This is a genomic window from Streptomyces sp. NPDC046203, assembly GCF_040646255.1.
Classification (GTDB): Bacteria; Actinomycetota; Actinomycetes; order Streptomycetales; family Streptomycetaceae; genus Streptomyces.
On sequence record NZ_JBEYZX010000042.1, the window covers coordinates 1 to 57,671 of the forward strand.

At 71.1% G+C, this 57,671-nt stretch carries 44 protein-coding genes and 1 pseudogene; 22 read left to right on the forward strand and 23 right to left on the reverse strand.

The genetic code is table 11. From position 1 onward, the window contains the following. Positions 1–330 precede the first annotated feature (330 nt). Positions 331–630: an acyl carrier protein gene (locus tag ABZ990_RS24705; protein ID WP_361235523.1), complete on the reverse strand. Its 300-nt coding sequence runs from the start codon at positions 628–630 to the stop codon at positions 331–333. 208 nt (positions 631–838) lie between these two features. Between ABZ990_RS24705 and ABZ990_RS24710 the strand changes: the two genes are divergently transcribed. From ABZ990_RS24710 to ABZ990_RS24725, 4 genes are all read left to right on the forward strand, one after another. Continuing rightward, the gene (locus ABZ990_RS24710; protein WP_361235526.1) at positions 839–2,416 is read left to right on the forward strand and encodes an AMP-binding protein; all 1,578 of its coding nucleotides are present in this window, start codon (positions 839–841) and stop codon (positions 2,414–2,416) included. 342 nt (positions 2,417–2,758) lie between these two features. Continuing rightward, the gene (locus ABZ990_RS24715) at positions 2,759–4,345 is read left to right on the forward strand and encodes a PQQ-binding-like beta-propeller repeat protein (protein ID WP_361235529.1); all 1,587 of its coding nucleotides are present in this window, start codon (positions 2,759–2,761) and stop codon (positions 4,343–4,345) included. Positions 4,346–4,438: 93 nt separating this feature from the next. Beyond that, positions 4,439–4,669 (forward strand): hypothetical protein, encoded by a 231-nt coding sequence (locus tag ABZ990_RS24720; RefSeq protein ID WP_361235656.1) that lies wholly within the window; start codon positions 4,439–4,441, stop codon positions 4,667–4,669. Positions 4,670–5,069: 400 nt separating this feature from the next. Further along, on the forward strand, positions 5,070–6,551 hold the full coding sequence (locus ABZ990_RS24725; RefSeq protein WP_361235531.1) for a PQQ-binding-like beta-propeller repeat protein: 1,482 nt from the start codon (positions 5,070–5,072) through the stop codon (positions 6,549–6,551). 238 nt (positions 6,552–6,789) lie between these two features. On the opposite strand, the gene ABZ990_RS24730 is transcribed toward ABZ990_RS24725, so the two are convergent. The 4 genes from ABZ990_RS24730 to ABZ990_RS24745 form a co-directional block, all read right to left on the reverse strand. Next, a complete protein-coding gene (locus ABZ990_RS24730) occupies positions 6,790–7,740 on the reverse strand; it encodes an ACP S-malonyltransferase (protein WP_361235534.1) in 951 nt (316 codons plus the stop codon). A 320-nt stretch (positions 7,741–8,060) separates the two neighbouring features. Then, positions 8,061–10,856 carry an AAA family ATPase gene (locus ABZ990_RS24735; protein WP_361235536.1) on the reverse strand — a complete coding sequence of 932 codons (2,796 nt, stop codon included), beginning with the start codon at positions 10,854–10,856 and terminating at the stop codon, positions 8,061–8,063. Between the two features lie 585 nt (positions 10,857–11,441). After that, positions 11,442–12,308 (reverse strand): acyl-CoA thioesterase II, encoded by an 867-nt coding sequence (locus tag ABZ990_RS24740; protein WP_361235539.1) that lies wholly within the window; start codon positions 12,306–12,308, stop codon positions 11,442–11,444. Between the two features lie 52 nt (positions 12,309–12,360). Beyond that, positions 12,361–14,874 (reverse strand): DUF3516 domain-containing protein, encoded by a 2,514-nt coding sequence (locus ABZ990_RS24745; RefSeq protein ID WP_361235542.1) that lies wholly within the window; start codon positions 14,872–14,874, stop codon positions 12,361–12,363. Between the two features lie 155 nt (positions 14,875–15,029). On the opposite strand from ABZ990_RS24745, the gene ABZ990_RS24750 reads away from it, so the two are divergent. Beyond that, on the forward strand, positions 15,030–15,821 hold the full coding sequence (locus ABZ990_RS24750) for a metal-dependent hydrolase (protein ID WP_361235545.1): 792 nt from the start codon (positions 15,030–15,032) through the stop codon (positions 15,819–15,821). Positions 15,822–16,007: 186 nt separating this feature from the next. On the opposite strand, the gene ABZ990_RS24755 is transcribed toward ABZ990_RS24750, so the two are convergent. The 7 genes from ABZ990_RS24755 to ABZ990_RS24785 all read right to left on the reverse strand — a co-directional run bounded on the left by ABZ990_RS24755 (position 16,008) and on the right by ABZ990_RS24785 (position 25,707). Further along, positions 16,008–17,141 (reverse strand): FAD-dependent monooxygenase, encoded by a 1,134-nt coding sequence (locus ABZ990_RS24755; RefSeq protein WP_361235548.1) that lies wholly within the window; start codon positions 17,139–17,141, stop codon positions 16,008–16,010. 89 nt (positions 17,142–17,230) lie between these two features. Beyond that, the gene (locus ABZ990_RS24760; RefSeq protein WP_361235551.1) at positions 17,231–17,800 is read right to left on the reverse strand and encodes an ATP/GTP-binding protein; all 570 of its coding nucleotides are present in this window, start codon (positions 17,798–17,800) and stop codon (positions 17,231–17,233) included. 6 nt (positions 17,801–17,806) lie between these two features. Next, positions 17,807–18,163: a DUF742 domain-containing protein gene (locus ABZ990_RS24765; protein ID WP_361235651.1), complete on the reverse strand. Its 357-nt coding sequence runs from the start codon at positions 18,161–18,163 to the stop codon at positions 17,807–17,809. 65 nt (positions 18,164–18,228) lie between these two features. Then, the gene (locus ABZ990_RS24770) at positions 18,229–18,660 is read right to left on the reverse strand and encodes a roadblock/LC7 domain-containing protein (RefSeq protein ID WP_361235554.1); all 432 of its coding nucleotides are present in this window, start codon (positions 18,658–18,660) and stop codon (positions 18,229–18,231) included. Continuing rightward, positions 18,657–21,758, reverse strand: coding sequence for a nitrate- and nitrite sensing domain-containing protein (locus ABZ990_RS24775; protein WP_361235556.1), 3,102 nt, complete (start codon positions 21,756–21,758; stop codon positions 18,657–18,659). Before ABZ990_RS24775 ends, ABZ990_RS24770 begins: the two co-directional genes overlap by 4 nt. Positions 21,759–22,208: 450 nt before the next feature. Beyond that, a complete protein-coding gene (locus ABZ990_RS24780; RefSeq protein ID WP_361235559.1) occupies positions 22,209–25,139 on the reverse strand; it encodes an FAD-binding and (Fe-S)-binding domain-containing protein in 2,931 nt (976 codons plus the stop codon). Between the two features lie 91 nt (positions 25,140–25,230). Next, positions 25,231–25,707, reverse strand: coding sequence for a MarR family transcriptional regulator (locus ABZ990_RS24785; protein WP_361235562.1), 477 nt, complete (start codon positions 25,705–25,707; stop codon positions 25,231–25,233). Between the two features lie 335 nt (positions 25,708–26,042). Between ABZ990_RS24785 and ABZ990_RS24790 the strand changes: the two genes are divergently transcribed. Next, positions 26,043–27,878: an ABC transporter ATP-binding protein gene (locus ABZ990_RS24790; protein WP_361235565.1), complete on the forward strand. Its 1,836-nt coding sequence runs from the start codon at positions 26,043–26,045 to the stop codon at positions 27,876–27,878. A gap of 543 nt (positions 27,879–28,421) precedes the next feature. Continuing rightward, complete coding sequence (locus tag ABZ990_RS24795) at positions 28,422–28,844, forward strand: hypothetical protein (RefSeq protein ID WP_361235568.1); 423 nt, start codon at positions 28,422–28,424, stop codon at positions 28,842–28,844. A 48-nt stretch (positions 28,845–28,892) separates the two neighbouring features. Here ABZ990_RS24795 and ABZ990_RS24800 read toward each other — a convergent pair. Continuing rightward, positions 28,893–29,065, reverse strand: a pseudogene (locus ABZ990_RS24800) (IS5/IS1182 family transposase); the annotation flags it as partial. 85 nt (positions 29,066–29,150) lie between these two features. Next, positions 29,151–30,293, reverse strand: coding sequence for an NAD(P)-binding domain-containing protein (locus tag ABZ990_RS24805; protein WP_361235571.1), 1,143 nt, complete (start codon positions 30,291–30,293; stop codon positions 29,151–29,153). Positions 30,294–30,457: 164 nt separating this feature from the next. Between ABZ990_RS24805 and ABZ990_RS24810 the strand changes: the two genes are divergently transcribed. Beyond that, positions 30,458–30,874 carry a secondary thiamine-phosphate synthase enzyme YjbQ gene (locus ABZ990_RS24810; protein WP_361235574.1) on the forward strand — a complete coding sequence of 139 codons (417 nt, stop codon included), beginning with the start codon at positions 30,458–30,460 and terminating at the stop codon, positions 30,872–30,874. A 240-nt stretch (positions 30,875–31,114) separates the two neighbouring features. Here ABZ990_RS24810 and ABZ990_RS24815 read toward each other — a convergent pair whose 3' ends face one another. The 3 genes from ABZ990_RS24815 to ABZ990_RS24825 all read right to left on the reverse strand — a co-directional run bounded on the left by ABZ990_RS24815 (position 31,115) and on the right by ABZ990_RS24825 (position 34,359). Further along, entirely contained in the window at positions 31,115–32,446 is a 1,332-nt protein-coding gene (locus ABZ990_RS24815; protein WP_361235577.1) for a DUF1254 domain-containing protein, read from the reverse strand. 29 nt (positions 32,447–32,475) lie between these two features. Beyond that, positions 32,476–33,813 (reverse strand): DUF1254 domain-containing protein, encoded by a 1,338-nt coding sequence (locus ABZ990_RS24820; protein WP_361235580.1) that lies wholly within the window; start codon positions 33,811–33,813, stop codon positions 32,476–32,478. A gap of 270 nt (positions 33,814–34,083) precedes the next feature. Further along, positions 34,084–34,359 carry a chitin binding peritrophin-A domain-containing protein gene (locus tag ABZ990_RS24825; protein ID WP_361235583.1) on the reverse strand — a complete coding sequence of 92 codons (276 nt, stop codon included), beginning with the start codon at positions 34,357–34,359 and terminating at the stop codon, positions 34,084–34,086. Positions 34,360–34,735: 376 nt separating this feature from the next. Here ABZ990_RS24825 and ABZ990_RS24830 point away from each other — a divergent pair, with 376 nt between their 5' ends. Beyond that, positions 34,736–35,686: a hypothetical protein gene (locus ABZ990_RS24830; RefSeq protein ID WP_361235586.1), complete on the forward strand. Its 951-nt coding sequence runs from the start codon at positions 34,736–34,738 to the stop codon at positions 35,684–35,686. A gap of 566 nt (positions 35,687–36,252) precedes the next feature. After that, the gene (locus ABZ990_RS24835; RefSeq protein ID WP_361235589.1) at positions 36,253–37,824 is read left to right on the forward strand and encodes an amidohydrolase family protein; all 1,572 of its coding nucleotides are present in this window, start codon (positions 36,253–36,255) and stop codon (positions 37,822–37,824) included. 916 nt (positions 37,825–38,740) lie between these two features. Here the strand turns inward: ABZ990_RS24835 and ABZ990_RS24840 are convergent. From ABZ990_RS24840 to ABZ990_RS24860, 5 genes are all read right to left on the reverse strand, one after another. Then, on the reverse strand, positions 38,741–38,962 hold the full coding sequence (locus ABZ990_RS24840; protein WP_361235592.1) for a hypothetical protein: 222 nt from the start codon (positions 38,960–38,962) through the stop codon (positions 38,741–38,743). A 186-nt stretch (positions 38,963–39,148) separates the two neighbouring features. After that, entirely contained in the window at positions 39,149–40,324 is a 1,176-nt protein-coding gene (locus ABZ990_RS24845) for a serine hydrolase domain-containing protein (protein WP_361235595.1), read from the reverse strand. 258 nt (positions 40,325–40,582) lie between these two features. Further along, positions 40,583–41,671: a serine hydrolase domain-containing protein gene (locus ABZ990_RS24850; RefSeq protein WP_361235653.1), complete on the reverse strand. Its 1,089-nt coding sequence runs from the start codon at positions 41,669–41,671 to the stop codon at positions 40,583–40,585. Between the two features lie 322 nt (positions 41,672–41,993). Next, positions 41,994–44,447, reverse strand: a complete 2,454-nt coding sequence (locus ABZ990_RS24855; RefSeq protein WP_361235597.1) for an ABC transporter permease — start codon at positions 44,445–44,447, stop codon at positions 41,994–41,996. Then, positions 44,444–45,169 carry an ABC transporter ATP-binding protein gene (locus ABZ990_RS24860; RefSeq protein WP_361235600.1) on the reverse strand — a complete coding sequence of 242 codons (726 nt, stop codon included), beginning with the start codon at positions 45,167–45,169 and terminating at the stop codon, positions 44,444–44,446. Before ABZ990_RS24860 ends, ABZ990_RS24855 begins: the two co-directional genes overlap by 4 nt. Before the next feature lie 179 nt (positions 45,170–45,348). Between ABZ990_RS24860 and ABZ990_RS24865 the strand changes: the two genes are divergently transcribed. The 12 genes from ABZ990_RS24865 (at position 45,349) to ABZ990_RS24920 (ending at position 56,995) form a co-directional block, all read left to right on the forward strand. Next, positions 45,349–46,581: a sensor histidine kinase gene (locus tag ABZ990_RS24865; RefSeq protein WP_361235603.1), complete on the forward strand. Its 1,233-nt coding sequence runs from the start codon at positions 45,349–45,351 to the stop codon at positions 46,579–46,581. Beyond that, a complete protein-coding gene (locus ABZ990_RS24870; protein ID WP_361235606.1) occupies positions 46,569–47,204 on the forward strand; it encodes a response regulator transcription factor in 636 nt (211 codons plus the stop codon). The genes ABZ990_RS24865 and ABZ990_RS24870 overlap by 13 nt, the downstream gene beginning before the upstream one ends. Positions 47,205–47,379: 175 nt before the next feature. After that, complete coding sequence (locus tag ABZ990_RS24875; protein WP_361235609.1) at positions 47,380–47,547, forward strand: hypothetical protein; 168 nt, start codon at positions 47,380–47,382, stop codon at positions 47,545–47,547. Between the two features lie 373 nt (positions 47,548–47,920). Beyond that, a complete protein-coding gene (locus ABZ990_RS24880) occupies positions 47,921–48,382 on the forward strand; it encodes a hypothetical protein (RefSeq protein WP_361235612.1) in 462 nt (153 codons plus the stop codon). Positions 48,383–48,840: 458 nt separating this feature from the next. After that, the gene (locus tag ABZ990_RS24885) at positions 48,841–49,209 is read left to right on the forward strand and encodes a hypothetical protein (RefSeq protein WP_361235614.1); all 369 of its coding nucleotides are present in this window, start codon (positions 48,841–48,843) and stop codon (positions 49,207–49,209) included. After that, entirely contained in the window at positions 49,209–50,741 is a 1,533-nt protein-coding gene (locus ABZ990_RS24890) for an FAD-binding protein (RefSeq protein ID WP_361235617.1), read from the forward strand. Before ABZ990_RS24885 ends, ABZ990_RS24890 begins: the two co-directional genes overlap by 1 nt. Continuing rightward, positions 50,738–51,511, forward strand: coding sequence for an SDR family oxidoreductase (locus tag ABZ990_RS24895; protein ID WP_361235620.1), 774 nt, complete (start codon positions 50,738–50,740; stop codon positions 51,509–51,511). Before ABZ990_RS24890 ends, ABZ990_RS24895 begins: the two co-directional genes overlap by 4 nt. A gap of 142 nt (positions 51,512–51,653) precedes the next feature. After that, a complete protein-coding gene (locus tag ABZ990_RS24900) occupies positions 51,654–52,889 on the forward strand; it encodes a cytochrome P450 (protein WP_361235623.1) in 1,236 nt (411 codons plus the stop codon). Beyond that, the gene (locus ABZ990_RS24905) at positions 52,883–53,137 is read left to right on the forward strand and encodes a ferredoxin (RefSeq protein ID WP_361235626.1); all 255 of its coding nucleotides are present in this window, start codon (positions 52,883–52,885) and stop codon (positions 53,135–53,137) included. The genes ABZ990_RS24900 and ABZ990_RS24905 overlap by 7 nt, the downstream gene beginning before the upstream one ends. 153 nt (positions 53,138–53,290) lie before the next feature. Then, complete coding sequence (locus ABZ990_RS24910) at positions 53,291–54,253, forward strand: GNAT family N-acetyltransferase (protein ID WP_361235629.1); 963 nt, start codon at positions 53,291–53,293, stop codon at positions 54,251–54,253. A 181-nt stretch (positions 54,254–54,434) separates the two neighbouring features. Beyond that, positions 54,435–55,304, forward strand: a complete 870-nt coding sequence (locus ABZ990_RS24915) for an ester cyclase family protein (protein ID WP_361235632.1) — start codon at positions 54,435–54,437, stop codon at positions 55,302–55,304. Positions 55,305–55,342: 38 nt separating this feature from the next. Beyond that, positions 55,343–56,995, forward strand: coding sequence for an FAD-dependent oxidoreductase (locus ABZ990_RS24920; RefSeq protein WP_361235635.1), 1,653 nt, complete (start codon positions 55,343–55,345; stop codon positions 56,993–56,995). Between the two features lie 165 nt (positions 56,996–57,160). Here the strand turns inward: ABZ990_RS24920 and ABZ990_RS24925 are convergent, their stop codons facing one another. After that, positions 57,161–57,649 (reverse strand): MarR family winged helix-turn-helix transcriptional regulator, encoded by a 489-nt coding sequence (locus tag ABZ990_RS24925; RefSeq protein ID WP_361235638.1) that lies wholly within the window; start codon positions 57,647–57,649, stop codon positions 57,161–57,163. Positions 57,650–57,671: the final 22 nt, after the last annotated feature.

Sequence of the window (57,671 nt, forward strand, 5' to 3'; positions counted from 1 at the left end):
TTCTGCTAGTCGATGGTCTTGATGACGCTCGTATTTACCGTGGCTTTGTTGCTCTGGGCCCGGAGGGTGCTCTCGCCCGACCGCCCCCCCCCCCACCGCGGGAAACGCGTCTTTCGAGGTGCCGGCGGAATCCGTTCGGACGGACGGAATTCGAGACGTCCGGGACCGCGGGCCGGAACGCGGGCGATTCCGTGCCGAAAAGGCCCCGCACGAATCCGGCCCACGGAAAGCAGAGCGAGGGGGCTTACTTTTCATGCCGGAAAACAAATGACGAAATAAAGCAGGACCGGTCCGGGCTGTGCAGGCCCGGACCGGTCCTTTGGTGTTCGCTCACGCAGCCGGTTCGGTGGACCGGGTCAGCGTCTGCCACAGGATGGCGGGGTTCGCGAAGTTCTCCATGTTCAGGGCGTCGTCCTTGAAGCGCACGCCGTAGGTGCTCTCCAGCGTCGCGAGGAGTTCGACCGTGCCCATCGAGTCCAGGCCGAGGTCACGCAGTACGGCATCGTCGGTCAGCGGCTCGCCGGCCGAAAGAAAAGGGATGAATTTACGTAGGATGGCCTCGAACTGGTCGTCCCGGTCGGGGGCGGCCGTGGCGTTAGTGCTTTCCGATATGGCGATTTCATCAGGCATGCCTGCATGATGCCGCCGGAATCCCGAGGATGTCAACGTGGCCCCGCGGCCCGGCTTGCCCGGTCATAGGCGAACCATTGACAGAGGCTCGGCCGAAAATAAACTGAAGACGCCGGAATTCTATTCTGGGATGCCACCGGGTCGCTTTCGGCCGACGCGTGCGAAACGCATACGTCCGCGGTGTGGCTGTCCGGCGGGGAGGAACGAGATGGACCTGTTGGCACAGAGCGCGCTGCACGCCCGCTTCCTGCGCGGGCTGGCCGTGTCGCCGAAGGGCGTCGCGGTACGCGTGGCGGACGAGACGGTGACCTACGAGCAGGCGCATGAGACGGCGCTGGCCTGGGCGGGGGCCCTGCTCGCCTCGCCCGGTGGGCCGCCCCGCGCGGTGAGCGTCCTCGCGGGGCGCAGCATACGGGCGTACGTGGGCATCCTGGCCTGCCTCTACGCCGGCGTTCCGGTGGTGCCGCTGCTCGCCGACTTCCCGCCGGGGAAGCTCGGCCCGATGCTCGCCGCGGCCGACGTCTCCGCCGTGATCGTGGACGAACAGGGCGCCAAGGTGCTCCCCGAGCTGGCCGAACTACCTTCTGTCGAGTGTGACTTGAGGGTTCTGGCCCCCGGACTCGGGCCGGACGCGGGCGGGGCGTTCCAGCGGATCGAGGTGGATCCGCGCGACGCGCTGGCGGAGCCGCGCTCCACGGAGGCGTCGGACGTCGCCTACGTGCTGTTCACCTCGGGATCGACCGGCCGTCCCAAGGGGGTGCGCCTGACGCACGGCAACATGGCTCACTACTTCGGCCTGATGGACGCCTGGTACGACTTCACCGCGGCCGACGTCTTCTCCCAGGCGGCCAACCTCAACTGGGACTCCGCGGTATCGGACCTGTGGTGCGCCTGGGGCGTCGGCGCCCCGCTGGTCTCGGTCCCCCCGCATGCCTATCTGGACCTGCCCGCCTTCATCGCCGAGCACGGGATCACGGTGTGGTTCTCCGCGCCCAGCGTGATCGCCCTGGCCCGCAGGACGGGGCGGCTGACTCCCGGAAGCATGCCGTCCTTGCGCTGGACCTACTTCGGCGGGGAAGCGCTGCAGTGCCGAGACACCGACGACTGGCAGCGTGCGGCCCCGGGCTCGGCTGTGATCAACGTCTACGGACCCACCGAGATGACCATCACGACCCATCGGCACCGGTGGGCTCCCGAGGTGTCGCCCGGGCTCGGCGTGAATGGCGTGGTGCCGCTCGGCCACCTGCACGAGGGGCACGCCGAACTGCTGCTCGACGAGAACGGCGAGCCCTCGGACACCGAGGGCGAGCTCTGGCTCGCCGGCCCGCAGGTCTCCGCCGGGTACCTCGACCCCGAGGACGGGAAGGGCAAGTACCTCGAGCACGACTCCCGCCTCTGGTACCGCACCGGTGACCGCGTACGCAGGATCGAGGGCGGTGAGCTGATCTATCTCAGCCGGGTGGACGCCCAGGTCCAGGTGCAGGGATACCGGGTCGAACTCGCGGAGATCGAGCATGCCGTGCGGGGCTGCCCGTCCGTGGTGGACGCCGTGGTGGTCGGCGTCCCGGTCGCCAACAGTACGGAACTCTTCGTCTTCTACCTCGGGGAAGAGACGCCGACGCGGGAGTTCGCCGCCCGCCTCGCGCAGGCGCTCCCGCAGCAGATGATCCCGCGCCACTACCACCGGCTCGAGGAGTTCCCGCTCAACACCAACAAGAAGATCGACCGGTTGCGGCTCACCGCATACGCGGCGGAGCTGCGGACCGGATCGGCGGGAACGGCCTGACCGCGCTGGGCGCGCGGCAGCACACCGAGTGGTCGGCACGCGGGACCGGCGTGCCGACCACCGTCATGGGGGCCTTTCGATTAGGGGGCTGTAGGGGGAGGACGTTCGGGGCTCACGCCCTTAGGTTCTCAGCGGCATGATCAATGCCTGCCCGCACCAAGGCGGTTCACCGTGCCGACATGACGGCACGAGGCCGGTGCGGGGATTCGTGGCGGATCGTGTCCGTCCCTGCCGACGTTGCGATCGCCGGGCTGTCTGCCCGCGGCAGCAAGACGAAGGCAGTCGAATCTCATCGATCGAAGGGATGATGCTGTGCATCGCCGTCTTCTCAACCGTCCAGGCATGCTCCGCGGCCTGGTGCTGTCGTCCGTGTTGGCCATGGGCGTCGCCATTCCCGTCGGCCAGCCCGCGTCCGCCGAGAACAACGAGGACACCGGGAACTCCTCCGCCAGTAGCTGGCCGACCGGCGGCCACGATGTGTACAACACCCGGTCCAACCCGGACGAGACCAAGATCAGCCCCAAGAACGCCGACAAGCTCGCGGTCAAGTGGGCGTACACCACCAACGGTGACGTCTCGGCGACGCCCGCGGTCGCCGGCGGGGCCGTCTACTTCCCCGACTGGGGCGGTTACCTGCACAAGGTCGACGCCAAGACCGGGAAGAAGATCTGGTCCCACCGCGTCTCGGAGTACAACGGGATCACGGGTTCGGTCTCGCGGTCCAACCCCACCGTGGTCGGCGGCACCGTCTACATCGGTGACACCTCCGGGGCCCACCTGCTGGCCATCAACGCCACCACCGGCACGCTGCGGTGGTCCACCCAGGTGGACAGCCACCCCTACGCCATCCTGACCCAGTCGCCGGTCGTCTACGACGGCGTGGTCTATCAGGGCGTCTCCTCGCGGGAGTCGGAGCTCGGGCTGAACGCGGACTTCAAGTGCTGCACCTTCCGGGGCAGCGCCAACGCGATCGACGCCGAGACCGGAAAGGTCCTGTGGCGCCACTACACCGTGCCCGAGAACGGCGGGCAGACCGGTGGTTACAGCGGTGGCGCGATCTGGGGCACCCCGGCCATCGACCCCAAGACCAAGACGGTCTACTTCACCACCGGTCAGAACTACAACGTGCCGCAGAGCGTGAACGACTGCCAAAACGCGGGCAACAAGCCCTACGAGTGCCACGCGTCCGACAACCACATCGACTCGGTGCTCGCGCTCGACATGCGTAACGGCGCGTTCAAGTGGACTTCCGGCGCCCGGCTCTTCGACGCCTTCAACACCGGCTGCATCCCCGGTTTCCCGCCGAACAACTGCCCGGCCAACCCCGGCCCGGACTACGACTTCGGTGAGGGCGCTCACCTGTTCACCATCAACGTCAAGGGGAAGAAGCGCTCGGTGATCGGCGCCGGCCAGAAGAGCGGCGAGTACTGGCTGCTCGACGCGACGACCGGCGAAGTCGTGTGGAGCGCCGCTCTCGCCCCCGGTGGCAACCTCGGCGGCATCCAGTGGGGCACCGCGACCGACGGCAAGCGCATCTACGTGGCCGAGGCCAACTCCAAGAAGCTCCCGTACCAGTTGCCCGACGGCACGACCACCAACGGTAGTTCGTTCGCCGCGCTGGACCCGGTCACCGGGAAGACCCTGTGGCAGATCGCCGACCCGACGAACGGACTCGCCTGGGGCGCGCTGACCGTGGCCAACGGTGTGCTCTACGCCAGCTCGACCAGCGGGCACATGTACGCCATCGACGCGGCGAACGGCAAGATCCTCTGGGACCACCTCGCCCCGTACTCGCCCAACGCCGGCGCGGCCGTGGTGGACGGCACCGTCTACTGGGGCAACGGCTATGTGCGGATGAAGGACGCCGCCGGCGCCACCGGAAGCCTCACCACGGGGACGTTCTACGCCTTCTCGGTCAACGGCAAGTGAACTGACGGTTGAGTGGGTCTCTTACCCGGGGGCCGGTGCCATGCACCGGCCCCCTTCTTCGCTGTAGAGGCACCGACTCCGCGGGCGGCACCCATGACTTCGCGGCCTGGCCGGCCCAAGGGGATGCGGCTGATCCTCAGGAAGGAACAGTCGTACCCCGGAGCCCAGTTGAGGCTCACCGGCACGGACGGTATGCGACTGACTCGCTTCGCCGCCGACACCTCCGGACGGCCGATCGCCGAACTCGACCTCCGCCTGTTCACCGCGGCCGGACGGCTCGTGAGCACCGTCCGTCGGCGGACCGTCACGAAACTTCGAGGCTAAGGGTTTGAACGCGTGACCCCTAAGGGTCCGTAGGGGATGTCACCCACGGCACGCATCGTTAGTTTCTGGTTCGGGACAGGTCTCGAACGCTCGCACCGAGGCAGAGCTCATGCCCGGCACGTCGGCACGAGCCCCCGTGTGCGGATCTCGCGGCAGACCGCGTCCCACACCTGCCGACGTTATGGACAGACGGGCCCTCACCCGCTCCACCAGGACGAAGGCAGTCAACATCATCATCGAATGAAGGAATGATGCCATGCGTCGCCGTCTTCGTAGCCATTCCGGTTGGGGCAGCGGCTTGGTGCTGTCGTCCGCGTTGATCCTGGGAGTCGGTCTCGGTGCCGCACCGTCGGCGACCGCGGAAAGCGATGGCCAAGGCGAGAATGCTCCCCGGGCCGCGATGGCCGACTGGTCGACGAACGGCCACGACCTGGCCAACACCCGGTCCAACCCGGACGAGACCAAGATCAACCCCAAGAACGCCCACAAGCTCGCGGTCAAGTGGACGTACACCACCAACGGTGACGTCTCGGCGACGCCCGCGGTCGTCGGCAAGGCCGTCTACTTCCCCGACTGGGGCGGTTACCTGCACAAGGTCGACGCCAAGACCGGTAAGAAGATCTGGTCCCACCGCGTCTCGGACTACACCGGGAACGAGGGCTCGCTCTCCCGTACCAGCCCCACGGTCGTCGGCAACACCCTGTACATCGGGGACGCCACCAAGGCCATCCTGATGGCGATCGACACCACCACGGGCAAGCTGCGGTGGTCCAGGAACCTGGACAGCCACTCCCAGGCCGCCCTGACCCAGGCGCCCGTCGTCCACGACGGCGTCGTCTACCAGGGTGTCTCCTCGTCGGAGTCCCAGGCCGCGGGCGACCCGGACTACCCGTGCTGCACCTTCCGGGGCAGCGCCAACGCCGTCGACGCCAAGACGGGCAAGGTGCTGTGGCGTCAGTACACCGTGCCCGACAACGGCGGGAAGCCCGGCGGTTACAGCGGTGGCGCGATCTGGGGTACCCCGGCCATCGACCCCAGGACCAGGACGATCTACTTCACCACCGGCCAGAACTACCACGTCCCGCAGAGCGTGACCGAGTGCCAGAACACCGGTAAGAAGCCTCACGAGTGCTACTCGGAGGACAACCACATCGACTCGGTGCTGGCGCTCGACATGCGCAACGGCAAGATCAAGTGGGCCGCCGGCGCCCGGCTCTTCGACGCGTGGAACGCCGCCTGCGTCCCCGGCCTGCCGCCGAAGAACTGCCCGGCCAGCGTCGGCCCCGACTACGACTTCGGCGAGGGCTCCCATCTGTTCACGATCCGTCAGAAGGGCGTCGAACGCCTGGTGATCGGTGCCGGCCAGAAGACCGGCGAGTACTGGCTGCTCGACGCGAAGACCGGCGAAGTCGTGTGGAGCGCCGCTCCCGCCCCCGGCGGGAAGATCGGCGGCATCATGTGGGGCACCGCCTATGACGGGAAGCGCATCTACCTGAACGAGGCGAACTTCGACAAGAAGACCTACACGATGGCTGATGGCACCACCACCAGCGGCAGTTCGTTCGCGGCGCTCGACCCGGCCACCGGGAAGATCCTGTGGCAGATCGCCGACCCGTCCGACGGCATTGCCTGGGGCGCGCTGACCGCGGCCAACGATGTGCTCTACGCCAGCTCGACCAGCGGGCACATGTACGCCATCGAGGGTGCGACCGGCAAGGTCCTGTGGGACTTCAAGGGTCCGTACTCCTCCATGGCGGGTCCCGCCGTGGTGGACGGCACCGTCTACTGGGGCAACGGCTACTCGAGGTTCGGGTACATCCCGGGCGTGACGGGCAGCACCACGACGGGCACGTTCTACGCCTTCTCGGTGGACGGCAAGTGATCTGATCGCCAGTCCGTCCACGACGACGGGGGCCGGTGCCACGCACCGGCCCCCGTTTCGTTCCGGCTCCCGCCGCCCCGCTCCGCATGTGGCGCGGGGCGGCGGGAGCCAGTGTCCCTCCCCGCACTAGCCCGGACACGACTTCAGCCGGTCGACACGTCCGCCGCTGGCAAGACGTGTCGACCGGCTGAAGCGCGAGGCGATCGGCCCGGCGGCCGACAGACACCCCTACGGGCTCTCAGGCGGCCGGCGTACCCCGGCGGACCGGCTGCATGGCCATCCTCGGGTTGATGGAGACCACCTCGAAGTTACGCGTCGTGCAGGGCACCCGGCTGAACATGCCGTCCTGCCCGGAGACGTGGATCGTACCGACACCCAGATCGATCAGGGATCTCACCACGTCGGGCCAGCGCACCGGGCGTACGAACCCGTCGAGCAGCATGTCGCGTACCCCGGTGCCCGTGGTGAGCACGGTGCCGTCCTGGTCCGCGACGACCGGCAGGAGGGGGTCGGAGAAGGTCAGCTCACTGAAGATCTCCTTCTCCACCTGATCGCGCAGCGGGCCGAACACATGCGAGTGCATGGGCGGCTTCATGGTGTACAGCGACAGACCTCCCAGCGAACGCAGCCGCCGGGTGAGCCACTCCAGTGCGCTCTCGCGCAGGGTGACCATGAAGAAGTCCTCGTCGATGTAACAGGAGATGTCGTACCACTCGCCCTGGTCCTCGAGTTCCCGCAATACCTCGGTGAGCTTCTCGCCGGGGACCCGTACGAAGGAATGCGTCACAAGGTCGGGGTGCTCACGAGCGAAGTAATCGTCCATGCAGGTGGCCAGACGGGCGGTCATCCGGACCGCGTCCGGGAAGCTGAGCACGCCGGAATGCACCGCGGCGGCACGGCCGCCGAAGCTCGGGCCGGCCACGAATTTCGGCGTGATCTCCATACGGTCCTGAGCCCATTGGCCCAGGGCCACGCAGTTCACCACGAAAGCGATCTGCGCGTACTCCGAGTATTCGCCCTCGGTCTGCCGATAACGGTCGACCAGCGAGTAACCGAGGACCTCGTCCGCGGTAGCCACCAGCTTTCGGGCGATCGGGTTGATCAGCATGAATTTGGCCACGTCCGCGAAGTTCGACGGCCCCATGCCGGGGAATACCATCGCCGCGTCCGACCGCTGTTGTTCATTCATTTGTCCGAGTCCTCGCTCGCGTGCGACGACGATCGACCGGCCGAAAGGCCCACCGACTCCATTGCGCCGCAAGGATCTCGTTCCTGCCCTGGCCGGGGCACCCCTAACACCCCCTAATGCCGGGTTCCCCTTTCAGGGCGCGGACCGGTAGGAACGCGGTTCGAGCCCTGAGGAGCCGGCCGAGCCGACCGGGGCCGCCCCGCCGGGATCGGCCAGGCCACGGAAGGAACCCGGCACCAAGGGATGTCCCTCGGCGCCGGGCGTGCGACTCGGATCCTCCCCGACCATGGTGCCGGGCAGGAACACGCCCGGCACCACGGTCAGGACACGTCGCTGAGGATCAAGGGCAGGTCGTTGCGGCTCTGCACTCCGAGCTTGCGGAAGACCCGGGTCAGGTGCTGCTCCACCGTGCTCACCGTGATGTACAGCCGACGGCTGATCTCCTGGTTGGTGTGTCCGAGTGCGGCCAGTTCGGCCACCCGGCGCTGAGCGTCGCTCAGCACGGGCGCGTCCGGGGCCTCCGTGTGAGGGGGCCTCGGGGGCGCCTGATGCGGTTCCGGGGAATGGTCGGCGGAAGGCCGGTGCATCGGCGGCGCACCGGAGTGACACGCCTTGCTCTCCTGTGCCGCCCGGCGTGCCAGCAACCTGGCGCGGTCGAACTCGTTGAGCTGCTGGTAGACCTCGCTCAGCTCTTCCAGGGCACGGGTGAGCTCGATGCGGTCGCCCGCCGTCTCCAGGCACTCCACCGCTTGGCGCAGCAGCGCCGTCCGCTGGGAGAGATCGCTGCATGCCGCGAGCACCCGCAGGGAGATCCCCTTGACCCGGCTGTCCAGTGTCCTGGTGCTCTTCAACTGCTGTTGCACCAGATCGCGCGCCACCTTGGTGCGACCGAGCTTCAGGTACGCCTCGGAAAGGCTGCTGCGCCACGGAACAAGTGACGCGATGTCAAGAGACCACTCCTGCATCAAGCGGCCGCACTGCTGGAAGTCGCTGACCGCGGCCAGCACCCGGTCGGTCGCCAGATGGTAGTGACCGCGAGCGTACAGATAGTGCAGCCCGTGCACGGTGCCGAACATCGACTCGGGCACTTTCTGCCGCAACAGCGCCGCAGCGGCGTCGTACCTGCCCGCCGCCGTGTAGGCCGATACCAGGGTGGCGAGCGGGCAGCCGATCATCACTCCCCAGTTCTGCGCGGACAGCAGGCCGAGTGCCTCTTCGGCTTGCGCCATGGCCACCAGGACCTTTCCGCGCCGCAGGGAGATCATCGCCCTGAGACTGCCCAGCAGCATCTGCCAGACGACCGCACCGTGGTGCTGCGCCTCCTCGAGCAGCTGCTCGCACCACCAGCTCGCGCGCTCCAGCTTGTCGCCCCTGGCCAGGACGAGTACCGCGAACGCGACCACCTCCACGGTGGAGTCCCCGAGCCGGCAGCTCCGCAGGATCCGCTCGGCGCTGTCGGTCGCGGTGTCGCTCTCCTCGCGGTTCCAGACTGCCTCCAAGTGGTCGGCCGCCCGGCTCCACGGCTCCGCGCCGATGGCGATCGCGGTCTTCGAGCCGCCGAACCGGCCACGCTCCGATCCGTAGTACCACTGGTACGCCAGACGCAGTTCGACGGAGAGCTTGATGTCGTCCGAGTAGGAGGAGCCGCACAACGCACGCCACAGGGACTCCTCTGTCGAGGTGTCCCCGTTCCACACCGAGTACCGCACCACGGACACCACGTCCCGCGCCGGCAGTGTTCCGTCGTACAGAGCGGCCTGCAGCGCTGGAATGTACGGTGCCGTCGCCGAGGGGTTCACCCGCCAGAGTGCTCTGACCAGCGACGTGGTGATGGCCAGCCGGTCCTCCTTGTCCACCGCTCCGTACAGCGCCGTCTCCAGGCACCGGACCGCCATCGCCACGTCGTTTCCGGCGAGGGCCTGTTCCGCGGCGGTGCGCAGCACCGTGGTCGCCCACACGTCGGGGACCTGGTCGGCGGCTATGACCTGCCGCGCCACCTCGATCGCCGCCGCTCCCCGCTGGTAGAGCAGTTTGGCCGCGCGCAGGTGCAGCGCGGAGCGCTCGCAGGGATCGAAGGGGCTGAGCGCCGCGGTCTCGGCCACCGGGTGCGGCAGACGGCGGTCCGTCAACAGGCCCGCCGCGCGCAGTGTGCGCATGGCCTGCTCGGCATCGTTGCGGTGCACGTTCACCAGACGGCCTATCAGTTCCGGGTCGCTCTGGTCGCCGAAGACGGCGATGCCCTGAGCGACGTCCAGCACTGGACCGCCCCAACGGTGCAGGCATCCTATGATCGCCTCGCCGAAGCCGGTATCGACGGCCGGTGACTGGTCGCGATCGGCCTGTCGAGTGACGCCTTGTTCCCGCTCGGCTCGCTTGTGATCCTCGATCAGCGCCTTCACGAGCAGCGGATTGCCTCGGGTCAACTGGTAGACGTCGGCGGCGAGTTCGGCGCCGGTCTCACTGCCCAGCGATCGCGTCACCAGGTCCGCGGTCGCCCTGTCCGACAACGGCCCGATGTCGATCAAGTGGTACGGGCACCTGGTCAGCTCGGACCTCAACGACGACGTGGTGGACTGCGTCCAGTCCCACTCCGTGAGCACGATCAGGACGCGCACGGACCGTATCCGCCGAGCCAGATAGAAGAGGATTTGCAGGGATGCGTGGTCCGCGAACTGGACATCGTCCACCGCGATCACCACAGGCCGCGGTTGGGAAAGAGCCAGCAGGATTCTGCATACTTCCTGCACCATCGGGGCAGTGTGCTGCAGGATCTTGCCGAAGCCCGAGCCTCCGCGCTCCCTGCGCATTCCGAGGCTGATCAACCGATCCACTCGCTTGGCGGTCCCCGCGGGCAGCTCGACGCTCCTGAGGAACTGGTCGATCAGACCGGCCTGCAGTTCGCTTTCCACCCGGGATGCCGTAGCGCTTACCGACAGAGCGCCCATGGCCGCGGCATGCTGCATAAAGGTGCGCAGCAGTTCCGTCTTGCCGCATCCGGGACCTCCTCGTATGAGTGCCAGCTGGCCTCTGCCCTCCCAGCTTTCGCTGAAAATCGAATCCAACCGCTCGAAAGCGATAGAATGATCAACCGGTGCCATCAAGCCCCCCACGCGCATTGGCACAAGGCATGGTCCCGCCTTGTACTGGGCAACCCGTGTGACTCTGCGGAGTCAATGAGATTGATCATGCCAAGGTGAGATGGATGTTGTACACAGCGATGCATAGATCGTGATCTTCGTCGTGGGTTCGTGTTGCCGTTTTGCGGTGACGTTGTTCCGGCGGCGGTGGGCCTGGACGGCTTGGTTCTGGTAGTGGCCGGCGAGGTGCCGGAAGGGCCGTGGCGCGAAGCACCGCGAGCGGTCCGCGGAAGCTGCTGGCGGCGAGCGTGATACCGGCGGCCGAGGTGGTGGTGCGGGAGCCGGTCGGTCGGGCCGGGCGCGCCGGTCTCGGTCTCGGGATGCGCGTCGGCGATCAGCGGGCCCGAGCCGAAGCCGGTGGTGCCCAGGGGGAGGAAGTTCCACCGGGCCCGCCACCGGGTGCGCGGGTCGGGCAGCGCGTGGAACTCCCGGCGCGCGACCAGCGGCAGGACACCACGTACGTGCTTCGTCCTCGGCGCGAACGTCGTGACGCCCGGCCCGCGGAGCGTCGCATCACGCGGCGCGGGCCGACCGCCGGTGACCGGTGACCGGTGGCACCGCGGGTCAGCCCAGCTTGCGGAACAGCCCCTCCTGCACCACGGAGACGATCAGCTGCCCCTCGCGGTTGTAGATACGGCCCCGGGCAAGACCCCGGCCGCCCACCGCGATCGGTGACTCCTGGTCGTACAGGAGCCACTCGTCCGCGCGGAACGGCCGGTGGAACCACATGGCATGGTCGAGCGAGGCCAGGTCGTATCCGCGCGGTCCCCACAGCGGCTCGACCGGGATACGGACCGCGTCGAGCAGCGTCATGTCGGAGGCGTACGTCAGCGCGCAGGTGTGCACCAGCGGGTCGTCGCCCAGCGGCCCCACCGCCCGCATCCACACCGCGCTGCGCGGATCCGCGCTCCGGACCTCCTCGGGCGACCAGCGCAGCCGGTCCACGTACCGGATGTCGAACGGCTGGCGGCGCGCCATCCGCTCCAGGGCCTCCGGCAGCGCCCCCAGATGGTCGCGGATCTCGTCCGCGAGCCGAGGCAGGCTCTCCGGATCGGTGAGGTGCCGAGGCGGCAGCTGATGCTCGAACGCGGCCTCCTCGGGCCGGTGGAAGGAGGCCGTCAGGGTGAAGATCGTCCGCCCCTCCTGGACGGCCGTGACCCGCCGGGTGGTGAAGGAACGGCCGTCGCGCACCCGCTCCACCTGGTACACGATCGGCACCCCCGGCCGGCCCGGCCGCAGGAAGTAGGCGTGCAGCGAGTGCACCGGCCGCCCGTCCTCCACGGTCCGTCCGGCCGCCACCAGGGCCTGGCCGGCGACCTGCCCGCCGAAGACCCGCTGCAACGACTCCTGCGGGCTCTGCCCGCGGAAGATGTCCACCTCGATCCGTTCCAGATCGAGCAGATCCACGAGTCCCTCGGCGGGATTGGTCACCTCGTACTCCTCCCGGAGCGCCCGGCCTCCCGGCGGAGTGCCCGGCGCGGCGCTACAGCTGTCCGACCGACGTCACACGGACGATCGCCCGGCCCTCCTCGTCCGAGGCCGCCAGGTCCACCTCCGCGCTGATACCCCAGTCATGGTCGCCGTTCGGGTCGGCGAACGTCTGCCGGACGCGCCAGAGACCGTGCGCCGGATCCTCCTCGATGGCCAGCAGCTTCGGGCCGCGGGCGTCCGGACCGGTGCCGAGGTCGTCGTACTCGTCCCAGTACGCGTCCATCGCCTCGCCCCACGCGTCCGCGTCCCAGCCGGACTCGCCGTCCAGCTCGCCCAGCTCGTCCACGTGGTCCAGGGCCGCCAGCTCCACCCGGCGGAACATCGCGTTGCGCACCAGCACCCGGAAGGCGCGGGCGTTCGCCGTGACCGGCCGGACCTGGTCGGCGCGCTCCTGCGCCTCCTCGGCGGTCTCCACGTCCGGGTTGGCCAGCTGCTCCCACTCGTCGAGCAGCGAGGAGTCGACCTGCCGCACCATCTCGCCGAGCCAGGCGATCAGGTCCTGGAGGTCCTCCGTCTTCAGGTCGTCCGGGATGGTGTGGTCCAGCGCCTTGTACGCGCCCGCCAGATAGCGCAGCACGATGCCCTCGGTCCGCGCCAGCTCGTAGAAGGACGTGAACTCCGTGAAGGACAGGGCCCGTTCGTACATGTCACGGATGACCGACTTCGGCGAGACCGGATGGTCGCCGACCCACGGGTGCGAGGTGCGGTACACGCCGTACGCGTGCCACAGCAGCTCTTCGAGGGGCTTGGGGTACGAGACGTCCTGGAGCCGCTCCATGCGCTCCTCGTACTCGACCCCGTCGGCCTTCATCGCCGCGACCGCCTCGCCGCGCGCCTTGTTCTGCTGCGCGGCCAGGATCTGCCGGGGGTCGTCGAGGGTCGACTCCACGACCGAGACCATGTCCAGCGCGTACGAGGGGGACTGCGGGTCCAGCAGGTCGAAGGCGGCGAGCGCGAACGTCGACAGCGGCTGGTTGAGCGCGAAGTCCTGCTGGAGGTCGACCGTCAGCCGGATCGTGCGGCCCTCCGCGTCCGGGGTGTCCAGCTGCTCCACCACACCGCCGTCGAGCAGCGAGCGGTAGATCGCGATGGCCCGGCGGATGTGCTTCAGCTGGTTGCGGCGCGGCTCGTGGTTGTCCTCCAGCAGCTTACGCATGGCCTCGAAGGCGTTGCCCGGGCGGGCGATCACCGACAGCAGCATGGTGTGGGTGACCCGGAAACGGGAGGTCAGCGGCTCCGGGTCGGCGGCGATCAGCTTCTCGAAGCTGCCCTCCGTCCAGCCGACGAAGCCCTCCGGGGCCTTCTTGCGCACCACCTTGCGGCGCTTCTTCGGGTCGTCGCCCGCCTTGGCGAGCGCCTTCTCGTTCTCGATGACGTGCTCGGGCGCCTGCGCGACCACCAGACCGGCGGTGTCGAAACCGGCCCGGCCGGCCCGGCCCGCGATCTGGTGGAACTCACGGGCGCGCAGCGTTCGCACCCGGTTGCCGTCGTACTTCGTCAGCGCCGTGAACAGCACCGTGCGGATGGGCACGTTGACGCCGACACCGAGGGTGTCCGTGCCGCAGATGACCTTCAGCAGACCCGCCTGGGCCAGCTTCTCCACCAGCCGGCGGTACTTCGGCAGCATGCCCGCGTGGTGGACGCCGATGCCGTGCCGGACGTAACGCGAGAGGTTCTTGCCGAACTTGGTGGTGAACCGGAAGTTGCCGATCATCTCGGCGATCCGGTCCTTCTCCTCCCGCGTGCACATGTTGATGCTCATCAGCGACTGCGCCCGCTCCACGGCCTGCGCCTGGGTGAAGTGGACGATGTAGACCGGCGCCTGGCGGGTGTCGAGCAGCTCGGTGAGGGTGTCGGTGATGGGGGTCAGCCGGTACTCGTACGACAGCGGCACCGGCCGGGTCGCCGAGCGGACGGTCGCGGTCGGCCGGCCGGTCCGCCGGGTCAGGTCCTTCTCGAACATCGACACGTCGCCGAGCGTGGCCGACATGAGGATGAACTGCGCCTGCGGCAGTTCGAGGATCGGGATCTGCCAGGCCCAGCCTCGGTCCTGCTCCGCGTAGAAGTGGAACTCGTCCATGACGACCTGGCCGATGTCGGCGTCCTTGCCGTCGCGCAGCGCGATCGAGGCGAGGACCTCGGCGGTGCAGCAGATCACCGGCGCGTCCGCGTTCACGGAGGCGTCGCCGGTGAGCATGCCGACGTTCTCGGTGCCGAAGATCTTGCACAGGTCGAAGAACTTCTCCGACACCAGCGCCTTGATCGGCGCGGTGTAGAAGGTGACCTGGTCATTGGCCAGGGCCGTGAAATGCGCACCCGCCGCCACCAGCGACTTTCCCGAGCCGGTGGGGGTGGACAGAATCACGTTGGCCCCGGAGACCACCTCGATCAGCGCCTCCTCCTGGGCCGGGTAGAGCGTGATGCCCCGCTCTTCGGCCCAGGACGAGAAGGCTTCGAAGAGGGCGTCGGGGTCGGCGGTCGGCGGCAACTGATCGATAAGGGTCACGCCCCCATCTTGCCTGGATTCCGCCCCGATGCGGGAACCGGCCACCGCCCTGAAGATCACGGACGGTAGGCTGACCCGTCGGCCGGCCGCCCGGGCGGCCGGCGGACCGGACGCCAACTGGGCACCGGCGTAGGAGAAATGGGGCGGGAACGACCATGATGGGACCGGCGCACTCGCTGTCCGGAGCGGCGGCCTGGCTGGGCGTCGGAGCGGCGGCCGCGGCCTTCGACCAGCCGATGCCCTGGCCGGTCCTCCTCGTCGGCGCGCTCATCTGCGCGGGCGCGGCCCTCGCCCCCGACCTCGACCACAAGTCGGCGACCATCTCGCGCGCCTTCGGCCCCGTCTCCCGGGGCCTGTGCGAGATCGTCGACAAGCTGTCGTACACCGTCTACAAGGCCACCCGCTCCAAGGCCGACCCGCGCCGCTCCGGCGGCCACCGCACCCTCACCCACACCTGGCTGTGGGCGGTCCTGATCGGCGGCGGCTGCTCCTTCGCCGCCGTCACCGGCGGCCGCTGGGCCGTCCTCGGCATCCTCTTCGTCCACCTGGTCCTCGCGGTCGAGGGCCTGCTGTGGCGGGCCGCGCGGATGTCCAGCGACGTACTCGTCTGGCTGCTCGGCGCCACCAGCGCCTGGATACTCGCCGGTGTCCTCGACGAGCCGGGCAACGGCTCGGACTGGCTCTTCACCGGCCCCGGCCAGGAGTATCTGTGGCTCGGCCTGCCGATCGTGCTCGGCGCCCTCGTCCACGACATCGGCGACGCGCTGACAGTCTCCGGCTGCCCGATCCTGTGGCCCATCCCGATCGGCCGCAAGCGCTGGTACCCGCTCGGCACCCCGAAGCCGCTGCGCTTCCGGGCGGGCAGCTGGGTCGAGCTGAAGGTCCTCATGCCGGCCTTCATGGTCCTCGGCGGGATAGGCGGGGCGTCGGCGCTCAATCTCTTCTAGGACGGGTACGGGGGCGGGCGGCGTCTGCCGAAGGCGAGGCCGCGCTCGTACGACTGACAGCGGGGCCCGTACGCCCCCCCCCGTGACGCCACAAGGGCCGCACCGGATCTCCGGTGCGGCCCTTCACATGCGTACGGGTCGTGCGTACCGGAGATCCCCGGTCGCGGCCCGCGGCCCCGTGACGCCTCAGTAAGGCTGGACCAGGACCGTCGACGAGCCCGCGACGCCGACCTTCAGGAGCTCGTCCTCCTCCGGCGTGGTCGGCGCGCCCATCTCGTGCCGCAGCACCGCGCGGGACAGCGCCTGCACCCACATGGCCCGGGGCCGGCGCCGCTCCTCCCACGCCTTCAGCGCCGCCGCCACGTCCTCGTGCGCGTCCAGCGACTCGGCCAGCACGACCGCGTCCTCGACCGCCATCGCCGCGCCCTGCGCCAGCTGCGGGGCGCTGGCGTGCGCCGCGTCACCGGCCAGCACGACCCGGCCCACGTGCCACGGCTCCTCGACCGTCACCTGGGAGATCCGGGAGTAGACCACGTCGGAGGGGCCGGTGAGCGAGGCGAGCGCCTCGGCGACGGGACCGGAGAACACCGAGAGCCGCTCGGCGAGCTGCTCGTGGGCGTGCTCGGGGTCCGGGCGGAAGTCCTCGGGCTCGGCGAACACCGAGGCCAGGTACATCGAGTCCGCGGAGATCGGGTTGAGCAGCGCCTTCGCGTCCGTCCCGGCGACCGCCATCACCACACCGCGCACCCGGGGCAGCCGGGGCACGGTCGCCCGCCAGTTCGCGAAGCCGGTGTACTCGGGCGTGTAGCGGTCCCCGTACAGCCGGGTGCGCAGCGGCGAGCCGATGCCGTCGAAGCCGACCACCAGGTCGAAGCGGCCGGCAGTGCCGTCCGACAGGACGACGTCGACGCCCGTGCCGTCGTCGGTGAGGTCGGTGATGGTGGTGGAGAAGCGGATCGTGGCCCCGGCCGCCGCGGCGGCCTTCCCGAGCAGCTTGGCGAGCGCCGGGCGCGGGATGCCGTTGTTCGGCGGGATGTCGCCCATCCGGGGCTGCGGTATCTCGGCCAGGGTGGTGCCCGAGGGGTCGGCGATGGTCAGCACCTCCCACTCGTACCCGGCCTCCAGGCAGTCGGCGAGCACACCGATCTCGTTGAGGGCGTGCAGGGCGTTGGAGGGCTGGAGGATGCCCACGCCGAGCGCGTCCAGCTCGTTGCGGAGCTCCGCGACCTCCACGGTGTGGCCGCGCCGGGCCAGCGCCGTGGCGAGGGTGAGGCCGCCGATGCCTCCGCCGTGGATCAGGACCTTCAGGGGTGTCGTCATGTGGGTTGGCTCCAAAGGGAGAAGGAGGAAGGGCGGGCCGGCGGGCCCGGCCGGTCCGGGGCGGACCGGACCGGCCGGGCCCGGCCGGGTCAGCCGGCGGCCGCCGGCAGGCTGAGCAGATGATCGACGAGGGCGAGCAGCGCTTCCTTGCCGAACGCGCGCTGCCGGACGTCGCCGATCAGCAGGGGGATATGCGGATCGAGGTCCAGTGCGGCCCGGATCTCCTCGGCCGTACGGGTGTTGTGGCCGTGGAAGCAGTTGATGGCCACCACGAACGGGATGCCCCGGCTCTCGAAGAAGTCGATCGAGGCGAAACTGGTGTCCAGGCGCCGGGTGTCCGCGATGACGATCCCGCCGAGCGCACCGGTGACCAGGTCGTTCCACATGAACCAGAAGCGTTCCTGCCCCGGCGTGCCGAAGAGGTAGACGACGACCTCGTCACTGATCGTGATCCGCCCGAAGTCCAGGGCGACGGTCGTCGTCTCCTTGTCGTGGATCCCGGCGAGGTCGTCGACGCCGACGCTGGCCTGGGTCATGTACTCCTCGGTGCGCAGCGGGGTGACCTCGCTGACCGCGCCCACCAGGGTGGTCTTGCCGACGCCGAACCCTCCGGCGACAAGGATCTTGACGGCGGCGGGGTCCGCCTGTCTGTTGCTCATGGTGTCCTAAAGTCTCCGAAGTCCTTCGCGAACGGTGGTCAGCAGCTCCCTGGTGGCGCCCCCCGACGCCTGGGCGACCGAGATCGGCGGGCGCGCGTTCAGCAGCCCCTGGGCGATCAGGTCGGCCAGCAGGATCTTGGTCACCGACACGGGGAGGTCGAGTTCCGCGGCGACCTCCGCGACGGCCACCGGCAGCCGGCAGCGGTCGAGGATGATCCGGTGCTCCGGCTGGAGCCGGCCCGGCCGCAGCGGGACACCGCGCTCGTCGCGCGGGTCCTCCACCGTCGAGAGCACCGTGATCAGGGTGAGGTCGTCGCGCACGGGAGCCGTCCGCCCCCGGGTGATCGTGTAGGGGCGCACCATGCTCTCGCCGGCGTCCTCCCCTCCGTCCCCCGGGTCCGCCGCGTCCCCGTACTCCCAGGGCGGGGTCACGCGCCCGGCCCGGTCCCGAACGCGTCGAACTCGCCGCGCGCCGCGGTGCCGAGCTTCTGACCGACCTGCTGGACGAGGTTGTGCATGGCCAGCGACATGACCTCCGCGTCGACCTCCTGGGAGGCGACCACGGCCAGGTGCGTGCCCTGCCCGGCGGAGATGATGAACAGCCACAGGTCGGACAGTTCCACGATCACCTGGTGCACGGAGCCGCCCCGGAAGAGCTGGCCGACGCCCCGGGCCAGGCTCTGCTGGCCGGTGCAGATGGCGGCCAGCCGCTCGGCGTCCGCGCGGGCGATGGTCCGGGAGTGGCTGACGACCAGTCCGTCGTCGGAGAGCAGGACCGCGTTCCTGGTCTCGGCGACCGACTCGACGAGGCCGTCCAGCAGCCAGTCGAGGTCCTGATGGGTTGCGGTGGTACGTGTCATGATCCGTCTTCTTCTCTCGTGGGGTGGTGGGACGCGCCCGGCCCGGCGGGTGCGTCCGGCTCGGCGGCCCGGGCCGCCCGCGAACGGCGCTGGAAGGCGCCGATCGTGGCTCCGGCGCGGCGCGGCGCGGGCCGGAGCATGGGGTCGTCCTGCCAGCGCGGCGGCTGGGGGGTACCGGGGGAGGAGATGGGGTCCAGCCGGAGTTCGTCGACGAGGCTGGCCTGCCGCACACGGCGGGGCAGCGGTGCCTCGCCGCCACTCGCCGCGGCCGGAGCCGACGCGGGAGTCGACGCCGACGCCGGGGCCGGTGACTCGGGTACGGCCGGTGCGGCCGGTGCCGCCGGAAGCGCGGGCGTGTGGCCCGCGTGGGACGGCAGCGGGGTGACGTACCGCGCCGTGAACCCGGCCTGCTCCGCCGGGGTGGCGGGCTGCCCGCCGTGCTCCGGAGCGCCGAAGACGTCGAACGCGCCGGTGTCGCCGTGGTCGTGGTCGTGGCCGTGACTGTGTCCGGTGCCGTGTCCGGCGCTGTGCGCGTCGGCGTGGCCGTGTCCCAGGTCGTTTCCGTGGCCGGTTCCGTGGACCGGGCCGTGGCCGCCGCCGAAGTGGCCGTCGGAGACGTCCTGGCCGGCGCCGTCCGGCCGCTCGTGCGGGACGGGGTACGCGTCCGCGGTGCCGTAGGGCTGTGCGGAACCGTACGCGGGAGTCGCGGGCGGGAAGCCCGCCTCGGGCGCGGCCGGCGGCACGGGCGCGAAGGGGTCGGCGACCGGGTGCGGCTCGCCGTACGGACTCTGGTCGTCCAGCGGGGTCCCGTACGGAGCGGCCGGGGCCGGCTCGTACGACGGATGGCCCTCGGTGTGCTGCGCCCCCACGGGGGTCACCGGCATACCCTGCGCCTGCGGCATCCCGGCGGTCTCCGGCGCCGTGTACGGGTGGTGGCCCGGGTACTCGGTCTCGGCGTGTCCGGGGTAGTCCGACCCGGAGTGACCGGGGTACTCCTGCCCCGCGTATTCCTGCTCGCCGTACTCCGGCTCGGGGTGCTGCGAGGCCGGCCGGACCTGCGGGGACAGCCGGGTGACGGCGGCCAGGGCCTGGCCCTGCCGCCGGGACGGCAGCGGGTCGTGCGCACCGGCGGGCGCCGGAACGGGTGCGGGTGCCGGCTCGATGTCGGGCACGGCCACCGGACCGGTCTGCTGCGGCGCGCTGACGATCAGATCGCCGGGCACGAGCAGGACGACCCGGGTGCCGCCGTAGGCGGACGGCCGGAACTCGACGCTGAGACCGTACTGGTGGGTCAGCCGGGCGACCACGTGCAGGCCGAGCCGGATGTCCTCGGCGTGGGCGAGGATGTCGAGCCGCGGCGGGTGGAGCATCAGGGCGTTGGCCTCGGCCATCTGCTCCTCCTCCATGCCCAGGCCCCGGTCCTCGACCTCGATGGCCAGACCGCGGCTGACGACCGCCGCCCGCACCTCGACCGGGTTCGGGGGACGGGAGAAGGACAGCGCGTTCTCGATCAGCTCGGCCAGGATGTGCGCGACCGGACCGACGGCGCGGGACGCCAGCCACGGGCTGCCGTCGAGGTCGAGGACGACCCGCCGGTAGTCCTGCACCTCGCCCTGGGCCGAGCGCATCACGTCGAGCAGCGCGACCGGCTTGCGCCAGCGGCGGTGCGGCGTACCGCCGGACAGGATGACCAGGTTCTCCTCGTACCGGCGCAGACGCGCGGTGAGGTGGTCGAGGTCGAAGAGGCCGTCGAGCACCTCCGCGTCCTCGTGCCGGCGCTCCATCTCGTCCAGCTTCTTCAGCTGCTGGCCGATCAGCTGCTGGGTACGGCGGGCGACTCGCTGGAGCAGGCGCTCGAAGCCCCGGTGCTGGTCGGCCTGGCTGACCGCCGCCTGGAGGGCGCTGGTGCGCGCGAGGTTGAGGGCCTTGCCCAGCTGGGCCAGCTCGTCGGTCCGGCCGTCGTCGGTGTCCTGCTCGATGGCCCGGGCCTCTGCCTCGACGTCGATCTGCTCGCCCCGGGCGAGCCGCTCGACGACCTCGGGAAGCGACTTCTCCAGCGCCTCGGCCTGCTCCTGGAGCCGGCCGATGCGCAGCCGCAGGCTGCGGGTCAGCCGCCAGGTGGTCCAGATGACCGCGAGGACGGCGGCGAGGCCGACCACGGTGGTCAGGACCAGGCGGATGAGCAGCGACAGCACGCTGTCCAGGCCCTGGTCGATGACCCGCTGCGTACGGTGCTCCAGCAGCTTCTCGTACGGCGTGGTGACGCCGTCGATCGACGCGCGCCACTTCTTGCGCTGGTCGCCGATCGCGATCCGGCCGTTCTCGTCCGGCTCGGCGGGGCGGAGCAGCGACTGCTCGACGGCGGTCTTGTCCCGCCACGCCTGACTGGCGGTCATCTCCCGCCACATCGCCAGCTCGTCCTCCGGCAGATAGGGCGTGACCTTGGAGTCGGCCTGGAACGACTGGGTGAGGATGCCCTGCTGGACCTGCTGGAAGTCCTTGACGCTCAGCCCGTCCCGGCCCCAGCCGCGGGCCAGCAGCGCGTCGGACCGGGAGATCATCTCCTTCGTCCAGAAGAGCTCCACGAGCGGCTGCGAGGCCGTGGTGACCTTGCCGTCGTCCACGTGGCTGAGCGCCGTGAACAGCTTCAGGTCGACGGCGAGCAGATCCGTGTAGTACCGGTAGACCGTCTCCTGCTGGCCGGCGTCGCCGTCGTCGACGAGCGCGCGCTGGACGGACAGCCGTCCGATCGCCTCACGCGCGGTGTTGACCGCGTCGCGCACCTCGTCGGAGGCGTTGCCGATGGCCGGGTCGTCGGAGAGGGTCAGGAAGGTCTTCACCGCCTTGTCGGTCTCTTCCCGCTGCCCGGTCAGCGCCGTCGCGGCGTCGCTCCGCCCGGCGAGGACGTCGGCGCTCAGCCGCCGTTCCCGCTGCAGGTTGTAGTACACGATGTTGGACGGCTGACCGGCCTTCTCGGCGAGCTGGCCCTGGGCCGCCATCCGCTGGAAGTCGAAGAAGGTCTGACCGCTGGCGACCGCCCAGAGGGCGGTCAGGGCGATTCCTGGAACGAAGGCGAGGACGAGCAGAGCGGTCCGCAAGGAAAGGGACTTCGAGCTCGTCCGCCGTGACGCGCGCGTGCGCAGGGTGATGCTCCCTTACGAAGGCCGGTCGTCCGACCGGTCATTGCTGGTCCGTGCTACGACGCGTGCATATTAGTCACACTGTGAAGAACGGGCTGAGATGACCCCGCACTATCGTGACCTGCGCCGGTGTGCCACAGTTGTCGGCCGAGCTCTCTGAAGATGACGAAGTCCCGGGCTGTTTTCCGTCATGACGCGGCGTCGGCAAGGACGTTGGTCCCGTGACATGACATCAGACATGGCATCGGACGCGGCATCAGGTGGGCGCGGTCTCACCGATACCCGACATCGTGGCCGATGTCGGAGGATGTCGCTGTTGTGGGCAATGGCGATGAAGGCGCGGTGGCGAAGTCGGCCGTGGCGTACGTGGGGTGCGCGGCGGGCGCGGCCGGGGGAGCGGAGGTCGCGTCAGGCCGGCGGCCGGGTCGCGCGCTCCAGTTCCAGCAGCACCGAGGTGTACGTCCGGCCGGTGGCGCGGTCCATCCCGATCTCGCACGTCCGGTTGGCCGACACGTACGCGTCGAAGGGCCGGGCGGCGACCTCGGCGGCCTCCCGCGCCGAGGCCGAGTCGGTCAGCTCCGGGTGCAGCATGCCCCGGTCCCCGGCGAACGCGCAGCAGCCGGCGTCGAGAGGGACGACGACCTCCTCCGCGCAGGCCCCGGCGAGCGCGGTCAGCCGGTCCTCGTCCCCCAAGTGCCGCATGGAACAGGTCGGATGGACGACGGCCGAGCCGATCCGCCGGTGCACGCCGAGCCGGGGCAGCAGGTCGTCCGCCGCCCACACCAGCGAGTCGAGCACGGTCAGCTCCGCGTGCAACTCCCGGTTGTCGTCGGTGAGATACGGCACCACCTCGCGCGCGATGCCGAGCGTGCACGAGGAGGCGTCCACCACCAGCGGCAGCCGGCCCCCGGCCGTCCACCCCCAGGCGGCCTCCACGATCCGGTTGGCCATCACCTCATTGCCCCGCTCGTACCCCTTGGAGTGCCAGATCGTCGCGCAGCACGTGCCGCGGACATCGTCCGGGATCCACACCGGCCGCCCGGCCCGCGCCGACAGCGCCACCACCGCCTCCGGCAGCGACGGCCCCTGGTATCCCTCCGGATTGCCGAAGATCCGGTTCACACAGGCCGGGTAGTAGACGGCGACGGCGGCCGGCCGGTGGGTGCGCGGCAGCCGCCGGGCCGCCGCGCCGGGGATCCCGGGCAGCCACTCCGGTACGAGATCGGGGCGCGTGGCCCGGCGCGCGAACCCCGTCAGCGAGGCGAGCAGCCGGTCGTCGACCCGCCGCGCGGTGCCCACCGCGAGCCGCGCCGCGGCCTCCACGGCCCGGAAGTTCCGGGCGGCCAGGGCGGCGGCCCGCTCTTCGTTCGGCGAATGGCGCTGGTGCCGGAACTCCTTCATCAGCGCCCCGGTGTCGATGCCGACCGGGCAGTCCAGCTTGCACGTGGAGTCGCCCGCGCAGGTGTCGACCGCGTCGTAGCCGTACGACGCGAGCAGATTGGTCTCCACCGGGGAACCGTCGGCCTGCCGCATCATCTCCCGCCGCAGCACGATGCGCTGGCGCGGTGTGGTCGTCAGATCCCGGCTGGGGCAGGTCGGTTCGCAGAATCCGCACTCGATGCACGGGTCGGCGATCGGCTCGACCACCGGAATGGTCTTCAGACCGCGCAGATGCGCCTGCGGATCGCGGTCGAGCATGATCCGGGGCGCGAGGATCCCGCCGGGGTCGATGATCTCCTTGGTCCGCCACATGAGCGCGGTCGCCTTCGGCCCCCACTCCCGTTCCAGGAACGGCGCGATGTTCCGGCCGGTGGCGTGCTCGGCCTTGAGCGAGCCGTCGAAGCGTTCCACGGTGAGCGCGCAGAACTCCTCCATGAACGCGGCGTACCGCTCCACGTCGGCCGGGTCGGCGGCGTCGAAGGTGAGCAGGAAGTGCAGATTGCCGTGGGCCGCGTGCCCGGCGACGGCGGCGTCGAAGCCGTGCCGGGCCTGGAGGGCGAGCAGCTCCGCGCACGCCTCGGCGAGCCGGGCCGGGGGTACCGCGAAGTCCTCGGTGATCAGCGTCGTACCGGACGGGCGGCCGCCGCCGACCGCCGTCACGAAGGCCTTGCGGGCCTTCCAGTAGCCGGCGATCTTCCCGGGGTCCCGGGTGAAGGCGTTGTCGACGGAGGCGACCGGGGCCACCAGCTCCAGCCCGTCCAGGACCCGGGCCGCCGCCGTCTCGTACGCCTGCCGGGCCGCCTCGTCCGGCGCCCGGAACTCCACCAGGAGCGCGGTCGTCTCCCGGGGCAGCTCCGCCCAGTCGGCGGGCACCCCGGGCACCCGCACCGAGGCCCGCAGCGTGTTGCCGTCCATCAGTTCCACGGCCCGCGCGCCCGCCTCCGTGAAACGGGGCACGGCCGCGGCGGCGGCCGGCAGCGACGGGAAGAAGAGCAGCGCGGTCGACACCTTCCGGTCCAGCGGGAGAGTGTCGAAGACGACCTCGGAGAGGAAGCCGAGGGTGCCCTCGGAGCCGACCATCAGACCGCGCAGGATCCCGGCCGGGGTGGCGCCGTCGAGGAAGGCGTCGAGCCGGTAGCCGTTGGTGTTCTTGAGCGTGTACTTGGCGCGGATCCGGGCGGTGAGTTCCGGGTCGGCCTCGATCTCCGCCTTCAGCGCCATCAGCCCGGCGCACAGCCGGGGTTCGGCGTGCGCCAGCTCCTCGTCGGCGGCCGGGTCGGCGGTGTCGACGACCGTGCCGCTCGGCAGGACGACGGTGAGCGAGGCGACCGTCCGGTAGGAGTTGCGGGTGGTGCCCGCGGTCATGCCGGAGGCGTTGTTGGCGACCACGCCGCCGATCGTGCAGGCGATCGCGCTCGCCGGGTCGGGGCCCAGCACCCGGCCGTACGGGGCGAGGGCCGCGTTGGCCCGGACGACCGTGGTGCCCGGCCGGATCCGGGCGCGGGCCCCGCCGTCCAGGACCTCCACGCCCGCCCAGTGCCGGCGTACGTCCACCAGGATGTCCTCGCCCTGCGCCTGTCCGTTGAGGCTGGTGCCGGCGGCTCGGAACACCACCTCGCGGCCCTTGCCGTGCGCGTACGACAGGACCGCCGAGACGTCGTCGATGTCCTGTGGCACCACGACGACCTGCGGGACGAAACGGTAGGGGCTCGCGTCCGAGGCGTAGCGGACCAGGTCGGAGATGGTGCCCAGCACCTTCTCGGGGCCGAGCAGGGCTGTCAGCTCCTCTCGCAGATGCCGGGGGGTGCCCCGGGCCTGGAGGTCGGGCACCCGGTCGGGCGCCGCCTGCCGCCGCGTTCCGGCGCGCAGGATCTGCGGATTCGGTTCCCGTACGGGCATGGCCGGCGCTCCCTTCGGCGCGCGCCGGGCCCGGGCGCCGGGCGGTCCGGCGGTGCTGCCCGCTCCTGTCGCCGGTCGCGGCCGTCGCGGCTCAGCAGGCGCGCTCGGGGCCGGGGCCGGGGCCGACCAGGGTGGACAGCAGACCTCCCAGTACCTCGCGCTGTTCGACGGTCAGTGGGGCCAGGATGTCCTCTGCCGCGGCGCGGCGCGCGCTGCGCAGCTCTCTCAGCGTGTCGCGGCCGGTGTCGGTGAGCTCGACCCGGACCACCCGGCGGCTGTGCGCGTCGGGCACCCGGCGGACCCGGCCCGTCGCCTCCAGGGCGTCGACCAGGCTGGTCACCGCGCGCGGGACCACTTCCAGCCGGGCGGCGAGGTCGGCCATCCGGGGCGGCTCGGGGGACCGCGCCACCGTCCGCAGCAGCCGGAACTGCGCCGGGGTGATGCCCGCCGGCTCCAGATACAGCTTGTGGAAGCGGTGCAGCCGACGGGTCAGCCGGAGGAGCTGCTCGGCGAGCAGACCGTCGGGGTCGGAGGCTTCGGAGGCTTCGGGAGCGGCCGGGGTGCTCATGGGGGAACAATATCAGGATGAAGTTCATTGTGAGGATAGGTAACAATGAACTACCCTCCGAAAGGATCGTCGTACGGTCGTACCGCCGTACCGCCGAACTGCGACCGCCGTCCCGGATCCGTCATCCGTGCTGCCACCGGGCGGCTGCCACACGGGTGGCCGCGCCACCGGGCCGTACCCGAGCCGTACCGGGGCGGGCCGTACGTGTCACGTGCCGCACGGTCGTCGGGCACGGTCACAGGGACGGGCGCGGCGTACCCGCCGACCCGCCGCCACCGCTGGAAAGGCGCCGAAAAGTCACCCAGAAGCCGTCATCGCACCCCGCGCAGGAGCCCATGCATCCGCACCCGACGTCCTCCTGGACGCCTCCCGATCGTGAACCCGGCAGCCCCGAGGAGCCCGCCCAGCTGCGGCGCATCCTGCGGCTCTTCCACCCCTACCGGGCCCGCCTCGCGTTCGTCGGCCTGCTGGTCGCCGCGTCGTCGCTGGTCTCGGTCGCCTCCCCGTTCCTGCTCCGCGAGATCCTGGACACCGCGATCCCCGAGGGCCGCACCGGACTGCTCAGCCTGCTGGCCCTCGGCATGATCGCCACGGCCGTGACCTCCGGTGTCTTCAACGTTCTGCAGACCCTGATCTCCACCACCGTCGGCCAGCGCGTCATGCACGATCTGCGCACCGCGGTCTACGGCCGGCTCCAGCGGATGTCCCTGGCCTTCTTCACCCGCACCCGCACCGGGGAGGTCCAGTCCCGGATCGCCAACGACATCGGCGGCATGCAGGCGACGGTCACCTCGACCGCCACCTCCCTCGTCTCCAACCTCACCGGCGTCGTCGCCTCGGTCGTCGCCATGCTCGCCCTCGACTGGCGGCTGACCGTCGTCTCGCTGCTCCTGCTGCCGGTCTTCGTCTGGATCAGCCGCCGGGTCGGCCGCGAGCGCAAGCGGATCACCACCCGGCGCCAGAAGCAGATGGCCGTCATGGCCGCCACGGTCACCGAGTCCCTGTCCGTCAGCGGCATCCTGCTCGGCCGCACCATGGGCCGCGCCGACTCCCTCACCCGCTCCTTCGCCGACGAGTCCGAGCGCCTGGTCGACCTGGAGGTGCGCTCGTCGATGGCCGGCCGGTGGCGGATGTCCGTCATCGGCATCGTCATGGCCGCGATGCCCGCGCTGCTCTACTGGGCGGCCGGCCTCACCCTCCAGTCCGGCGGCCCCGCCGTCTCCCTCGGCACGCTGGTCGCGTTCGTCTCCCTCCAGCAGGGCCTCTTCCGCCCGACCGTCAGCCTGCTGTCGACCGGTGTGGACATCCAGACCTCCCTCGCGCTCTTCCAGCGCATCTTCGAGTACCTCGACCTGCCCATCGACATCACCGAGCCCGAGGAGCCCGTCCGGCTGCCGCGGGTGGCCGGCGAGGTCGTCTTCGAGAAGGTCGGTTTCCGCTACGACCCCGAGGGCAAGGGCCGGGCCGTCCTCGACGCCGTCGACCTGACCGTCCCGGCCGGCAGCAGCCTGGCCGTCGTCGGCTCGACCGGCGCCGGGAAGTCGACGCTCGGCCATCTGGTGCCCCGGCTGTACGACGTTACTCAGGGGCGCGTCCTGCTCGACGGGGTCGACGTACGCGATCTCGACTTCGACACCCTGTCCCGCGCCGTCGGCGTGGTCTCCCAGGACGCCTATCTCTTCCATGCCTCCGTCGCCGACAATCTGCGCTTCGCCAAGCCCGACGCCACCGACGAGCAGATCGAGGCCGCGGCCCGCGCCGCCCAGATCCACGATCACATCGCCTCGCTGCCCGACGGCTACGACACCCTGGTCGGCGAGCGAGGCCACCGCTTCTCGGGCGGCGAGAAGCAGCGCCTCGCCCTCGCCCGCACGATCCTGCGCGACCCGCCGGTGCTGATCCTCGACGAGGCGACGAGCGCCCTGGACACCCGTACCGAACACGCCGTACAGCAGGCCGTCGACGCCCTGTCCGCCGGGCGCACCACGCTCACCATCGCGCACCGGCTCTCCACCGTCCGCGACGCGGATCAGATCGTCGTCCTGGACGGCGGCCGGATCGCCGAACGCGGCACCCACGAGGAACTGCTCGCCCTCGACGGCCGGTACGCGGCCCTGGTACGGCGAGACGAACGTACGAACGTGGGAGCGGTTGTTCCCCAGAACGTGTGATCGTCCCGGATTTCGTTGCTCCGAACGGGTGTGGCGTCGGATGCTTACGGTGTGCGAGCGACGGGCTGCAGACCGCGACCGCGCACTGTCCCACAGAACTCTGTACGAGGAGAACGCACCACCATGAACATCATCACCAACCTGCTCGCCTGTGTCGTCCACTTCGTGGGCTGGCTGATCTGACGCCACCCGGCACGGCAGAGCGCGGCGCCGTCGGTTCCCCGTCCCAGGGGGCCGGCGGCGCCGCCGCGTGTGTGGCGGGGCGGCACGGCCGCCGGCCCCGAACGGCGCGATAAAATGGGGCGTCACCGGACGAGACATGGCCGCCGATTCAGGGTTTTCCTTCGGGGCATGCGGTACCGGCTCGCCAGGAGCGCCGGCGTGCTGACGGAGCGGGAGCGAGTGAGGCGAGAGACGGGTCGGCGAGGCTCGAACGCCGCCATCTTGCAGCGACGCAGCGGCCCCATCCTGGGAGCGACCGGTGCGGGTGCCATGCTTCTCATGCTGGCGCTCATGCCTGCCTCGATGTCGAAGAACTCGCGCATGGACACCATCGTGCTCGCGGTCGTACTTCTTTCTCTCGCACGGCTCATCTGGCGTGCGCTGGGGCGACCGCGAGTCGTGATCCACGAGTCCGCGCTGCAGGTGATCGGCCTCTTCGACCGATACTGGATTCCGCTGCGGTGTGTTCGTGGTGTCGATACCGGTCACGGGTTGCGCATCCGAATCAGCGGCGGCGACGACGTACCTGTCTTCGCGTTCTCGAATTCGATGATCGATCGAGGCAAGACGGTGGAAGCCGCAGCCGCGGAAATTCGAAAGGCGCTCGCTGGGCGCCGCGCTGATCAAGCCGCTCAAACCGATCAAGCCGAGCGCGTCAAGCGGCGGATCGACTGGACGTGGTGGGACCTGGCCGTCATCCCTCTACCGGTAGTCCTGATTTCCGGAGTCTTCGGGCTGGTGTAGCCAGGGGCTCGCCGGAGTCCCCTTCGGTCCGCCCCGGGCCTGCGTGGGATTCACCAGGACATACGGCTCGGTGTCCATGACCAGCCGAAGCGCCGACGCGGGAACTTCCGCAGCCGGCCGCCCCAGCGCGGATCCCGCCGCGGGGGCAGCGGCTCGATCATCGCCCACTGAGCGTCCGTCGGCGACGAGTCATCAGACGGCTTGCACGAGCGGACACACATGACGGTGGTCGTCGCGGACACCTCGACCGCGAAGATCACCACCCCGGCATCACAGCCCGCAGTCGATCGATTGCCCCACACTTTCTCAGCCGGTGACGGCGGCCGCCGCCGTGCGCGGAGTGCCCCCGAGCGGCGCGGGCGGCGAGCCACCGAGCAGCGCGCGGATCTCGCGGACGGCGGCGCGGCCCGCCCGGTTGGCCCCGATGGTCGACGCGGAGGGGCCGTAGCCCACGAGATGCACCCGGGGGTCCCGTACGGCCCGGGTCCCCTCCAGCCGGATGCCGCCGCCCGGCTCGCGCAGCCGCAGCGGCGCGAGATGGTCGATCGACGCCCGGAACCCGGTCGCCCAGAGGATCACGTCCGCTTCGACCGTCCGTCCGTCGTCCCAGGCCACCCTGGTCGGGGTGATCCGGTCGAACATCGGCAGCCGGTCGAGGACGCCGCTCGCGCGGGCCTCCCGGACGGCGTCGTTCAGCGGGAGCCCGGTCACCGACACCACACTGCGCGGCGGCAGTCCCTGCCGTACCCGCTCCTCGACCAGCGCGACCGCGGCCCGGCCCGCCCCTTCGTCGAAGGGGCCCTCGCGGAACACCGGCTCGCGCCGGGTGACCCAGGTCGTGGCGGCGGCGTGGCGGGCGATCTCCATCAGATGCTGCGTGCCGGACGCGCCGCCCCCGACCACGACCACCCGCTGCCCGGCGAACGCCTCGGGCCCCGGGTAGTGGGCGGTGTGCAGCTGACGTCCGCGGAAGGTCTCCTGGCCCGGGTAGTGCGGCCGGAACGGGCGCTCCCAGGTGCCGGTCGCGCTGATCAGCGCCCGCGCCGCGTACACACCCTCGGAGGTCTCCACCCGCAGCCGTCCACCCGCGCCCTCCCGGCCCTCCCGTACCGCAGTGACATCCACCGGCCGATGTACCGGCAGCCCGAAGGCATCCTCGTACGTGGCGAAGTACTCCCCGATCACCTGCGAGGACGGCCGGTCGGGGTCGGCCCCGGTGAGCTCCATGCCGGGCAGCGCGTGCATCCCGTGCACCTTGCCGTAGGTGAGCGACGGCCACCGGAACTGCCAGGCGCCACCCGGCCGAGGCGCGTGGTCCAGCACCACGAAGTCCCGCTCCGGCTCGAACCCGGTACGGCGCAGGTGATACGCCGCCGAAAGCCCGGCCTGCCCGGCGCCGACGACCACGACGTCGACCTCGCGCTCCTCGTGCACCCCGAAATCGTTCACGATTCCACTAACGCCACCCGGGCCCGCCGTCTTCCCGCCCGGCCGCCCGGTGTACGCCTGTGCACCTCACCCGGCGCCCGCGTACCCGCGCACCCCGCCCGGCGCGCCCGCGAACCTCGTCCGGCGGGCCCCCGCACCCCGCCCGGGAGCGGCAGGATGACCCCATGGCCTTCGACACCACGCTCCTCACCCTCACCACGGGCTCCAGCGAGACCGTCACCGACCTCACCCGCCACTGCGAGGACTTCCTCGCCTCCACCGCCCACGGCCGCGACGGCCTGCTCCATCTCTTCGTCCCGCACGCGACGGCGGGCCTCGCCATCCTGGAGACCGGCTCGGGCAGCGACCACGACCTCCTCGCCACCCTCCACCACCTCCTCCCGGCCGACGACCGCTGGCAGCACCGCCACGGCTCCCCGGGCCACGGCCGCGACCACGTCCTGCCCGCCCTCGTTCCTCCGCACGCGACGGTCCCGGTCCTGGCCGGCCGGCTGGAACTGGGGACCTGGCAATCCATCTGTCTGGTCGATACGAATCGGGACAATCCGCAACGCCAGGTGCGGCTGAGCTTCCTGAGCTGACCAGGGCGACCGGGGCGGCCGGAATCGTCCTGGGTGTGGCCGCCGTGTCTCCTCCGGGACGAGCGGGGGAGTACGACGGACTCGTGGTCGCCGCCGGCGACCGGCTCGGCCGTGACGTGGTCGACCGCCTGGACGCCGGCTACAAGATGCGTGACGAGGGGAAACTCCTCGTCGAGCGGACATCCGAGGTGCCCGGGCGGCGCCCCGTGTGGTGCGGGGCGCCGCCGTCGCGTGGCCGGGCTACTGCGGTTGGATGTCGGGCAGCACCCAGGTCTTGTCGGTGAAGGCGGCCTTCGGTCCGTAGAGGCGGAACATCACCTCGAACCCGGTGCCGGCCGAAGTGGGGATCCAGTTGTTCTCCCGTCCGGCGGGTGCTCGGGGACCGAAGTAGAGGTCCACCGTGCCGTCGTCGCCGACCACCAGGTCGGTGTTCAGCGAGGAGCGGCTCAGGCGCTCGGAGTTCCGCAGGAAGGTGTGAGTGGCGCGGTCGTAGACGGTCAGCGACCAGTACTGGCTGACCGGTACGTCGGCGGGGACGGTCAGGCGGTAGGAGGCACCGCCGTCGAGCGGGCTGCCGTCGGTGTCCGCGATCGCCATCAGGTAGGACTGGCCCTTGCCCAGGTGGCGTGACGAGAAGAAGGCGAAGGTGTAGGCCAGCCCGCGGTCGTCGACGGGGTAGGCGTAGGGCCTGGCGAAGCCGGAGTTCGTGCTGTCGATCAGATCCGGCATGGCGGGCATGGTCCAGTGTGTGCCGGGCCAGTAGGGGGAGTCGAACAGGGCCTGGTAGCGGGTGTCCAGCCAGGTCTTCGCGTCGGTGATGGCGGTCGCGAGGATGTGACGGGTGTCGTCGTCGGGGGCGTAGGCGGTGCCCTGCTTGATGCCGAGGGAGGCGAGCTGGTCGATCACGGCGCGGTCGCGGTCGAGCCAGGGTTCGGCCTGGACCATGGTGTCGAGGGTGTCGAAGAAGCCGGTGTCGTAGCGGATCGCGGTGTCGTAGAGGTGGCCGAGGGCGTCGATCCAGGGGGCGGGCGTGGCGGTGCCGTCGGCGGCGTACGGGTAGAGAGCGATCCGCTGGGCGTACTTGACGGCGTTGTCGACGGCGGTCCGACTGCCGTCGAGGGGAATGGAACGCAGCAGGGCGTACCCGTGCACGGTGTCGCACTGCAGCGGGGTGTAGCCGTCGGGGACGGCGTAGTGGTAGCCGGGCGGCAGGATCAGGTACTTGGCGCCGGCTCCGGCGTCGAGCCCGGCGGGGCCGACGTCCTCGATGGCGGCCTGCCAGTAGTTCATCACGCTGCCGTTGATGGTGCCGTCGTCGTCGGACGGGATCTCCAGCACCATGGGGCCGTTGGCGGTGGTGAAGAACGGCATGACGTAGACCACGTCGGGGTTGGGGGTCAGGCTCTGGTTCTGCCAGGTCATCTGTCCCGGCCACCAGACGACCCGGTTCTCGTCGGTCAGGCCGGGCATGACCGCGGCGTCGTACATCAGACGGTAGTTGACGGCCGGCATGCCCCAGACCACCGCCTGGAACGCACGTCCGTACAGGACTTGCCGCTCGATCGGGTCCATCGTCCCTCCGGTTCCTTCGCGGCTTCGATTCAGTCGGCGGGGGTCAGCGCCGGGGGCTCCCAGGTGCCGTCCAGGGCGGGAGGCCGCGGGGCGTACAGGCGCAGGGTGAGCGCGAATGTGGCGTCGGCCGGCACGGGCAGCCAGTTGGTCGCGTTGAGCGGTGTGCCGGGGTCCTGGTCCTGGATCAGCAGCACGGTGTCGCCGGTGGTCGCGTCGGGGACGGGAGCGGGGGTGCGATGGCCGATGGAGTAGATGTCGGCGTCGTTGGCGATGAGGAAGCCGTCGGCGTCGTACGCGGTCAGTGACCAGAACGCGTCGACGGGCGGGGTCTGGCCGGCGGGGAAGGTGAGAGTGAAGGCGCGGTGGGCGGTGCCCGCGTCGGCGGTGACCGTGATGCCGGGGTAGAGGGCGTCGGCGGGGAGATTGGCCCCGAGTTCGGTCATGGCGATGTAGGCGCGCTGGTCGTAGTCGGTGCCGTAGGCGCCGATGTCGCTGGTGAAGAACTCCCACCCGTTGACGGGGGCCGGGCCGGCGTGTCCGCCGATCCGGGCCAGGGCCGCGGACTTGGCGGCCTCCAGGTCGTCGGTGCCGAGCGTGTCGACGTCGCCGCCGGGGACGATCCCGATGGTGGCGAACTCGGCCATGGCGTCCGGGTCGTCGGGCGAGGGAGGGTTGGTGGCGAGAAGGGCGCAGAGGCGGTCGAAGAAGTCGCGGGCGCCGAGGCCGGTCACCTGCTCGGCGGGCGCGGTCTCCATGTCGATCGCGGGGTCGAAGGTGCCGGGAGACGGGGTGTAGGTGCCGGGAGACGGGGTGTAGGTGCCGGCGACCCAGGCGCTGAGCGGGGTGAGCGTGAGGGACTTCTGCAGTTCCTGGACGTTCTTCTGGTCCGCGTCGTCGTGCACCTCGATGCGGCCGATGATCCACGCGGTGTCCGTGGGCATGGGCAGTTGGGTGAGTCCGTGGGTGTCACCGCTCCAACCAGGCCCGGTCACCAGGTAGTCGTGGGTCTCGGAGGTGCCGGAGTTGGTGCTGCTCGGGTTCTCGCAGGTGTTCGTCCAGCTGTCCAGAATCTGCATCAGCCAGTAGCGGCCCGGCATGTCGGGCACGGACAGCACCATGGGCTCGTCGGACAGGTCCAGCCAGGCCTGCGAGTACAGGGTGTCCAGGTTCGGCCGCACCACGATCTTCATCGCGGGGTCGGGCAGCTTGCCGTGGTGGCAGAACTGGTTCGGCAGCGCCAACTCGTCCGTCACCTCGACGGTGTTGGTCTGCAGCTGCCGGGTGATGTCCATCAGGAGGAGGGGGTAGCCGAAGACGTACACGTCGGTGGCGACACCCTGCACGTCCGGATCCGGGGAAGAGGTCACGACTGTGTCCTTCCGGTGGAGACTGTGCGGAGGATCGGTCTTGGACCTTAAGAGCCGCACGCTTTCCGTGACGCCGCGTAAACAAGCCATCTCTTACTGCATGTGGTGCCTCGGGGCCCGCCTGCCGCGGCAGCGTCCGACAGCAAGAGCTGTACGACGGCCGGGAACGGGAGGGAAGGTCGCCCTCGAAGCCCGGCGCGTGAACAGGTGCGCCGCTTCCCCGAGTCGCCGAGGACCCGAGGGGCCGGGCGTCGCCGGCCCCGCCCCGGATCAGTCCCTCGGCCCTGCCGCCGCGCCCCAGTCCGGGACGCAGACGTTGATGGTGGGGTCGAAGACCGTGAGCGTGGGGCAGTCGTGGATGAAGACGCCGCCGAAGTCGTCGCACTGGTAGAACTTCGTGGGGTCTTCCGGGTAGGGCGCGTAGTAGTCGTCCCCGCAGGTCGGGTCGACGGTGGCCGCCGCCTCGCCCGTGGTGGCCACCGTCAGGGGCAGTGCACACAGGGCGGCGGCGATCAGCAGTCCGACGGTGTGTCGCGCAGAGCGCATGGTTCCTCCAGGAGAGTCGCCGGCGATCGCCTGTCGGTAATCGCCGGAGGCCATCTGCCCCGCACGCGTTGCTTCCATTCGCCCAGGCGGCGGACATGAGATCCATCCGCGCCGCCCCCGGCGGCCTCCGAAGCGACGACCGGTCCTGCCTCACGGCCACAGCGCCCGGCGGTGGACGCGGGAGGCCGTGTCACCGGTAGGGCTCCGTTCGCCCCGGGCGCCGTATTCGGACGTTCGTCGACTGCTTTTGCCCAGGCGCCGGTGAGCGGCCATCGCGGCTGCGACCCTGGCCGTCGGCATGAACGGTCACTCGGAGCGCGATCTCCGACGGGAGCGCCGGCCCTCGCGGGCAGGCGCGGCGAAAGGACGTGACGCGATGGCAGTGCGACGACACGGGCGGGGCAAGCGGGCGGTGCTCGGGCTGGTCACCGTCGGGCTGGTGCTGTGGGCCGGCCAGGCCTCGCCCGCCGCGGCTTCCCCGGCGGCGCTGGAGCGGGTGGCCACGGGGGACACCTTCGAGCTGCGGCAGACCACCACCGGCGGTCAGGAGCGTCTGGCCGTCCCCAGGATCGTGGCGCCGGGCGAGTCGATCGACATGGTGGCCACCTACACCAACACCACCGACCACACCGTCGACGTCGCCGGGATGGACATCCTCTTCCCCAAGCCCTCCGACACCCAGGTCGACATCAACGACTCCTCCTACGTCGACAACGGTGGCGACTACACCGTCAGCGGGAACCCGGCCACCACCGACGCCGGCAGCGTCTTCTACGTCACCTGGCACGACATCCCCGCCGGCGCTACTGCCTCCACCAGCATCGGCGTCACCCTGCGCGCCACCTCCTCCGGTCCGGTGGACATCTCCGCCGTCGGCGGTGGCTCCGGCATCGGCCGCTTCGACCTCGGCAAGGGCACCGTCAACGCCGCCCCCGCCGCCGCCGACCTCGGTGTCACCCTGACGGCCAGCCCCAGCGGCCTCGGCTCCGTCAACGCCTCCTTCACGGCCACGGTCACCAACCACGGCCCCGCCGACGCCACCGCCGCGAAGCTCCGCTTCACCTACCCTGCGGGCTTCGTTCTCCCCCAGGCCCAGGGCTGCGCCACCGACCCGAACACCCGCACCGCCACCTGCGACCTCGGTCCTGTCGCCAACGGCGCGAGCGTCACCCGCACGTTGAAGCTGACCGCGGGACTGCTCACCATCGGCCTGCCCCTGCCGGTCAATGCCACCGTCACCGACATCGCCCCCGCCGATCCCGACCCTGCCAATGACACCGCCACCCACTCCTGCGTCGCTCTCACGGCGCTCCTGGTCATCTGCTGACCGGGTTCGGCCGGCGCCTCGGCGGCGCGGGAGCCACAGGCCGGCGTCCACGTCTCATACGGACGGATCGGAGCCCGCGGGAGGGAGCCGAGGGTCTCGTGGCGGGGCCCGGCTCCCGGATCCGCCGCTCGACCCGCGCCGCGAGAGCGGGGGAGAGGGCAGAGGCAGAGCAGAGACAGCGACCAACAGGACGAGCAGGACGAGCAGGACGAGCAGGGCCGAGACGCTCGATCCATCCATGATGGAGTCGGTGACGGTGGTGATGTCCTCTCGCGTCCCTCGCCTCCGTACTCGCGGACAACCCGCAGGCATAAGCGCTCCCGTGTAGGCATAAGTGGCTACGTTGCTGGAACCGGCCCGCCGTGACCGCTGAAAAGAATGTTCGATGAATCCCGTGAAGTCTCAAACAGTGCTACCGCCATCGTGGCGGGATCGCTCGGAATGCTTCTTCTCGGTCCCCTCGTCACCGCTTCTCGGCTCATACTGCGGAAATCGGGTTTCTGCCGGATGGAATTCCAGCAGCCGAGATGGATCGCGGCTACGCGGACGATCGAGAGGAAGCATCAATGTCCGGTAATTCACAGGAAATCCACATCGAGCACCCGGAGCTGCCGAACGAGCCCGGCCCGTACGATGTCGTACTCGTCGGGGGCCGCGTGGTGGACCCGGAGAAGCGCCTCGACGAGACCCTCAACGTGGGGATCACGGGAGGCCGGATCGCGGCGGTCTCGGACCAGCCGCTGGACGGCGCGAAGACGATCGACGCCGCGGGTCTGGTCGTCGCCCCCGGGTTCATCGACCTCCACGCGCACGGTCAGCAGCTGCCCGCCGCGTGGATGCAGGCGTTCGACGGTGTGACCACCGCACTCGAGCTGGAGTCGGGCCTGCTGCCGATCGAGGTCTTCTACGACAAGGTGGCCGAGCAGGGCCGTCCGATCAACTACGGCGCCTCCGTCGCGTGGACGTACGCGCGTATCGCGGAGAAGGAGGGCCTGGAACCCAACGGTGAGCTGACCTGGTTCCAGGACGCGTTCTCGCTCGACAAGTGGCAGAACAGCCTGGCCGACGACGAAGAGGTCAAGAACATCATCGACAGCGTCGAGAAGGGGCTGGAGCAGGGCGGCCTGGGCATCGGCATCAACGCCGGCTACGCGCCGGGGTACGGGCGCAAGGAGTACTACGCGCTCGCGAAACTCGCCGCCAAGCACAAGGTCCCGACCTTCACGCACGTCCGCTATCTCTCCGTCAAGGAGGAGAAGAGCGGCTTCGAGGCGCTTGGCGAGCTCATCTCCCTCGCCGCGACGACCGGTGCGCAGATGCACATCTGTCACCTCAACAGCGTCGCGGGCCGGGACATCGAAGACTGCGCGCAGCTCATCGCCGACGCGCAGGAGCGGGGTGTGCCGGTCACCGTCGAGAGCTACCCCTACGGTGCGTGTTCGAGCACGGTGGGCGCGGAGGTGTTCCGCGGCGAATGGCTGGAGCGTTGGGGCGTGGACGACGCCTCGGCGATGGAGCGGGACGGCGTGCCGCTGGACCAGGACGAGATCGACCGGCTGCAGAAGAAAGAGCCCGGTGCCGTCATCGTGATGCACTTCCTGCGCCCGGACAAGAAGTCCGAGGATGCCGACATGCTCAACCGCTCCGTGCTGTACCCCGGGTCCGCGATCGCCTCCGACGCGATGCCGTGGGTGGGGGCGGACGGCGAACTCATCGAGGGCGACGTCTGGCCGCTTCCGGAAGGCGCCTTCGCCCACCCGCGTTCGGCCGGGTGCTTCTCCCGTTTCCTCGACGGCTGGGTGGACAAGGCGAACAAGGGCAGCGAACCGGTCGCACCCGGAAAGCTGTCCCTGCTCGACGCGATCGACAGGATGACCCTCGTCCCGGCGCGGATCCTCGAGGACTCGGTGCCGCAGATGAGGCGCAAGGGCCGGATCCGGGTCGGCGCGGACGCCGACCTCGTGGTGTTCGATCTCGCCACCGTGAAGGACAACGCGACCTACACGGAGCCCGCGCAGTGTTCCAGCGGCTTCCGCCACGTACTCGTGAACGGAACGTCCATCATCGAGAACGGTGAGCGGATCGCGGAGGCGCGCCCCGGCCGGCCGATCCGCCGCCGGGTCGTCTCCCACGACTGACGCGGCACGTCGCCGGGGCCGAGGGCGTCGTCGACGCCCTCGGCCCCGGCGACGCAAGATTGGATCGTACGCCTCACGCCCCCGGCGGTCGGTCATAGCCGGTACGTGACTGTCGCGCAGAGAATTTTCAAATTATGCGAGTCGCGCGAGGGTGGCATATCCGTGTGGAACACCGAGGGAATTACTGCCCCCCTTTCGGGGGATGCGCGGCCGCCCATCTGTGGTCTCTTGTGAGTATTGACTCTTATGGCTACGCGGGCGTATTTCAAATGAGGTGATTCATGAGAGACGCGCCCCGAACTTTCTCTCCTTCAAGGTTCGCTGCATGGCAATAGATCTGCGACTGCGCTCGGATTCGAGGCCCCTCAAGGGCACGCTCGCGATACTGGCCCGGCCCGGCGGCCGTGGGTGCCCACCCGCTCCGGACTGCGGTCAGGATCTCTTCGGCACGCGGACGGAAGTCCTCAAGAGCGGGGCGGGCTTGCCGGTCCACTGATCAACGGCGGGGGCCGACCGTTCGGGTTGGCGAAGCTCACGGCTCTGAACTGCTCAGATGCCGTGGGCTTCTGGCGTTGTCGGTCGGCGTCGACTGGCCTTGGGCGGTCCGGGGACGGCCCAAGGGGCACACGCGTTCAACGGTGTCGAGAGGGTGCCGGTCGGCGTGCGGGGGTGTTCACCAGCGGTCGCGGGCGACCTGCCTGCCGGAAGCCTCCGGCGCGTGGCCCTGCGGGAGGGCTTCTTCCTCCCCGAAGTCCGGGGCCTGGAAGGGGTGGGTGGTCGGAGGTGGCGATGCCGCGGTGGAATCGCGGGGTCGCCCTTCCAGGGCGGAGAACAGCGACGTCGGATCGATGAGAGATCTCCCGTTCGTCATGGGCCCTTCGGGGCCTGATGGTGCCGTGACCGGGCGCGGCCGGTCCTACAGCTTGGTCATCTTGGGGTACGGGCTCAGGATGCGCATGGGCTCCGAGCCGAAGTCCACGAGTGCCGCGATTCCTTCCTCGATGCCGATCACTCGGCCGAGGCCGTACACGTCGTGTGTGACCTGGTCGCCGACGGCGAAGTGCTTGGGGGCGGGCCTGACCGGAGCCTTGAAGGGGCTGGTAGGCAAGTGACGCTTGGGTGCGGCGGGCTTTGACATTGCCTCCAGTATGCGCCCACGAACCGTGCCGGCGGTCGACTCTCGGGGGCCGGAAGTGATTGATTATTGAACTAGGCCCTGGGTGTCCGGCTGGGTGTCCGGATTCCACGGAACGGGGAAGGGCCCGCGGGACCGCGTCGGCGATCCCGCGGGCCCTCTTCCCGCTTCCCGTATGTCTCCGCCCGATCAGCGGCACAGCGCCGTGTCGACGGCGGCCTCCACCCGCTGGGAGGCCGCACCCGTCGGGGCGGTGGTCACCGCGATGCCGGCGGCGCGTCCGTCCTCGGTGACGCCGCCGCGTGTCCGGTATCCCAGGGCCGTTCCGCCGTGGCCCCAGTAGACGCCGCCACACGACAGCGGCGTGCTGGTCAGGCCCAGTCCGTAGCGGACGCCGGGGCCGCGCCCCTCAGCGGGGACGGTGGTGCGCATCTGGGCCAGCTGGGCCGGGGGCAGGAGTTCGCCGCCGAGGAGGGCGGCGAAGAAGCGGTTGAGGTCGCTGTTGGTGGAGACCAGAGCACCCGCGGCCCACCCCATGGACATGTCCATGGTGGTGTAGTCGACCAGAGGTCCGTCGTCCTCCTCCCGCTCGTAGCCCTTGGGGTGGGGCTCGTGGACGGTCGTCTCTCCGGGCGCGGGGAAGTAGGTGTGGCGCAGTCCGATGCGGTCGATGATGCGCCGGCCGATCTCCTCGCCCACGGGGCGGCCGGTGACCTTCTGGATGATCAGGCCCGCGACCAGGTAATTCGTGTTGCTGTACTCCCACTTCGCGCCCGGGACGAAGTGGGCCTTCTGCTCCAGGGCGCCGTCGAGCAGGTCGCGCGGCTCGAAGTACCGGTACCGGACGGCGGGGAAGTCCGCGAAGACGGGAGCGTCCATGTACTCGGGCAGGCCGCTGGTGTGCTGGAGGAGTTGGCGGACGGTGATGTGGCGTCCGTCGATCCCCTCGCCACGCAGCAGACCGGGCAGATAGGTGTCGACGGGGGCGTCCAGGGCGACCTTCTTCTCGGCGACCAGCTGGAGCACGACCACGGCCGTGAACGGCTTGGTGTTGCTGCCCGCCCTCACCTGCCCGTCCCTGGGGACCTTGGCCCCGGTCTTGAGGTCGCCGACTCCGGCCGTGTAAGTGCGGGTCCGGCCTTCGCGGTCCGTGACGCTCGCCAGCGCGGCGGGTATCCCGTCGTCGGCGACCAGGGCGTTGAGGCTGTTCTGTACGGGGTCGGGCTTGGCGGCGGAGGCCGTGGGCGGGAACAGCGCACCGGTGGCCAGGACGGCTCCGGCGAGTACGGTCGCGGTCGACGCGGCCTTGCGCCGGCCGGTTCGCGAAAGAGAGGTACGGGAACTCGGCGAAACGCGTGCGTACATGGAACGACTCCTGTCGTGAGGGTGAAGGTGAGCAGGGGCCCGCCGGGGCACCGGCCGCCGTTCCCGCGAACGGGAACGCGAACGGGAACGCGAACGCGATCAGGAACGCGATCGGGAACGGCGACCGACGCCTTCAAGCGCCGGTGGCGCCAGGGCTCCCGCCGCCGGCTCGACCCGCCCCCACCAGACGGTCGCGTCCGCGACCGCGTGGCAGGGACGGCGGGATGTGGCGGGTCCCCGGTCGGGGCGGTGAGGCGCTCAGCGGCACAGCGTCGTCTCGACGGCGGACTGCAGGCGCTGTTCGGTGGCGCTGTCGGCCGGGAGGGCGGTCAGCGCGACGTCGACCGCACGGCCGTCCTCCGTGACGCCTCCCAGCGTGGCGTAACCCGGAATGGTGCCGCCGTGGCCCCAGTAGACGCCGCCGCACGGCAGGGGCCTGCTGAACAGGCCCAGCCCGTAACGGTTTCCCGGACCGACCTCCTCCGCCGAGACGGTGGTGCGCATCTGGGCGAGCTGGGCCGGGGGCAGGAGTTCGCCGCCGAGGAGGGCGGTGAAGAAGCGGTTGAGATCGCTGTTGGTGGAGATCACCGCACCCGCGGCCCAGCCCCAGGACGGGTCGAGCTCGGTGACCTCGCGCCAGGGCGAGCCGGGCGTCTCCCGGTCGTAGCCCTTGGGGTGGGGCCCGTCGATGGACATGTCCCCGGGCGCGGGGAAGTAGGTGTGGCGCAGCCCGATGCGGTCGATGATGCGCCGGTTGACCTCCTCGCCCAGCGGCCGGCCGGTGACCTTCTGGATGATCAGGCCCGCGACCAGGTAGTTCGTGTTGTTGTACTCCCACTTCTCGCCGGGCGAGAAGTGGGCCTTCTGGGCCAGTGCGCTGTCGAGGAGCTCGCGCGGCTCGTAGTACCTCTGCGGATCCTTGAGAATCGCGGGCTTGTTCACGTACTCGGGCAGGCCGCTGGTGTGCTGGAGGAGCTGGCGGATGGTGATGTGGCGTCCGTCGATCCCGTCACCGCGCAGCAGGCCGGGCAGGTAGGTGTCGACGGTTGCGTCCAGGGCGACCTTCTTCTCGGCGACGAGCTGGAGGACGACCACGGCGGTGAACGACTTGGTGTTGCTGGCCGCCCGCACCCGTGCGTCCTTGGGGACCTTCGCGCCGGTCTTGAGGTCGCCGACTCCGGCGGTGTAGGTACGGGTCCGGCCCTCGCGGTCGGTGACGCTCGCCAGCGCGGCGGGTATCCCGCCGTCCGCGACCAGGGTGTTCAGGCTGGTCTGTACGGGGTCGGGCTTGGCCGCCGAGGCCGTGGCCGGGAGCAGCGCACCGGTCATGACGGCTCCGGTGAGCATGGTCGCGGCCAGCAGGCCCTTGCGCCGGCCGGTTCGCGAGAGGGCGGTACGGGAACTCGGCGAAACACGTGCGGACATGGAACGACTCCTGTCGATCGGGAACAACATCAGTGGGTCAGGGAGGGAGGGGCGTGGTGCGACGGGCGGCCCTGACGGCGGCTCGGCCCGGCCCGGCCCGGCCCGGCCCGGCCCGGCCCGGCTTGGCTCGGCCCGGTCCGGCCCTGTCGTGGTCGTGGTCGTGATCGCGGGCCGTGAAGGAACGGCCCTCTTCTCGGCCCCCGCCCGAGGCCGGGGCGTACGAGAGCGGCGGGGCCCGGCCCCGCTACGCGATGCGAGGAGGCCTTCGGCGCGGCAGCATCCGGCGGGCGGGCAGCATGACGGCCGCCGTGCCCGACAGGAACACCGTGCCGAGCACGGCCGCGCAGACAGTGGGGGACACCGACAGCGCGGACAGACCGGTCACCGCGCCGCCGAAGGTCAGCAGCGTCACAGCCGCGACCAGGGCGCCGACAGCGGCCCCCGTACCGAGTACGAGGCAGGTCTCCAGCCGCAGCATGGCCAGAACCTGGCCGCGGGTCGCGCCGATGAGCCGGAGCAGAACCAGTTCACGACGGCGGGACGCGGTGGCGACGGCCAGGGTGGTCAGCACGCCGATCAGGGTGAACAGGGAGATCGCCGCGACGGCGAACAGCCCGGGCAGGCCCTGCCGGCGGGCCTGTTCGGTGAGCGCCGCGCTGTACTGTCCGGCGGACGTGGCGTGGGTCCCGGGGAAGCGGTCGAGCACCGGTCGCAGATCGGCCTCCCCCTTCACCAGGAGGTAGTCGTCGTGGCCCGCGTCGGTGACATGGGCGGCGACCACGTCGTGCGGCAGCAGGACGTCCCCGAAGCCCTGGCCCCGGTCGTAGACGGCCACCACCCTGGGGTGGATCAGGGTGCCGTCGCCGAGCCAGAGGGACACGGTCGAACCGACCTCGTCCGCGCTGCCGACGTTCGTGCTGAGCGCGACCGTGTTCGTGCCGCGCAGCCCCTTCGGCCCCTTCGACTCCTTCAGCCCCTTCAGCGAGCCCGCCTTCACACCCGGGTCCAGGTTCGTCAGCGCGCCCTTCAGCCCCTGGGCGGCCAGGGACTGGAGCTGGTCCGTGACCTTCATGACCACGGTGGTGCGCTTCACCGCCGTCACGGCGTCGGGCCCGGCCGTCTCTCGTACCGCCTGGTACGCGGCCCGGGGCACGCCCGGCCCGTTCGCGACGAGGACATGGTCCGCGCGCAAGCCCGCGGCCGCCTGCGTCCGGGTGGCGTTGACCGCGGTGGTCTGCACGAACAGCTGGCTGGCGCCGAAGGAGAGAGCGAGCGCGATCGGCGTGACGACCGACGCGAGTCGTACGGCCGAGGCGGTGGCCGTGTCGGTGGCCAGCCGCCCCGGGACCGGGAACGGCAGACGCATGACCGGGCCGAGGACGGCGACGCCCGCTCGGACGATCCAGGGGCCCAGCAGGGCCGCGGCCCAGATGAGGGAGAGGACGAGTCCGCCCATGGCCGCGGCCGCCACCTGCCCGCCGAGTGCGAACGCGGTGGTGGCCGAACCGAGACCGACGGCCAGGAACACCAGGCCGGTGACCATGCGCCAGCGCGGCAGCCGCGTCGGTTCGACGGAGGACTCGCTCACGGCCTTGGCCGGCTGGATCGCGGAGACGCGTCGTGCCGCGAGCCAGGCGGAACCGACCGCGGTGAGGACCGCGAGCGCCAGGGCGCCGAGGACGGGAATCGGCCCCAGGGCGAGCCCCAGCCCCGGGGGCAGAACGCCCTGCCCGGCCATGAAGCGGTGCAGCAGTGTGCCGAGTTCCAGCGACAGCAGACCGCCCAGGAGCGACGCCGGCACCGCGACCTTGAGCGTCTCGCGGACGATCACCCGGCGGACCTGCCGGGGGGTGGCACCGATGGCGCGCAGGACGGCGAGCTCGCGGGTCCGGTCCCGTACGGACATGTCCAGCAGACCGGTCACGATCAGCAGCACCACCAGGAGGGCGACACCGCCGATCGACGCGCACACACCGATCAGGTCGAGTCGTGCCGCCGCCACCTCCGGGTGCTCGACGTCGCCGCGGTCCGCGCCGGTCGCGACGACGAGGCCGGGGGCGGCCGCCTCCAGCGACCGGGCGGACGTCTCCTTCGTACCGAGGACGACCAGCGCGTCCGCGTGCCCGGGGCGACCGGCGAGGGCCTGCGCCGTACGCTGGCCGAACCAGATGTCGTGGCCTGCGGCCGACCCGCCGGCCACCAGACCGCTGATCCGGTAGGGCTCCGGCGCACCGCCGCCGACCTGGAGACGGAGGGTGTCGCCGACGGCCCTGCCGCTGCCGGCGTCCACCGCGACTTCGCGGTCCGCCGACGGGGCCCGGCCGGCCCGCAGTTCGACAGCGGTGAGCGCGGTCGCGTCCCAGCCGCGGCCGGTCCGCACCGCCCCGTCGGCGGTGACCACCGGCAAGGAGACGTCCGCGACCACCTTGGTGACTCCCGGTACCGCGCGCACCCGGTCCGCCACCGCTGCCGGCACCCGGGCCCGTTCCACCAGCGGCCTGGGGTCGCTCTGGTCGGGATTTCCGCTCCGGGCGGCCTCGACACGCTGGCTCGCGGCGACGACGGCCACGGCGCTTCCGTAGCGGTCGGTCGCTCCGTGCGCCCGTAGCGCGGACTCCAGCAGGACCCCGAACGCGCCCGTCAGCGCGGCCGCGCACAGCAGTGCCGCCGCCACCCCGGCGGCGATCCCGCGCCTCACAGCGTGGCCCAACGGGCCAGGACGGCCGCGATGGAGGGAGCCGTGAGCTCGTCGACGACGCTGCCCCCGCTCAGGAAGACGACGCTGTCGGCCCAGGTCGCCGCCATCGGGTCGTGGGTGACCAGCACGACCGTCTGCCCCATCTCGTCGACCGCGTCCCGCAGCAGCTTCAGGACGTGCTCGGCCGACCTCGGATCGAGCGCGGCCGTCGGCTCGTCGGCGAAGACGATCTCCGGACGGGTGACCAGGGCCCGGGCGACGGCCACCCGCTGCTGCTGGCCGCCGGACAGCCGGGCCGGAAGCCGGTCCAGGTGGTCGGCCATTCCCACCCGGTGGACCACCTCGTCCAGCCAGCGCCGGTCCACCTGGCGGCCGCCGAGGGACAGCGGGAGGGTGATGTTGCGCTCGACGTCCATCGAGGGCATGAGGTTGTAGCCCTGGAAGACGAACCCGATCCGCTCACGGCGCAGCCGGGTCAACTCCGTCTCGCGGAGCCCGCCCATGTCCAGATCCCCGAGCCGTACGGTTCCGGCGCTGGGCCGGTCGAGGCCGGAGGCGCAGTGCAGGAGGGTGCTCTTGCCCGATCCGGACGGGCCCATGATCGCGGTGAAGCTGCCCTTGCGGAACCCCCAGCTGACCCGGTCCAGCGCGGTCACCTCGCCGTAGGACTGGGAGACCTCGTCCAGGGACACGGCGAACGGCGTGGCCAGGGTCGTCGTCATCGATTGCATGATGGGTCCTTCGGTTCCCTCGATCGGTCAGAACGAGTACCGAACGTAATCGCGCGCACCGAGCGGACGGCAGCGGTCGCTCTCCCGGACCAGGGGTGTAGCGCGCTCCACCTGCCAGGTGGAGCGCACACTTATGACAGAGGAACACCCGTGAAGTACCGTCTTGCTCCATGGACCTGAAGGCGAGAGCACTCCACGGCCTGCGATCCACGCGATATCTGCTGGGCGGGCTCGTCACCGCGCTGCTTTCACTGGCCGGTTACTGCCTGTTGCCGCTGGTCTGCTTCTCGCTGCTCTTCGCGCCGATCCTGCCGTGGGCGGTGCGGCCGTTGCGCGCCCTGGCGGATGCCGAACGCCGGCGCGCCGAAAGCGTTCTCGGCCGCCCGGTGCGCCGGCCCTACCCGACGCCCGAAGGCAACGCCTACCAGCGGACGTTCCAGCTGCTGCGGTCCCCGGGCATCCGCAAGGACGCGGCCTGGATGCTGGTCCACGGCATCGTGGGGCTCGTCCTTCCCGTCCTCGTCCTCGGAGTGCTGCTCAGTCTGCTGCTGACGATCTCCATCCCGCTGTGGTGGTGGACGCTTCCCGGCGGAACTCTGACCCTCCTCGCGGCCCCCCTCACCACCTGGATGCAGGCGATCGTCCTGTCCGCGGTGTGCGCCTGGCTCCTGAGCGCCGTCTTCTTCCGGCTGGCCCCCGCCGCGGAGAAACTGGAGACCCGGATCGCGGAGATCATGCTCGGCACCTGGACCGGCGCCGGCCGGCGGATCGAGGAACTGACCGCCTCGCGCGCCGGAGCCCTCCAGGCCCACGAGGCGGAACTCCGGCGGATCGAACGGGACCTCCACGACGGCACCCAGGCCCAACTCGTGGCGGTCGCCATGCGCCTGGCCCTGGCCGACCGCAAGTTCGACAAGGACCCGCAGAGCTCCAGGAGAATGGTGCTCGAGGCCAAGACCACCGTGGACGAGGCATTGGTCCAACTGCGCACCGTCATCCGAGGCGTCCATCCGCCGATCCTCTCCGACCGGGGACTGAACGGAGCCATCCGCTCCCTGGCCGCGGGCCGGCCGATCCCCACCACCCTGGAACTTCCGGAGACCGACCGCCGGCCCCCCGCCGCCGTGGAGGCGGCCGCCTATTTCGTCGTCGCCGAGGCGCTGACCAACATCGCCCGGCACAGTGAAGCGAGCCGCGCCCGGGTGTCGCTCCGGTACGACGGACCCACGCTGCGCGTCGTCGTGGGGGACGACGGGCGCGGCGGAGCCGCGCCGGGCTCCGCCTCGGGCAGCGGACTCGCCGGGATACGCCGACGGGTCGCCGCCCTGGACGGTACGACGAGGATCGACAGCCCTGTCGGTTCCGGAACGACGATTGAGGTGGTGCTGCCGTGCGGATCGTGATCGCGGAGGACAACGTCCTTCTCCGCGAGGGCCTGATCCTGCTCCTGGAGGACGTCGGACACGAGATCGTGGCCGTCGTCGGGAGTGGGCCCGAGATTGTCCCCGCCCTGCTCGAACACCGGCCGGACGTGGCCGTCCTGGACGTCCGGCTGCCACCCGGATTCCGCGACGAGGGACTGCGTGCCGCCATCGAGGCCCGCAGACTCGTTCCCGGCCTGCCGATCCTGGTGCTCTCCCAGTACGTCGAGGAGAGCTACGCCGCCGAACTGCTCGGACAGGGCGCCTCGGGGGTCGGCTACCTGCTCAAGGACCGGGTGGGGCACATCGAGGAGTTCCAGGACGCGCTGGATCGCGTCGCCGCGGGCGGAACGGCGCTGGACCCCGAGGTCGTCTCCCAGTTGATGAGCCGCAGGGACCCGCTCGACGCGCTGTCCCCCCGGGAACGCGAGGTGCTCGGGCTGATGGCGCAGGGGCTGGGCAATCCCACGATCGCCACGACCCTGTTCATCACCGAACGTTCCGTCAGCAAGCACATCGGCAACATCCTCGCCAAGCTGAACCTGCCACCCAGCGACAGCGGCAGCCGCCGGGTCCTCGCGGTGCTCGCCTACCTGAACGCCTGACCTGCCGGGCGGCCGGTGACCTGCTCGTCACCGCGGAGGTGTAGCGGGCTACACCCCGGGTTCGGGGGGACGGTCCGATGTGCCGGCCGGGGGTGCGGAGAGAGGGTGGACGACGTAAGAGATCCCGCCCCTGCCGCCCATCGGGCCAGGGGCGCACAACAGGAGGAACCCCCTGATGAAGCCCGTGCTCTGGCTGCTGCTCGTCGTCTCCACGGTGGCGGCGGTCTACGTCAGCACCTTCGCCCACTACACCGGCACCCTGAGGGTCCTGGCCGGAGTGGGCACCGGCGTCGTCTTCGTCGGATCGGCGCTGGGACTGTGGCTGGCCGGCGGGAAGAAGTGACCCGTAGCGGCGGGAGTGTCTGAGGAGGGGGTGTCCGGCGGCGAGCCGGACACCCCCTCCTCGTGTACGACGCGGAAGACGGACGCGCGGCCGTCCGCGAGCCCCGATCGTGTGCGTACGGCGCGGAGGACTTCCCGCGCGTGTGGGCCGGCTCGGGGCGGCCGGTTCGGGGTGGGGGTTCGGGGTGGCCGGCTCGGGTCGGGGCGCGCCGGCCGCCGGGTACGCGGCTCGAAGGCCGCTCGACGGCGGGTCGTGGGAGCGTCGACGGCGGTCGCCCGGGGCGGGCCGGGACTGTAAGGCTGGATGGCGTCCATCGACGGCCCGCGCGTCGACCGCCGGTCGTCACGAGCAACCGATCACGGGGGGCCTTGTCATGTCCAACAGCGCATCCGCGGTTCGCACGATCGACGATCCTCCGCACCGCGTGGACGGGGTCGGGACCCTGCTGAGGCAGTTGGTCGTCGTCACCGACGCGGAGAGCGTCGTGGTGTGCGGGAACGCGCCGGCCGCCGTCCCGCTCGCCGAGGCGCTGCGGGAGTACGGGCGCGGACAGGTCGTGGCCTGGGCGGGGGAGGAGGGCCGGGACGGGAGGCCCGTGCTGCCGGGTCCCGTGGACCTGGTGGTGCTCGTGGGCGACCCGGAGCGGTTCCTGGCGCTGCTGCGCGCGATGGAGCCGCGGTTGCTGCCCGGAGCGGTGGTCGTCGCCTGCGGGGGCGCCGGGGCGGCCGAGCGGGCGGCGGACTTCCTGGCCCATGTCCGGGCCCCCGGCAGCGGGTACGTCTCGCAGCCGCTGGCGCTCGACGACGGCGTGGAGATGGCCGTCCGCAGCGCGTGATTTGGACGTGCGCCACCACGGGCGACAGGAGGCGGAGATGAGGCGGTACGGACTGTTGCGGCGTGCCGGGCGGGCCCTGGGGAGGGCGCTGATCACGCTCGGCGCGATCCATTTCAGTGTTCCAGGAGATCCGGGCTCGGGGTCGGAGCGGTGACGGCCGGCGAGGTCCGGCGGATCCGGGTCGCCGAGCTCGACATGCTCTACGGCACGACCCTCGACTGCCTCGGACCCGGATATGACCTCGGACCCGGATATGACCTCGGACCCGGATATGACCTCGGACCCGGATATGACCTCGGACCCGGATATGACCCCGGACCCGGATACGACCCCGCACCCGAGACCGGATGCGGACGCGAGAGGGCGCGGAGCTACAGCTCCTCTCGAGCAGCCCTCCAGATCGTGCTTGCACGGTACGTCCAGCACCTCAAGGACCCCACCATCCAAGGAGAGTCGTCATGACCGACGCGAGGCTTGTCGGAACCTGGACCACCCAACTCGACGACGACGGCAGGGCCGTTCCCGGGTTGGTCCGCTTCACCGCGGACGGCGGAGTCGTCTCCACCCAGGCCAACACCAGGAACATCGGCCTGGGGAGCTGGCGTTCCACCGGGCCGGACACCTTCGAGTACGGCTTCCACATCCTCGCCGCCGACGGCGAGGGCAAGTACGTCGGCGAGGCTCGCGTCCGCGTGCGGGGCGAGTTCGTCTCCGACACCTCCTGGCAGGGCACCGGCGGCGCCGACTTCCACGACCCGCACGGCACCAAGCTGCGCGGTCACGGCGGTTCCAAGGTCACGGCCGAGAAGTTCGGCATCGACGACTGATGACCGCGCCGCGCGCCCCGAGGGGCCTTGAGAAGCTGCGGTTGCACGGCGAACTGGTCCTGCCGTCGGACCCGGGGTATCCCCTCGCCGTGCAGCTGCAGAACACCGAGTACGACACCGCGACCCCGTGCGCCGTCGCGTACTGCGCCACCCCCGAGGACGTCGCCGCCTGCGTCCGGTTCGCCCGCGACGACGGGGTGCGGGCGCACATCCGGGCCGGCGGCCACAGCTTCAACGGCTGGTCCACCGGCGAAGGGTTCGTCATCGACCTCTCCCGGATCAATGGTGTCGCGCTCGGCGGTCTCGCCGACGCGCCCACGGTCCGCCTCGGCGGCGGCGTCCAGTCGCTCGACGCACTCGACGCGCTGAAACCGCTCGGCCGCCAGATCGTCACGGGCACCTTCCCCACGGTGGGCGCGGGCGGCTTTCTGACCGGCGGCGGAATCGGCTGGCAGACCCGGCGGTTCGGCCTCGGCGGCGACCGCGTGGTCGCCGCCCGTGTCGTGCTGGCCGACGGCCGGACCGTACGCTGCTCGGCCGATGAGGAACCGGAGCTGTTCTGGGCGCTGCGCGGCGGCGGGGGCGGCACCTTCGGAGTGGTCACGGAGTTCGAGGTGCGGCCCATCGAGGCCCCGGTTCTGACCGGCTTCGAGACCCTGTGGGCGTACGAGGACGCGGTCGCGGTTCTCGTGGCGTGGCAGGAGTGGTGCGTGCGGGGCCCGGACGAACTCGGCTCCTCGCTGGTCGTGCTGCCCGGGATGTTCGGGCCCGGGGGGCGGCCCGTGGTCAAGGTCTGGGGCGTCGACCTCCGGCCGGCCGAGGAGCTGAGGCGGTCCCTCGACGAACTCGCCGAGCGGGCCGGCACGAAGCCGGTCGGCCTGGAGGTCGGCGTGCCCGGGGCGTACGCCGACGTGATGCACCAGGCGTTGTGCGGCTCCGACACCGTGGCCCAGTGTCACCGCACCGGCACGGGTCCACAGGCGCGGGGGCACCGGCACCCGTACACCCGGCAGAGCTACCGGCTCACCGGCCGGCCCGTGGACCGGACCGAGGCGGCGGCGCTGCTCGCGGCCTGGGAGGCGGAGCCGTTCCCCGAGCGGTATCTGCTGTGCATCGCCGTCGGCGGGGCCGCGAGCCGGGTCGGCAGGACCGAGACCGCCTACGCGCACCGCGACGCACGGTTCCTGATGGGGTATCAGATCGCCTGTCGCGATCCTCGGCCGTCCGACGGGGCCGCGGCGGCGATGACGGCCTGGGCCGACCGCTGCGCGACGGCCCTCGAACCGCTCGCGTGCGGCTCGTACATCAACTTCCCCAGCTCGCGGGTGTCCGACGGCTGGGAGGCCGACTACTTCGGCGAGAACCACGCGCGGCTGACACGGGTGAAGCGGGAGTACGACCCTGACGGCTTCTTCCGGCACGCGCAGAGCGTCGGCGGCCGCACGCCCATCGCATCGGCACACGCGGACGCGGACGCGAACGCGAACGCCAACTCGGACTCGGACTCGGACTCGACGAAGGCTGGTTCATGAAGACCGATCTGCGGGACAAGGTGGTGCTGGTCACCGGGGCCTCCTCGGGCATCGGCAGGGCGACGGCGGTTGCCTACGGCGCCGAGGGCGCCCGGGTCGCGCTCACCTACCACTCCAATGAGGCCGGCGCCAAGGAGACCGCCCGGCTGGTGGACGAGGCGGGCGGCACCCCGCTCGTGGTCCGCTACGACCTGGCCGACGAGCGCTCGGTGCGGGACGCGGTCGGCCGGGTCGCCGCGGAGTGGGGCGGGATCGACGTGCTGGTCGGCAACGCCGTGGTGTGGGGCGAGGCGATCCCTCGGCCCGGCCGGCCGGTGCCGCGCTTCGAGGACGTGCCGCCCGAGCAGTGGCAGGAGGTTCTGCACACCACGGTCGACGCCTTGTTCCACACACTCCAGCAGGTGCTCCCCCTGATGCGCGGACGCCCGTGGGGCCGTGTCGTGCTGATCGGCGCGGGGCTCGCGGACACGGGCAAACCGGGCGCGGGGGCCTACGGGGCGGGCAAGTCCGCGCTGTACGGGCTGGTTCGCAGCCTCGCCTGGGAGCTGGGTCCGGAGGGGATCCTGGTCAACATGGTGGTGCCCGGCCAGACGCTCACCGAGACCGTACGCGCCAACGTGCCCGCCGCGTTCCTGGCGGAGAAGGGCAAGAGCCTGCCCTCCGGGCGGATGTCCGCACCCGAAGACGTGGCCAACGCGGTCGTCTTCCTCGGCTCCGCCGCCAACGGCAACACCCATGGCGAGACGCTCCGGGTCACCGGGGGCGCCTGAACCGCACGCCGCACGCCGCAGTTCGCGCGTCGCACGTCGCACGACACCGGGCCCCGTGGCCTTTCGAGGGAACTTCGATGTCCCCTCGAGAGCCGCGGGGCTCAATGACTTCCGTCGTGATCCGACCCAGGAGGCACACACCATGACGGACACCAGCGACGCTTCCGCCGCTCCCGTGGGCGAGGCGCCGGCCTATCCGATGACTCGGCGCTGCCCGTACCGGATGCCGGTCGGCTACGAGGAGTTGCGTGGGCGCGGCCCGCTCCAGAAGGTGACGCTGTACGACGGACGCCAGGTGTGGCTGGTCGCCGGGAACGAGCTGGGCCGGGCCCTGTTCCCCGACCCCCGGCTCTCCTCCGATGTCCTCCACCCTGGTTTCCCCTTCCTCGCCCCGCGCATCGCCGCGCAGACCCGGCAGCGGGCCGCGCCGCCGCTGGTGGGCGTGGACGACCCCGAGCACGCGCGCCAACGGCGCATGACCATCCCCGGGTTCGGCATCCGGCGCATCGCCGCGCTCCGCCCGCGGATCGAGCGGATCGCGAACGGGCTCGTCGACGACATGATCGACCGGGGCAGCCCGGCCGAACTGCTCACCCAGTACGCGCTGCCGCTGCCGTCGGCCGCGATCTGCGCGTTGCTCGGGGTGCCGTTCGAGGACCACGCGTACTTCGACGAGCGCTCCCGGCACGTGCTCTCTTCCTCGGGGGAAGGCGAGGCGGAGACGGCCTACCGGGCCTTCAGTGAAATCCTGTGCTATCTCCACGAGTTGATCGCGAAGAAGGAGAAGCACCCGGGCGACGGCCTCGTCGACGAGCTGATCGCCCGGCAGCTCTCCGAGGGCGCGGTCGACCACCAGGAGCTGGCGATGATGTGCTCGCTGCTGCTGGTCTCCGGACACGAGACCACGGCCAACATGATCGCGCTGGGCGTCGTGACCCTGCTCGAACACCCCGAACAGATGGCGCTGTTGCGCGAGGACGCATCGCTGCTTCCCCACGCGGTCGAGGAGTTGATGCGGTTCACCTCGATCGGCGATGTGCTGATGCGGGTGGCGGCCGAGGACATCGAGATCGCCGGGCGGACCATCCGGGCGGGGGACGGGGTCGCCCTGTCGACCATGCTGATGAACCGTGACCCGAGGGCCTGGGAGGACCCCGACTCCTTCGACATCCGGCGGGCCGCCGGCCGGCATGTGGCCTTCGGCTACGGCATCCACCAGTGCATCGGCCAGAACCTGGCCAGGGCGGAGATGGAGATCGCGTTCCGCACCCTCTTCCGGCGCATCCCGGATCTGCGGGTCACGCGCCGCGCGGACGAACTGCCGCTCAACGCCCCGTATGTGCTGCAGGGGGTCGCCGAGCTCCCGGTCGCGTGGTGAGGGGGAGGGGCGACGAGGTCGCCGCGACGACGAACGCCGACAGCGGCACCGGCACCGGCATCCGCATCGACACGGACCGCTGTGTCGGCGCGGCCATGTGCGCCCTGAACGCGCCCGAGGTCTTCACCCAGGACGACGACGGGGTGAGCCGGCTGCTGCCGGGCGGGGCGGAACGCGCCCGGGACACGGCGGTCCGGGAGGCGGCGAGGGTCTGTCCCGTCCAGGCCATCACCCTCCACGGCACGTGAGCCTCACCCCGTTCCGCCGCGTTCGCTCTGTCCTGTCCTGTCCTGCCCCGCCGCGTTTGCCGTGTCCGCCGCACACCCGTGTACACCGGTGCGCGCTCCCTCGTCGAGCTGTCCTCGACGGCGCTTCGAGAACGGTGGGACAGGGTGTCGGCCATGGAGATTCGCAGCCTCGACGGAGACGATCCGGCGACCCTCGCCGCCCTGCTCCCAGGGTTCCGGGAGACCATGCGCCTCGCACTCCCGGCGGACCCGCCGGTGACCGAGGCGTTGCTGGCCCGGCTGTTCCAGCGCCGGCACGGTACGGAACGGATCGTGCTGACGGCGTACGACGGCGACACCCCGGCCGGCGTGCTGAAGCTCGGCCTCGACCTGGGCGATCCGGCCGGCCCCGGGCACGGCTCGCTGTGGGTGTTCCCCGGCTTCCGGCGGCGCGGGGCCGGCCGGGCGCTGGCCGCCGCGGGCCGGACCGCCCTGCGGGAGCGCGGGCGGGCGCTGCTGCTCGCGGACGCCCCCGAGGGCGAGGCCGCGCAGCGCTTCGCCGAGGCGCTCGGCGCCCGGCGGACCGCGGTGACGGCCCGTAACCGGCTGTTGCTCGCGGGCCCGGCGCGGGGCGCCCTGGAGAAGGCCGCAGGCGATCCGGTGCCCGGCTATCGGTTGGCGCGCTGGACCGGGCCCTGCCCTGACGGGCTCGTCGACTCGTACGCCCGCGCCTGGAGCGCCCTGGACGAACGGGGCAACGGCCAGGCCCGGCCCCGCGATCCGTCCGCCGCCGATGTACGGGCGCGTGAGGCCGAGGCGGCTCGTGCGGGCCACCGGCCTTACACCGTCGCGGCGTTGCCCGACGGGAGCGCCGAAGTCGTCGCGTACAGCACGCTCTTCGTCCGGGACAGCCCGATGGCGGACGCGGGCGAGACGTTCGTGCTGCCGGGTCACCGGCGCCAAGGTCTCGGCTCCTGGCTGAAGGCGGAGCTGTTGCTCGCGGCCGCGCGGGAGAACCCGCGGCTGGCGCTTGTCCAGGTGTTCGACGACACCGCCAACACCGCGGTGCTCGCGCTCGACAGGAAGCTCGGCTTCACCGTCGACTCCCGCTGGTCGACGTTCGCGCTCAAGGTCTGAGCCATCGCGCCGGGCGGAAACGAACACGGCCGGCGGACACGGTCGGCGGACACGGCCGACGAGAGACCCGGCCCAGGGGCTGTCCGGCCCCGATTCGCCGGGAGCCCCCGGGAGCCCCCGGGAGCCCCCGGGAGACCCCGGGCAGCCCCGGGCGGCACCCAGCCCCATCCGAGAGGAATCCATGACCACCGTGACCCCCGCCGGGCAGCGCGCGCGCAACGCCGCGCTGGTCCGCGAGCTGTACGACACGCTCTACCACCGGTACCGCTTCGACAAGGCCGGGCGCCTCTTCCACGGCGGCTACACCGACCACGACCCGCTGGTGGAGCCGGGCGTCCTGGGGCCGGCCCGCCGTTTCCGGGCGCTGGCCGACGCCGTGCCCGGGGTGTGCGCCGGCATCGACCACCTCGTCGCCGACAACGACCGGGTGATGCTCTTCGCGACCTGGACCGGGCGTACCCGCCAGGGCGCGGAGTTCCGGATGCACACGGCCGAGCTCTACCGGACCGAGGACGGCCGGATCGCCGAGCACTGGAACGTGGCCGACCGCGCGGTGCTCGCCGGGCTCGGCGTCACCGGACTCGACGGGAACGCGACCCAGCCGGCCGGCCCCCGTCTGGTGGGCCCGCACACCGACACGGAGCGGGCCAACGCCGAGCTGGTCCTCGGCGCGTACCGCGAGGTCTTCAGCGAGCACCGGCTCGACGCCGCCGACCGCTACTACCACCACGACTACCGGCACCACAACATGCGCACCGACCAAGTGCCGGACGGGCTCGACGCCTTCAAGGCGTTCTTCGCGGACAACATCGCCGCGTTCCCCGACCTGGTCACCAGCGTCGACCACATCGTCGCCGACGGCGACCGGGTCATGGTCTTCGTGACCTGGACCGGCACGCTCACCGGGGCGTGGAGCGGCGGCGGTCCGTCCGGTCTGCCGCTGAAGATGCGCACCTGCGACCAGTTCCGGATCGAGGCGGGCAAGGTGGCCGAGCACTGGGAGGTCGTCGACTACCTGGCGCTCGAGCGGGCGGGACTGCCGACGCCGTGAGCACGCGTTCCGTCCGACCCGGGAAAGGGGATCCGCCCATGACCTCCGAAGACACACGCGCGTTCGGGGGCGCGACCTCGGACGCGCCCGTACTGATCGTGGGCGGGAGTCTGGTCGGTCTCGCGGCCGCCGTCTTCCTCGCCCATCACGGGGTGCGATGCACCCTGGTCGAGCGACACCCGGGTACGTCCGTCCATCCGAGGGCCGTCGGCTACTACCCGCGCACCGCGGAACTGCTGCGCCAGGCAGGCGTAGAGGAGGCGGCCAAGCGCGCGGCCACCGGGTTCGAGAGCCACCGTACCCGGGCCGGGGTGACCTCGCTCGCCGGTGAAGTCCTCTTCAGCAAGGAGGAGTTGGCGGGCAGCGACGACCTCGCCGACCTCACGCCGGCCCGGCTGCTGCTGCTCCCACAGGACCGGTTGGAGCCGCTGCTGCGGGCCCGCGCCGAGGAGCTCGGCGCCGACCTCAGGTTCGGCACCGAGCTGCTGTCCTTCGCGGAGGATCCCGACGGGGTCACGGCCGTGCTCGGCGACGGTTCCGGAGGTACCGGTACCTTCCGGGGCGATTATCTGGTGGCCTGCGACGGGCCGCGCAGCACCGTCCGCGAGGCGCTGAAGGTGCCCCGGCGGGGACGGGGTGTCCTCTCCCGGCACGTCAGCATCGCCTTCGGGGCGGATCTGGGCCCGGTGCTCGGCGAGCGCCGCTACAGCGTGGTCCATGTGAAGAACCCGCGGGTCACGGGAATTCTGGTGCATGACGACACCTTGACCGGGGGCACCCTGATCGTCGGCTACCGGCCCGAGGACGGTGAGAGCCTGGACGACTTCACCGACGCCCGCTGCGCCGAGCTGGTCGGCGCGGCGATCGGCTCGCCGGACGTCGAGGTGACCATCCGTTCCCGGTTCCCCTGGGACATGGCGGAACAGGTCGCCGAGGGCTTCGTGCACGGCCGGGTACTGCTCGCGGGCGACGCCGCCCACGTCATCCCGCCGACGGGCGGTTACGGTGCCAACACCGGAATCGCCGACGCCCACAACCTGGCCTGGAAGCTCGCGCTCGTGGTCGCCGGGCGCGCGGGGGCGGGGCTCCTGGAGACGTACGACGCCGAGCGCGGGCCCGTCGGCACGTACACGGCCGAGCAGGGGTCGCTGCAGCTCGCGGTGCGCTCGGGCACCGCGACGCCGGAGCAGCGGGCCGCGGCGGCCGACGCGCTGACGGTGACGATGGGGCAGCCGTACCGCTCCGCGGCGGTGGTCGGGGAGCCGGGGGCGAGGCCGCTGCCGGCCGCGGTGGACCCGCGGACGCTGCGGGGCGAGCCGGGCACCCGGGCGCCGCACACCGAACTGCTGCGCGGCGATGACCGGATCTCCGCGCTCGATCTCTACGGGCGTGGCTTCGTCCTGCTGGCCGGGGAGCGGGGCGGGGCCTGGACGGCCGCCGCCTCCCGGGCGGCGGCGGAGTGCGGGGTCGAACTGGCCGCCCACCGGGTGGTCGTGGAGCCCGGCACCGCCGGGGACGAGCTGGTCAGCCCCGGCGGGCGGTGGGCCGGGACCTACGGGGTGGGGCCCGAGGGCGCGGTGCTCGTCCGGCCGGACGGCTTCGTCGGCTGGCGGTCGCACGGCGCGGACCCCGCGGGCGGAGAGGCCGCCACGCTGACGGCGGTGCTGCGGACGGTCCTCGCGCGGGACTGAGCCCTCACGGGACACCGCCCGCCGGGCGGGGAGGGGTGTGACGGGAGGCGAGAGGACCTCCGCGCGCGGTGCGGTTCGGGTGGCCCGCACCACGCCGGAGGTCCTCGCCGCATCCGGCGCCCGTCCGGACAGTCCTTCGCGCCCGGTCGGACAGCCCCTGGCCCTTCAGCCCTTGAGGGCCTCGCTCTGCAACTCGCCTATGGAGTCCACGTACTTGATCAGCAGGCGGGCGAACTCCAGTCGCTCCTCCGTCGGCCAGTCCCGGGTGATGCGCTCGAACGCGGCCCTCTGGTGGGCACGGAGGCGGGCGAGCATCTCGTAGCCCTCCTCGGTCAGCTGGAGGATGGTGCGGCGCCCGTCGCGCTGGGACGCCGCCCGGATCAGATAGCCGGCGGAAATGCAGTCGGAAACCATGCGGCTCGCGACGGACGGGTCGACGGCGAGTCGTTCGCCGACCACGCCCACGGTGATCTCCTGCCCCTCGTGCTCGGGCCCGTCCTGGACGACGTTGAGCACCAGGGTCCTCGTCATGTCCTTGCGGGACACCTGCTTCTCGACGCTCAGCGCCGCGGTGCGCCGAAGGCGCGAGAAGGCGGGGCCGACGGAGTCGAGCAACTCCGCCGCCCGCGGCTGGCTCTGGGTCGAAGTTTCCATGAGCACATTCTAAGCGAGTTGA

What these genes read in the sequence shown, in the direction of transcription:
- ABZ990_RS24705 (WP_361235523.1), bottom strand. Translation starts at nt 630, where the DNA reads ATGCCTGATGAAATCGCCATATCGGAAAGCACTAACGCCACGGCCGCC.
- ABZ990_RS24710 (WP_361235526.1), top strand. Translation starts at nt 839, where the DNA reads ATGGACCTGTTGGCACAGAGCGCGCTGCACGCCCGCTTCCTGCGCGGG.
- ABZ990_RS24715 (WP_361235529.1), top strand. Translation starts at nt 2,759, where the DNA reads ATGCTCCGCGGCCTGGTGCTGTCGTCCGTGTTGGCCATGGGCGTCGCC.
- ABZ990_RS24720 (WP_361235656.1), top strand. Translation starts at nt 4,439, where the DNA reads ATGACTTCGCGGCCTGGCCGGCCCAAGGGGATGCGGCTGATCCTCAGG.
- ABZ990_RS24725 (WP_361235531.1), top strand. Translation starts at nt 5,070, where the DNA reads ATGGCCGACTGGTCGACGAACGGCCACGACCTGGCCAACACCCGGTCC.
- ABZ990_RS24730 (WP_361235534.1), bottom strand. Translation starts at nt 7,740, where the DNA reads ATGAATGAACAACAGCGGTCGGACGCGGCGATGGTATTCCCCGGCATG.
- ABZ990_RS24735 (WP_361235536.1), bottom strand. Translation starts at nt 10,856, where the DNA reads ATGCGCGTGGGGGGCTTGATGGCACCGGTTGATCATTCTATCGCTTTC.
- ABZ990_RS24750 (WP_361235545.1), top strand. Translation starts at nt 15,030, where the DNA reads ATGATGGGACCGGCGCACTCGCTGTCCGGAGCGGCGGCCTGGCTGGGC.
- ABZ990_RS24755 (WP_361235548.1), bottom strand. Translation starts at nt 17,141, where the DNA reads ATGACGACACCCCTGAAGGTCCTGATCCACGGCGGAGGCATCGGCGGC.
- ABZ990_RS24760 (WP_361235551.1), bottom strand. Translation starts at nt 17,800, where the DNA reads ATGAGCAACAGACAGGCGGACCCCGCCGCCGTCAAGATCCTTGTCGCC.
- ABZ990_RS24765 (WP_361235651.1), bottom strand. Translation starts at nt 18,163, where the DNA reads ATGGTGCGCCCCTACACGATCACCCGGGGGCGGACGGCTCCCGTGCGC.
- ABZ990_RS24770 (WP_361235554.1), bottom strand. Translation starts at nt 18,660, where the DNA reads ATGACACGTACCACCGCAACCCATCAGGACCTCGACTGGCTGCTGGAC.
- ABZ990_RS24780 (WP_361235559.1), bottom strand. Translation starts at nt 25,139, where the DNA reads ATGCCCGTACGGGAACCGAATCCGCAGATCCTGCGCGCCGGAACGCGG.
- ABZ990_RS24785 (WP_361235562.1), bottom strand. Translation starts at nt 25,707, where the DNA reads ATGAGCACCCCGGCCGCTCCCGAAGCCTCCGAAGCCTCCGACCCCGAC.
- ABZ990_RS24790 (WP_361235565.1), top strand. Translation starts at nt 26,043, where the DNA reads ATGCATCCGCACCCGACGTCCTCCTGGACGCCTCCCGATCGTGAACCC.
- ABZ990_RS24795 (WP_361235568.1), top strand. Translation starts at nt 28,422, where the DNA reads ATGGACACCATCGTGCTCGCGGTCGTACTTCTTTCTCTCGCACGGCTC.
- ABZ990_RS24810 (WP_361235574.1), top strand. Translation starts at nt 30,458, where the DNA reads ATGGCCTTCGACACCACGCTCCTCACCCTCACCACGGGCTCCAGCGAG.
- ABZ990_RS24815 (WP_361235577.1), bottom strand. Translation starts at nt 32,446, where the DNA reads ATGGACCCGATCGAGCGGCAAGTCCTGTACGGACGTGCGTTCCAGGCG.
- ABZ990_RS24825 (WP_361235583.1), bottom strand. Translation starts at nt 34,359, where the DNA reads ATGCGCTCTGCGCGACACACCGTCGGACTGCTGATCGCCGCCGCCCTG.
- ABZ990_RS24830 (WP_361235586.1), top strand. Translation starts at nt 34,736, where the DNA reads ATGGCAGTGCGACGACACGGGCGGGGCAAGCGGGCGGTGCTCGGGCTG.
- ABZ990_RS24835 (WP_361235589.1), top strand. Translation starts at nt 36,253, where the DNA reads ATGTCCGGTAATTCACAGGAAATCCACATCGAGCACCCGGAGCTGCCG.
- ABZ990_RS24840 (WP_361235592.1), bottom strand. Translation starts at nt 38,962, where the DNA reads ATGTCAAAGCCCGCCGCACCCAAGCGTCACTTGCCTACCAGCCCCTTC.
- ABZ990_RS24845 (WP_361235595.1), bottom strand. Translation starts at nt 40,324, where the DNA reads ATGTACGCACGCGTTTCGCCGAGTTCCCGTACCTCTCTTTCGCGAACC.
- ABZ990_RS24850 (WP_361235653.1), bottom strand. Translation starts at nt 41,671, where the DNA reads ATGCTCACCGGAGCCGTCATGACCGGTGCGCTGCTCCCGGCCACGGCC.
- ABZ990_RS24860 (WP_361235600.1), bottom strand. Translation starts at nt 45,169, where the DNA reads ATGACGACGACCCTGGCCACGCCGTTCGCCGTGTCCCTGGACGAGGTC.
- ABZ990_RS24865 (WP_361235603.1), top strand. Translation starts at nt 45,349, where the DNA reads ATGGACCTGAAGGCGAGAGCACTCCACGGCCTGCGATCCACGCGATAT.
- ABZ990_RS24875 (WP_361235609.1), top strand. Translation starts at nt 47,380, where the DNA reads ATGAAGCCCGTGCTCTGGCTGCTGCTCGTCGTCTCCACGGTGGCGGCG.
- ABZ990_RS24880 (WP_361235612.1), top strand. Translation starts at nt 47,921, where the DNA reads ATGTCCAACAGCGCATCCGCGGTTCGCACGATCGACGATCCTCCGCAC.
- ABZ990_RS24885 (WP_361235614.1), top strand. Translation starts at nt 48,841, where the DNA reads ATGACCGACGCGAGGCTTGTCGGAACCTGGACCACCCAACTCGACGAC.
- ABZ990_RS24890 (WP_361235617.1), top strand. Translation starts at nt 49,209, where the DNA reads ATGACCGCGCCGCGCGCCCCGAGGGGCCTTGAGAAGCTGCGGTTGCAC.
- ABZ990_RS24895 (WP_361235620.1), top strand. Translation starts at nt 50,738, where the DNA reads ATGAAGACCGATCTGCGGGACAAGGTGGTGCTGGTCACCGGGGCCTCC.
- ABZ990_RS24900 (WP_361235623.1), top strand. Translation starts at nt 51,654, where the DNA reads ATGACGGACACCAGCGACGCTTCCGCCGCTCCCGTGGGCGAGGCGCCG.
- ABZ990_RS24910 (WP_361235629.1), top strand. Translation starts at nt 53,291, where the DNA reads ATGGAGATTCGCAGCCTCGACGGAGACGATCCGGCGACCCTCGCCGCC.
- ABZ990_RS24915 (WP_361235632.1), top strand. Translation starts at nt 54,435, where the DNA reads ATGACCACCGTGACCCCCGCCGGGCAGCGCGCGCGCAACGCCGCGCTG.
- ABZ990_RS24920 (WP_361235635.1), top strand. Translation starts at nt 55,343, where the DNA reads ATGACCTCCGAAGACACACGCGCGTTCGGGGGCGCGACCTCGGACGCG.
- ABZ990_RS24925 (WP_361235638.1), bottom strand. Translation starts at nt 57,649, where the DNA reads ATGGAAACTTCGACCCAGAGCCAGCCGCGGGCGGCGGAGTTGCTCGAC.